This is a genomic window from Amycolatopsis regifaucium, assembly GCF_001613935.1.
Taxonomy (GTDB): domain Bacteria; phylum Actinomycetota; class Actinomycetes; order Mycobacteriales; family Pseudonocardiaceae; genus Amycolatopsis; species Amycolatopsis regifaucium.
Genome location: NZ_LQCI01000051.1, coordinates 346,030 through 388,007, shown reverse-complemented (window position 1 = coordinate 388,007; position 41,978 = coordinate 346,030). Strand labels below are relative to the sequence as shown.

The 41,978-nt window shown below is 69.7% G+C and carries 35 protein-coding genes (1 of these 35 running past the window's edge); 28 read left to right on the top strand and 7 right to left on the bottom strand.

The features are described 5' to 3' along the window. Nucleotides 1-203: 203 nt before the first annotated feature. From AVL48_RS35675 to AVL48_RS35640, 8 genes are all read left to right on the top strand, one after another. Nucleotides 204-2,051, top strand: a complete 1,848-nt coding sequence (locus tag AVL48_RS35675) for a hypothetical protein (RefSeq protein ID WP_061985491.1) — start codon at nucleotides 204-206, stop codon at nucleotides 2,049-2,051. Continuing rightward, nucleotides 2,044-3,033, top strand: coding sequence for an HAD-IIA family hydrolase (locus AVL48_RS35670; RefSeq protein WP_061985488.1), 990 nt, complete (start codon nucleotides 2,044-2,046; stop codon nucleotides 3,031-3,033). Before AVL48_RS35675 ends, AVL48_RS35670 begins: the two co-directional genes overlap by 8 nt. A gap of 22 nt (nucleotides 3,034-3,055) precedes the next feature. Beyond that, nucleotides 3,056-3,289 (top strand): hypothetical protein, encoded by a 234-nt coding sequence (locus AVL48_RS35665; RefSeq protein ID WP_425266083.1) that lies wholly within the window; start codon nucleotides 3,056-3,058, stop codon nucleotides 3,287-3,289. Between the two features lie 4 nt (nucleotides 3,290-3,293). Beyond that, a complete protein-coding gene (locus AVL48_RS35660; protein WP_061985484.1) occupies nucleotides 3,294-4,109 on the top strand; it encodes a TlyA family RNA methyltransferase in 816 nt (271 codons plus the stop codon). Further along, a complete protein-coding gene (locus AVL48_RS35655; protein WP_061985482.1) occupies nucleotides 4,106-5,017 on the top strand; it encodes an NAD kinase in 912 nt (303 codons plus the stop codon). Before AVL48_RS35660 ends, AVL48_RS35655 begins: the two co-directional genes overlap by 4 nt. A 104-nt stretch (nucleotides 5,018-5,121) precedes the next feature. Beyond that, nucleotides 5,122-6,918, top strand: coding sequence for a DNA repair protein RecN (gene recN / locus AVL48_RS35650; RefSeq protein WP_061985527.1), 1,797 nt, complete (start codon nucleotides 5,122-5,124; stop codon nucleotides 6,916-6,918). A 106-nt stretch (nucleotides 6,919-7,024) separates the two neighbouring features. Beyond that, entirely contained in the window at nucleotides 7,025-8,209 is a 1,185-nt protein-coding gene (steA, locus tag AVL48_RS35645; protein WP_061985480.1) for a putative cytokinetic ring protein SteA, read from the top strand. After that, a complete protein-coding gene (locus AVL48_RS35640; protein WP_061985478.1) occupies nucleotides 8,206-9,153 on the top strand; it encodes a copper transporter in 948 nt (315 codons plus the stop codon). The genes steA and AVL48_RS35640 overlap by 4 nt, the downstream gene beginning before the upstream one ends. Before the next feature lie 75 nt (nucleotides 9,154-9,228). On the opposite strand, the gene AVL48_RS35635 is transcribed toward AVL48_RS35640, so the two are convergent. Together AVL48_RS35635 and AVL48_RS35630 are read right to left on the bottom strand one after the other, a co-directional pair. Continuing rightward, nucleotides 9,229-9,939, bottom strand: coding sequence for an aspartate/glutamate racemase family protein (locus AVL48_RS35635; RefSeq protein ID WP_061985476.1), 711 nt, complete (start codon nucleotides 9,937-9,939; stop codon nucleotides 9,229-9,231). Continuing rightward, entirely contained in the window at nucleotides 9,939-11,381 is a 1,443-nt protein-coding gene (locus AVL48_RS35630; RefSeq protein ID WP_061985474.1) for an NCS1 family nucleobase:cation symporter-1, read from the bottom strand. Before AVL48_RS35630 ends, AVL48_RS35635 begins: the two co-directional genes overlap by 1 nt. A gap of 157 nt (nucleotides 11,382-11,538) precedes the next feature. Here AVL48_RS35630 and AVL48_RS35625 point away from each other — a divergent pair, with 157 nt between their 5' ends. Together AVL48_RS35625 and AVL48_RS35620 are read left to right on the top strand one after the other, a co-directional pair. Then, on the top strand, nucleotides 11,539-12,216 hold the full coding sequence (locus AVL48_RS35625; RefSeq protein ID WP_061985472.1) for a GntR family transcriptional regulator: 678 nt from the start codon (nucleotides 11,539-11,541) through the stop codon (nucleotides 12,214-12,216). A gap of 23 nt (nucleotides 12,217-12,239) precedes the next feature. After that, the gene (locus AVL48_RS35620) at nucleotides 12,240-13,175 is read left to right on the top strand and encodes a phosphotransferase (RefSeq protein WP_061985470.1); all 936 of its coding nucleotides are present in this window, start codon (nucleotides 12,240-12,242) and stop codon (nucleotides 13,173-13,175) included. Here the strand turns inward: AVL48_RS35620 and aroA are convergent. After that, complete coding sequence (gene aroA, locus AVL48_RS35615; RefSeq protein WP_061985468.1) at nucleotides 13,172-14,458, bottom strand: 3-phosphoshikimate 1-carboxyvinyltransferase; 1,287 nt, start codon at nucleotides 14,456-14,458, stop codon at nucleotides 13,172-13,174. The two genes, AVL48_RS35620 and aroA, sit on opposite strands and share 4 nt — an antisense overlap. An 88-nt stretch (nucleotides 14,459-14,546) precedes the next feature. Here aroA and pyrG point away from each other — a divergent pair, with 88 nt between their 5' ends. After that, nucleotides 14,547-16,247 carry a CTP synthase gene (pyrG, locus tag AVL48_RS35610; RefSeq protein WP_074038106.1) on the top strand — a complete coding sequence of 567 codons (1,701 nt, stop codon included), beginning with the start codon at nucleotides 14,547-14,549 and terminating at the stop codon, nucleotides 16,245-16,247. Beyond that, nucleotides 16,244-16,879: an NUDIX domain-containing protein gene (locus AVL48_RS35605; RefSeq protein WP_061985464.1), complete on the top strand. Its 636-nt coding sequence runs from the start codon at nucleotides 16,244-16,246 to the stop codon at nucleotides 16,877-16,879. The genes pyrG and AVL48_RS35605 overlap by 4 nt, the downstream gene beginning before the upstream one ends. 85 nt (nucleotides 16,880-16,964) lie before the next feature. Here the strand turns inward: AVL48_RS35605 and AVL48_RS35600 are convergent, their stop codons facing one another. Beyond that, nucleotides 16,965-17,450 (bottom strand): DUF1707 domain-containing protein, encoded by a 486-nt coding sequence (locus AVL48_RS35600; protein ID WP_061985462.1) that lies wholly within the window; start codon nucleotides 17,448-17,450, stop codon nucleotides 16,965-16,967. Nucleotides 17,451-17,568: 118 nt separating this feature from the next. Here AVL48_RS35600 and xerD point away from each other — a divergent pair, with 118 nt between their 5' ends. From xerD to AVL48_RS35565, 7 genes are all read left to right on the top strand, one after another. Then, entirely contained in the window at nucleotides 17,569-18,471 is a 903-nt protein-coding gene (gene xerD, locus AVL48_RS35595; protein WP_061985461.1) for a site-specific tyrosine recombinase XerD, read from the top strand. Between the two features lie 161 nt (nucleotides 18,472-18,632). Next, complete coding sequence (locus AVL48_RS35590) at nucleotides 18,633-19,580, top strand: ParA family protein (RefSeq protein WP_244162326.1); 948 nt, start codon at nucleotides 18,633-18,635, stop codon at nucleotides 19,578-19,580. After that, complete coding sequence (locus tag AVL48_RS35585; protein WP_061985456.1) at nucleotides 19,577-20,002, top strand: hypothetical protein; 426 nt, start codon at nucleotides 19,577-19,579, stop codon at nucleotides 20,000-20,002. Before AVL48_RS35590 ends, AVL48_RS35585 begins: the two co-directional genes overlap by 4 nt. Further along, nucleotides 20,002-20,937 carry a segregation and condensation protein A gene (locus AVL48_RS35580; protein WP_061985454.1) on the top strand — a complete coding sequence of 312 codons (936 nt, stop codon included), beginning with the start codon at nucleotides 20,002-20,004 and terminating at the stop codon, nucleotides 20,935-20,937. The genes AVL48_RS35585 and AVL48_RS35580 overlap by 1 nt, the downstream gene beginning before the upstream one ends. Beyond that, complete coding sequence (gene scpB, locus AVL48_RS35575; protein WP_061985452.1) at nucleotides 20,934-21,626, top strand: SMC-Scp complex subunit ScpB; 693 nt, start codon at nucleotides 20,934-20,936, stop codon at nucleotides 21,624-21,626. The genes AVL48_RS35580 and scpB overlap by 4 nt, the downstream gene beginning before the upstream one ends. Next, entirely contained in the window at nucleotides 21,616-22,368 is a 753-nt protein-coding gene (locus AVL48_RS35570) for a pseudouridine synthase (RefSeq protein WP_061985450.1), read from the top strand. The genes scpB and AVL48_RS35570 overlap by 11 nt, the downstream gene beginning before the upstream one ends. 148 nt (nucleotides 22,369-22,516) lie before the next feature. Next, on the top strand, nucleotides 22,517-24,385 hold the full coding sequence (locus AVL48_RS35565; RefSeq protein WP_061985448.1) for a Xaa-Pro dipeptidyl-peptidase: 1,869 nt from the start codon (nucleotides 22,517-22,519) through the stop codon (nucleotides 24,383-24,385). A gap of 214 nt (nucleotides 24,386-24,599) precedes the next feature. Here the strand turns inward: AVL48_RS35565 and AVL48_RS35560 are convergent, their stop codons facing one another. Genes AVL48_RS35560 through AVL48_RS35550 form a run of 3 tightly spaced genes read right to left on the bottom strand, consistent with a single transcriptional unit; the run spans nucleotide 24,600 to nucleotide 26,693 of the window. Then, a complete protein-coding gene (locus AVL48_RS35560; protein ID WP_061985446.1) occupies nucleotides 24,600-25,796 on the bottom strand; it encodes a cation:proton antiporter in 1,197 nt (398 codons plus the stop codon). A 6-nt stretch (nucleotides 25,797-25,802) separates the two neighbouring features. Further along, nucleotides 25,803-26,285 (bottom strand): cation:proton antiporter regulatory subunit, encoded by a 483-nt coding sequence (locus tag AVL48_RS35555; protein WP_061985444.1) that lies wholly within the window; start codon nucleotides 26,283-26,285, stop codon nucleotides 25,803-25,805. A 15-nt stretch (nucleotides 26,286-26,300) separates the two neighbouring features. After that, entirely contained in the window at nucleotides 26,301-26,693 is a 393-nt protein-coding gene (locus AVL48_RS35550; RefSeq protein WP_061985442.1) for a DUF4267 domain-containing protein, read from the bottom strand. Nucleotides 26,694-26,785: 92 nt separating this feature from the next. Here AVL48_RS35550 and AVL48_RS35545 point away from each other — a divergent pair, with 92 nt between their 5' ends. The 9 genes from AVL48_RS35545 to treY all read left to right on the top strand — a co-directional run. Beyond that, entirely contained in the window at nucleotides 26,786-27,364 is a 579-nt protein-coding gene (locus tag AVL48_RS35545) for a TetR/AcrR family transcriptional regulator (RefSeq protein WP_061985440.1), read from the top strand. Between the two features lie 92 nt (nucleotides 27,365-27,456). Beyond that, on the top strand, nucleotides 27,457-28,161 hold the full coding sequence (gene cmk / locus AVL48_RS35540) for a (d)CMP kinase (protein WP_061985525.1): 705 nt from the start codon (nucleotides 27,457-27,459) through the stop codon (nucleotides 28,159-28,161). Further along, the gene (locus tag AVL48_RS35535) at nucleotides 28,158-28,826 is read left to right on the top strand and encodes a lysophospholipid acyltransferase family protein (RefSeq protein WP_061985438.1); all 669 of its coding nucleotides are present in this window, start codon (nucleotides 28,158-28,160) and stop codon (nucleotides 28,824-28,826) included. Before cmk ends, AVL48_RS35535 begins: the two co-directional genes overlap by 4 nt. Before the next feature lie 4 nt (nucleotides 28,827-28,830). Further along, nucleotides 28,831-30,315, top strand: a complete 1,485-nt coding sequence (gene der, locus AVL48_RS35530) for a ribosome biogenesis GTPase Der (protein WP_061985436.1) — start codon at nucleotides 28,831-28,833, stop codon at nucleotides 30,313-30,315. 247 nt (nucleotides 30,316-30,562) lie between these two features. Then, nucleotides 30,563-34,462 carry a Pls/PosA family non-ribosomal peptide synthetase gene (locus AVL48_RS35525; protein WP_061985434.1) on the top strand — a complete coding sequence of 1,300 codons (3,900 nt, stop codon included), beginning with the start codon at nucleotides 30,563-30,565 and terminating at the stop codon, nucleotides 34,460-34,462. A gap of 19 nt (nucleotides 34,463-34,481) precedes the next feature. Then, complete coding sequence (locus AVL48_RS35520; RefSeq protein WP_061985432.1) at nucleotides 34,482-35,894, top strand: M1 family metallopeptidase; 1,413 nt, start codon at nucleotides 34,482-34,484, stop codon at nucleotides 35,892-35,894. Nucleotides 35,895-36,030: 136 nt separating this feature from the next. Continuing rightward, a complete protein-coding gene (gene malQ / locus AVL48_RS35515; RefSeq protein WP_244162327.1) occupies nucleotides 36,031-37,986 on the top strand; it encodes a 4-alpha-glucanotransferase in 1,956 nt (651 codons plus the stop codon). Between the two features lie 80 nt (nucleotides 37,987-38,066). Further along, nucleotides 38,067-40,184, top strand: a complete 2,118-nt coding sequence (glgX, locus tag AVL48_RS35510) for a glycogen debranching protein GlgX (RefSeq protein ID WP_061985430.1) — start codon at nucleotides 38,067-38,069, stop codon at nucleotides 40,182-40,184. Next, on the top strand, nucleotides 40,184-41,978 hold the 5' portion of the coding sequence (gene treY, locus AVL48_RS35505) for a malto-oligosyltrehalose synthase (protein ID WP_061985428.1). Its footprint extends 488 nt past the window's final position; the window shows 1,795 of its 2,283 coding nt (coding positions 1-1,795); its start codon is at nucleotides 40,184-40,186; the stop codon falls past the right edge of the window. Before glgX ends, treY begins: the two co-directional genes overlap by 1 nt.

Below are 41,978 nucleotides of genomic sequence, written 5' to 3'. Positions count from 1 at the left end.
TGCAACCGAAGGGTTGTGGGAGAGTAGGACACCGCCGGACTAACTTCAGGACAGGGTCCTGACCAGGGTCGAGAACCCCACAGGTTCTCCCCGGTCAGGGCCCTGTCTCTTTTCATGTCCATGGACGGACTACAGTGGTCCGTTGGCGCGCCCGATGGGTGTCGCCGGTATCGAAGACTTTTTCAATAGTGGCAGGAGGCCAGGTGTCCGAGTTCGGTCGACGTGACTCAGATGATGGCGCGTCCGGCCGGTCGGGTCGCCGGGACGAGAGTCCCCGCGGAGGCCGGTCTGACGCGCAGCGAGGTGACCGGCGCGGTTCCGCCGGCGGCAGGCAGGACCGAGGCGGTCGTGACGGTGGCTACCAGGGCCGCCCGCGCCGTGACGATCGCGGTGCCCGTGGGACCGGCAGCTATCCCGGCAAGCCCGCGCGCAGCGGCGATGGCCCGCGCGATCAGCGTGCCGGTAGCCGTTTCGCCGGTCAGGGCCGCGACGAGAACCGTCCGCGCTACGACAGCGACGACCGCCGTGGTGGTACCGGAGCAGGCGACCGCCGTGACGACCGGTCCGGTGGCCGCGACAACGACCGTCGTGGTGGTTACCGCTCCGACGACCGGCGCGACAGCCGCGACACCCGTGGCGGCGACCGCGGCGGGTTCCGCTCCGACAACCGCGGCGGCGGGTACCGGTCGGACAACCGTGGCGGGGACACCCGCGGCGACCGCGGCGGGTACCGCTCCTCCGAGGGCCGCCCCGAGCGTCGCTACGACAACCGGTCGGACAACCGATCCGAGGGCCGGTACGAGAAGCGCACCGACAGCCGTCCGGCTCGTTCCGGTTACGGCTCCGACAACCGCGGCCGTTCCGACGACCGCCCGTCCGGCAACCGGTACGAAGGCCGCCCGCAGGGCAAGTCCTACGGCGACCGCGACAACCGTGGCGGCCGTGACGACCGGCGCCCGTCCTACCGCGACGACCGCGGTGGTGCGCGTTCCGGTGGTTACGGCGGCGATCGCCGTGACGACCGGCGTGGTCCCTCCTCGGGCGACCGCCGTCCCACGGGCGGTGGCTACGAGCGCAAGAGCTTCGGCGACCGTGACCGCGGCCGCGACGACGACCGTCGTGGCGGCTACCGTCCCTCCGGCGACCGTCCCGAGCGTTCCGATCGGCCGGTCCGCTCCGACCGTCCCGACCGCAAGCCGTCCGATCGGCCGGAGAAGCGGTACGACGACAAGCGCGGCGATTCCCGTGGCGGTGAAGGCCGGTTCGAGCGCAAGCGCGACGACCGTCCCCAGCGCGATCGTTCCGAGGGCCGCAAGGACTTCCGGACCATGCCGCGTACCGAAGACAAGCCGGTCGACGACGAGACTTTGGCGCGCGAGCTGCTCTCGGCTCCGGAACTGCCCGAGGGCATCGAGTTCTCCGACCTCGACGAAGAGGTCCGTCGTGAACTCCGCACCCTGCCCAAGGCACTCGCGGAAACCGTCGGCAAGCACCTCGTCGCGGCCGGTGGGCTCCTCGACGAAGACCCCGAAGCCGCGATGGAGCACGCCAAGTACGCGAAGGCCAAGGCGTCGCGGGTGCCGATCGTCCGTGAGGCGCTCGGTCTGGTGGCCTACCACGCAGGCAACTGGTCCGAAGCGCTTTCGGAGCTTCGAGCCGTCCGCCGGATGACCCGCGCCGACGACCACATCGCGATCATCGCCGACGCCGAGCGTGCCATCGGGCGCCCGGAGCGGGCGCTGGACCTCGCGAAGGAGGTCGACAAGGAGCGTCTGTCCAAGGCGACCCAGATCGAACTCGCGATCGTCGCCGCCGGTGCGCGCCGTGACCTCGGTCAGCTTGAAGCCGCCGTCGTCTCCCTGCAGGGCGACGACCTCAAGGCGGAGAAGCGCGACCCGTGGAGTGCCCGGCTGTTCTACGCCTACGCCGACAACCTCGCGGCCGCCGACCGCAAGGAAGAAGCGATTCGCTGGTTCCTCAACGCGGCAGAGGCCGACGAGGAGGACGAGACCGACGCCGCCGAGCGCGCCGCGGAGCTCACGAATGGCTGACGCCCTGTCGGCCGGGTACGACGCGGTCCTGTTCGACCTCGACGGCACGGTCTATCACGGCAGCACGGTCGTCCCGGGCGCCCCGGAAGCACTCCGGGCGCTTCGGGACGACGGCACGGCCGTCCGCTGGGTGACGAACAACGCCTCCAAGGCACCCGAGGAGGTCTCCGCGCACCTGGAGGCCCTCGGCCTGCCCGCCACCCCCGACGAGGTCCACACGAGCTCCCAAGCCGCCGCCACCCTGCTGGGTGAGCGGCTGCCCGAGAGCGCCGTCGTGCTCGTCGTGGGTACGGACTCGCTCGCCGCCCAGATCGAGTCGGTGGGGCTGCGCACGGTCCGGGAAGCCGGGCCGGATGTGGCCGCCGTCGTGCAGGGGCATTCCCCCGAAAACACCTGGGCCGCCCTCGCGGAGGCGTGTCTCGCCATCCGCGCGGGCGCGCTGTGGGTGGCGACGAACGTCGACGCGACCCTGCCGACCGAACGCGGTTTGCTGCCCGGCAACGGGTCGATGGTGGCCGCCCTGCGGACCGCCACCGAGGCCGAACCGCTCGTGGCGGGCAAACCCGCACCGCTGCTGTTCACCACGGCGGCGCGGGACGCGGGTGCGGAGCGGGCCCTCGTCGTCGGTGACCGGCTGGACACCGACATCGAAGGCGCGGTCGCGGCCGGGATCGACGCGCTCTGCGTGCTGACCGGGGTCGCCGACGCGGCGGCCCTGATCAAGGCGAGGTCCGAGGAACGGCCGCGGTACCTCGCGTGGGATCTGTCCGGCCTCGGCGCCCGCGCGGATCTGCTCGAGGTCGGCCCGAAGGACGGCTGGCGGGTCACCGCACAGGGTGACGCGCTCGAAGCCGAGGGTGAAGGTGACTCCTTGGACCTGCTGCGCGCGTTGTGCGCGGTGGCCTGGGAGACGGGGATCACCGAGGTCCGTGGCGTCGGCGACACCGCCCGCGCCGCGCTCGGCGAGCTGCGCCTCGCCTGACCAGCGCTGCTAACTTGGTGGGGTGCAAGACCACTTCCACCCCGTTCCGCGCCCCCCGGTGCCCGGACCGCCGCCGGTCCCGAGCGACCCGACCGACCACTTCGCGCAGCAGGACACGGATCCCCGTGCCGGGGTCGACGAAGCCGTGGCGGGCCTCGACGACCTCGCCTCGCTTCCGCTCTCGGAGCACGTCGACCGCTTCGAAGCCGTGCACACCGAGCTGACGGTGGCGCTGTCCACCATCGACAAGGTCTGACCGCGTGCCCAAACGCGCCCGCCTGGACGCGGAACTCGTCCGGCGGGGTCTGGCCCGCTCCCGCGAGCAGGCGTCCGCGCTGATCGCCGAGGGCAAGGTCAGCGTGCGCGGGATGGTGGCCACCAAACCCGCGACCGGGGTCGAGTCCGGCGCGCCGATCGTGGTGCGCGACGGCGACGACCCCGGCTGGGCCTCGCGCGGCGCGCACAAACTGCTGGGCGCGCTCGCCGCCTTCACCCCGCACGGCCTTTCCGTCGACGGGAAGCGCTGCCTCGACGCCGGCGCCTCGACCGGTGGCTTCACCGACGTCCTGCTGCGCAACGGCGCCGCCACGGTGCTCGCCGCCGACGTCGGCCGCGGCCTGCTGGACTGGCGCCTGCGCACCGACGACCGCGTGGTCGTCCTCGACAAGACGAACGTCCGCAACCTGACCCCGGAAGACCTCGGCGGGCAGGTCGACCTCGTGGTCGGTGATCTCTCGTTCATCTCGCTCAAACTCGTGCTGCCCGCGCTGGCCGTCTGCGCGCGGGACGGCGCCGATCTGGTGCCGATGGTGAAACCGCAGTTCGAAGTCGGCAAGGACCGGCTCGGCAGCGGCGGCGTCGTCCGTGACCCGGAACTGCGAGTCGAATCCGTGCTGGGCGTGCTCGCCGAGGCCGAGAAGCTGGACCTGCGCCTGCGCGGTGTCGTGGCGAGCCCGCTTCCCGGCCCGTCCGGGAACGTCGAATACTTCGTCTGGCTTACCCGCGGGACGGGGGAGACCGTCGGCACCGACGCCGAACGGCTCGTCCGTACCGCAGTCCTGGAGGGACCCCAATGAGCGATCGCGAGGTGCTGCTCGTCGTGCACCCGGACCGGGACGCGACCCGGGACGCGGCACGCGAGGTATCGGCCCGTTTCGCCAAGGCCGGTGTGCGGCTGCGGGTCCTCGACGAGGACGTCCGGGAGATGCTCGAAGCGGACGGCGGGATCGGCGCGCCCTGCACGGTCATGGCGCCGGAGCAGGATCCAGCGGCCGGGACCGAGCTGGTGTTCGTGCTCGGCGGCGACGGCACGTTGCTGCGGGCCGCGGAACTGGCGAGGCCGAACGGTGTCCCGGTGCTCGGAGTGAACCTCGGGCGGGTCGGATTCCTGGCGGAGGCCGATTCGGACAAGCTGGCCGACACCGTCCAGCGCGCTGTCGACGGCGATTACCAGGTCGAAGAGCGGATGACCGTCGACGTCACGGTCAGCATCGACGGCGAGGAGACCGTCCACACGTGGGCGCTCAACGAGGCCAGCGTCGAGAAGAGCTCGCGTGAGCGCGTGCTGGACGCTCTCATCGAGGTCGACGGCAGGCCCGTGTCTTCCTTCGGCTGTGACGGCGTCCTGTGCGCCACTCCGACCGGCTCGACGGCGTACGCGTTCTCCGCGGGCGGGCCGATCATCTGGCCGGACGTCCAGGCGCTGCTGGTGGTGCCGAGCAACGCGCACGCGATGTTCTCCCGGCCGCTGGTCGTCTCCCGCGACTCGGAGATCACCGTCGCCATCGATCCGGACGGCTCGCCCGCCGTCCTGACCTGCGACGGATCGCGGACCTTCGACCTTCCCGCCGGCTCGGCCGTCCGGGTCACCTGCGGCCGGGTGCCGGTGCGGCTGATCCGGTTGTGGGAAGGCCCCTTCACCGACCGGCTGGTGCACAAGTTCTCGTTGCCGATCAAGGGCTGGCGGGAGCGGCACGCGCGCTGAGGGATGTCATGAACGGGGCTTTCATCGCGAAATTCGCCAGGAAAGTCCCGTTCATCTCGTGCCGGGTGCGGGAATGGTCGGGGTAGGCCGCTACGGTGGGCGTCGTGCTGGCCGAGATGCGCATCCAGGGCCTCGGAGTCATCGAGGACGCCCTGCTGGAACTGCACGCGGGCTTCACCGTCGTCACCGGTGAGACGGGTGCGGGCAAGACCATGGTCGTCAGCGGGTTGCACCTGCTCTCCGGCGGCCGAGCCGAAGTGTCCAAGGTGCGAACGGGAATGCTGAAGGCCTTCGTGGAAGGCCGATTCGAACTGGGCGGAGCCGAGGGCGCCACCCGGATAGTCACCGACGCCGGGGCGGAGGTCGACGAGGACGGCAGCGTCATCGCGCTGCGCGCGGTCTCGGTCGACGGCCGCTCCCGTGCCCACCTCGGTGGCCGTTCGGTGCCGGTCGGCGTGCTGGCCGATCTGTCCGAGCAGCTGATCGCGGTGCACGGGCAGAACGATCAGCTGCGGCTGCTGCGGCCCGCCGAGCAGCGTGCCGTCATCGACCGGTTCGCCGGTGAAGCCGTCACCGAACCCTTGGAGCAGTACCGAGCGGTACGGGACGAGTGGCTCGCCGTCGTCGCCGAACTGACCGAACGGTCCACCCGGTCCCGTGAGATGGCCCAGCAGGCGGACCTGCTGCGGCACGGTCTCGCCGAGATCGACGCCGTCGCGCCGGAACCCGGCGAGGACACCGAACTCACCGAGCAGATCAAGCGGCTCGCCGCGGTCGACGAACTGCGGGCCGCGGCCAGTGCGGCGCACGCCGCGGTCGCCGGTTCGTCCGACGGGGATCCGGACGCGCCCGGCGCGCTGGGACTGATCGGCGAGGCGACCCGCCAGCTGACTGGCTCCGAGGACGCCGTGCTCCGCGATCTGGGCCCCCGCCTCGACGAGGCCTCGGTGCTGCTGTCCGAAGTGGGCACCGAGCTGGGGAGCTATCTCGAAACGCTCGACGCCGACCCCGCGCTGCTGGAGAAGGTGCTCGCGCGCCAGGCCGACCTGAAGCGGCTCACGCGCAAGTACGCCGCCGATGTGGACGGTGTGCTCGCCTGGGCCGACGATGCCCGCCGCCGGATGTCCACGATGGACACTTCCGAGGAGGCGCTCGCCGAACTGGCCAAGCGCCGCGACGAACTCGCCGTCACGCTGGCCGAACACGCCCTCAGGCTGTCGGAGGCGCGGGTCGAGGCCGCCGCCGAACTGGCCGAGGCGATCACCGCCGAGATGTCCGGGCTGGCCATGGGCCAGGCCGAGATCGAGATCACCGTCGAGCGGCGCACCGTGGACGAGAGCGACCCGCACGCGGTGAAGGTCGAAGGCAGGCTCGTGCACGCCGGCCCCGACGGCGTCGACGACGTCGAACTGTTGCTGCGCGCGCACAACGGCGCACCGCCGCTTCCGGTGCACAAGGCCGCTTCCGGCGGTGAGCTTTCCCGCGTGATGCTGGCGATCGAGGTCGTCCTCGCGCATGCGGACACCGTGCAGACCCTGGTGTTCGACGAGGTCGACGCCGGGGTCGGCGGCCGTGCGGCGGTCGAGATCGGCAGGCGGCTGGCGCGGCTGGCGCGCAGCCACCAGGTCCTGGTGGTCACGCATCTGCCGCAGGTGGCCGCGTTCGCCGATCAGCATCTGGTGGTGGACAAGGGCACCAGCGGCGGGGTGACCCGCAGTGGCGTGCGTGTACTCGAACAATCCGAGCGGGTCGTCGAACTCGCGCGGATGCTCGCCGGAATGGAGAGCACCGAGACCGGCCGGGCGCACGCCGAGGAATTGCTCGCCGTCGCCGAGGCCGACAAAAGCGCGCCGGACAAGCCGAAAGCCCGCCGCGGCGGGAAGCGCAAGAAGGCGAAGTAACGGACGAGACGCCGGGGGAGTGGCGCCACCCGGTGTGGGTTAATCGGCGTGTTCCCTTCGGCGTGGCGGACGCATAAGGCCGCACCGATTTGTCACTATCGGTCGCATGAAGCTCACCGGCTTGCTCACGCGTAACCAAGAGACCCTCCCCGGGATCACCGGCGTCGCGAGGGTCGACAGGCGTACCCGTGAGCTTCTCCGCCGGCTGAGCCCGGGTGACATCGTCGTCCTCGACCAGCTCGATCTCGACCGTTCGACGGCCGACGCCTTGGTGGAGGCCGAAGTCGCGGCGGTGGTGAACGCCTCGCCGTCGATCTCCGGCCGGTTCCCCAACCTGGGACCGGAGGTCCTGCTCGAGGCGGGGATCCTGCTGGTCGACTCGGTCGGCGGCGAGCTGCTGCGCAAGGTGAAGGACGGCACGAAACTCCGCCTGCACGAGGGCGTCGTCTACGTCGGCGAGCGGCAGATCGGGTCAGGGATCCAGCAGACGCGGGAAAGCGTCGCGGACCAGATGATCGAGGCCAAGGCCGGGATGTCCACCCAGCTGGAGGCGTTCTCCGCGAACACGATCGAGTTCCTCCGCCGGGAACGCAGCCTCATTCTCGACGGCGTCGGGGTGCCGGAGATCCGGGTTCCCTTGCGGGACCGGCACGCCCTGGTGGTCGCGGGCGGCAACGGGCACGCCGAAGACCTCAAGAAGCTGAAGAAGTACATTTCCGAGCACCGCCCGGTGCTGATCGGGGTCGACGCCGGTGCCGACACCCTGCGGGCGCAGGGGTATCTGCCGGACGTCATCGTCGGTGACCCGCACGGGATCGGCGCGGAAACGCTGCGCAGCGGCGGCGAGGTCGTGGTCCCGGCACAGCCGGACGGGCACGCGCCGGGTGTCGAGCGCATCCAGGACCTCGGGATCGGCGCGGTCACCTTCCCCGCCACGGGCAACGCCGAGGATCTGGCCCTGCTGCTGGCCGACGCGCACGAGGCGAGCCTGGTGGTCACCGTCGGTTTCCAGGCGACACTGCGGGAATTCCTCGACCACGGCCGGTCCGGGTCGAACCCGTCGACGTTCCTCACCCGGTTGAAGCTCGGCACGAAACTGGTCGACGGCAAGGCGGTCGCGACCCTGCACCGCAGCCGCGTGTCGATCGGCGCCGTCGTCCTGCTGGTGCTGGCGGCCTTGGTGGCCGTCGCGGTCGCGCTGCTGGTGTCCGACGTGGGTTCGGTCTACCTCGACTGGATCCGCGACACCTGGAACTCGTTCATCGCCTGGGGCAAGGGACTTTTCACGTGATTTCTCTGCGGTACCACATCATTTCCATCGCCGCCTGCTTCCTGGCGCTCGCCATCGGGGTGGTGCTCGGGTCGACGGCGCTGAACGGTTCACTGCTGTCCGGGCTCGCCGGGCAGAAGGAGGACCTGGGTTCCCAGGTCGCGGACCTGGAGGCGCAGCGCAATTCCCTCAACGCCCGGCTCAGCGACGCGGACGCGTTCGCCGGGGCGATGGGACCCAAGGTCGTCGCCGGCCAATTGGACAAGCGTTCGGTGGTGCTGGTGACCACCGAGGACGCGAAGCCCGCGGACCGCGACGCGCTCAAGCAGCTCGTCGGACAGGCCGGTGGCTCGGTCACCGGCGAGATCCAGCTGACCGAGGCGTTCTCCGACCCGATGCGGTCCGATCAGCTGCGTGACGTCGTGACCCGCCTGCAGCCCGCCGGGGTCCAGTTCCCGACCGCGGGCGACCCGGGCACCCTGGCCGGCGCGCTGCTCGGTTCGGTGGCGTTGCTGAACAAGGACAACGCGCAGCCGCAGTCCACGCCGGTGGAACTGTCGGCCGCGCTCGGCGGGCTCACCGACGGCGGTTTCCTCAAGGCGGGCCAGGACGTGAAGCCCGCGCAGCTCGCGATCGTGCTCACCGGCTCCAAGTACACCGGTGACGGCGCGGGTGACCGTGCCTCGACCGTCGCGCGCTTCGCCGCGCAGCTCGACCGTTCCGGCGCGGGCACGGTCCTCGCGGGTGACGCCGGATCCGCCGATGGCACCGGCGCGATCGGGGTCGTCCGCGCCGACACCTCGGCGACCTCCATCTTGTCCACTGTGGACAACGCGGAGACCGCGGCGGGCCGGGTCACCACGATCATGGCACTGCGTGAGCAGCTCGAAGGCGGCGCCGGCCGCTACGGCATCGCCGGTAACGCCCAGGCCCCGGCTCCGGGCATCGCCGCCGCCGGCAACTAGCCACAGGCGACCGAACCCCATGCAGTTAGTCCTCTGAATGCGGTAGTCGCACGCGCAAGGACCGCATTCAGAGGACTAAATGCGCGGCCAGCGGCGGGTTTTGGGCAAGGGGCGGGCGTAGGAACCGGCCCGGCTGGTCTTGAGGTCGAGCGTCACCAGGGATTCGGCGAGGCGGACGGCGGCCGCGACGCCGTCGATCACCGGGATGTCCAGCATCGCGGAGATCCGCCGGTCCAGTCCTGTCATCCCGGCGCAGCCGAGGACGAGCACTTCCGCGCCGGCGTCGCGCGCCCGGCGCCCGGCGGTCAGCAGTGCCGACTCCGTCCGGCGTTCGTCGGTCAGTTCGAGCACGCCGAGTCCGGCGCCCAGGACGCCGACGCAGTTCTGCGCGACTCCCGAGGCGTGCAGGCTGTCTTCGATGAGGCCGCACGTCCGGTCCAATGTGGTCACTACGCCGTACCGTCTTCCCAGCAGGCAGGCCAGATGCGCGGCGGCTTCGGTGATGTCGACGACCGGGACGTCGAGCAGTTCCCTCGCCCCTTCCCGGCCGTGCTCGCCGAAACCGGCCATCACGAGCGCGTCGAAGGGTTCGTCCATGCCGTTGAGGAGGTCGAGGACGGCCGCCGCGCTCAAGAAGCTGTCCAGCCAGCCCTCCGCGGATTCCGGGCCCCACAACGGCGTTCTGGCGAGGATCTCGGTGCCTGGGCTCGCGGCGGCACGAGCACCGGCCTCGATCTCCTTCGTCATGGCCTCGGTGGTGTTGCAGTTGGTGACCAGGATCCGCATCAGGCGACCCGCTGCTTCCGTGACACCACCAGATAGAGCGCGGCGGCCGACGCGGTGCCGATGAACCACGAGTACGGCGCCGCCGGGGCGAAGTAGGGCACGAGCGCGATGACCGCGGACAGCACCGCCGTGGGCAGGAAGGTGATCATCGCCAGCGGGTTCACGCCGTGTTTGTAGTGATACGGCGAGTCCGCGCCTGCCACGAACAGCTTGTCGACGTCGATCCGGCCCCGTTTCACCAGGTAGTAGTCGACCATCATGATCCCGAACAGCGGGCCGAGGAAGGCGCCGAGGCCGCCGAGGAAGTAGTTGACCACCGCGGGGGAGGAGTACAGCTTCCACGGCAGCACGCACAGCGCCGCGACCGCGCTGATCATCCCGCCGATGGTGAAGGTGATCCGTTTCGGCCAGATGTTGGCCAGGTCGTAGGCGGGGGAGACGAAGTTCGCGACGATGTTCACGCCCATGGTGGCGATGGCGAACGTCAGCGCGCCGATGATGAGCACCGGGGTGTTGTCGATACGGGCCAGCAGTTCCGCCGGGTCGGTGATGGCCTCCCCGAACACCTGCAGGCTGCCGGCGGTCACCAGCACCGAAAGCAGCGCGAACGCCGTCGAGTTGATGGGCAGACCCCAGAAATTGCCGCGGCGCACCGTTTTCTGGTTCGGGGCGAACCGCGAGAAGTCGCAGAAGTTGAGCATCAGCGTGCCGTAGATGGACAGGATGAGGCCGACGGCGCCGAACCACTGCCGTACTTGTTCCCCGGTGGACAGCGACTTCCGATTACTCGTGAGGGAGATGTTCCAGTCCGCGGCGGCGAGCACCCACACCGCGAGCGCGATCATCACTACCCAGATGCCGGGACCGCACCAGTCCTGGAATTTGCGCACCGCCTCCATGCCGCGCGTGAGCACCAGCGCCTGCGCCAGCCACAGCGCGATGAAACAGCTCCAGCCGAGGGCGTGCAGACCGAGGAAACCGACCTCTGTCAACGGTTTCAGGCCGGGATCGATCGCGAGTACCAGCAGTGTGATGGCCACCGAGGCGAGATAGGTCTGGATGCCGTACCAGAAGATCGCGATGATCGCGCGGATCAGCGCGGGCAGGTTCGCGCCGAAGGTGCCGAAGCTGATCCGGGCGACGACGGGGAAGGGGACGCCGGTCCGCTGCCCGATCCGGCCCATCAGGTTCATGCCGAAGTAGATGAGCACGAAACCGGAGAGCAGCGCGGTGAACACCTGCCAGGCCGAGAGGCCGAGCACGAACAGGCCCGCCGCGAACGTGTAGTTGCCGAGGTTGTGCACGTCCGACATCCACAGTGCGAAGATGTCGTAGACCTTCCAACGGCGTTCTTTCGCCGGGGCGAGGTCGGAGTTCCAGAGCCGGGGATCGGGCTCGGCCGCGGTGGACGGTGTGGACCGGGTGGCTGGGGCGGCGGTCATGCGGGCCTCCGGATCGACGGGTGACGGCAAGCGCTGGTCGATTTGGTATCCCAAAATTTGGTATCCCAATATCATCCCGCAGTGCCCCGTCGTCAAGGTTCGTGCCGATAAACTCGGGTTACGAGCTGTTACGGCTGTGTTGAGCGAGGGGGACGGAGTGGCCGAGGAAGGACCGCGGCAGCCGCTGGCCGCGACCCGGCAACGGGTCCGGGACGAGCTGCGCGAACGGATCCTCACCGGGCGGTTGAAGCCGGGGGACAGGCTCGTCGAGCGGGAACTCGCCGAGGACCTCGGCGTCTCGCGGGTCCCGGTGCGCGAGGCCATCCGCAGCCTGGAGGCCGAAGGGTTCCTCGTCGTCCAGTCGCCCCGGCGCATCGTCGTGCGCCAGCTGGCCAGGTCCGATGTCGAGGAGCTGTTCGACGTCAGGGAAGCGCTCGAAGGCCTCGCCGCGGGCCTGGCCGCCGAGCGGGCAGGCAAAGCGGGACTCCGGGCGCTCGAACGTCTGCTCACCGACGCCGCGCGCGCCACCGAGAGCGGCGACCCGGCCCGGATCACCTCGCTCAACACCCGGTTCCACGACGAGATCGTCGCGCTGGCGGGCAACGGCCTTCTGCACGAGATCCTGCGGCCGCTCGAAGGCAGGCTGCGCTGGCTCACCAGCCAGAACGAGCACTGGGGCGAACTGCTCGACGAGCACCGCCGCCTCTACGACGCGATCGCTTCGGGCGACGCCGACCGCGCGCGTGCCCACGCCGTCGGGCATGTGCGGGTGAACCGCGAGGTCACGCTGCGGACGTTGTTCCCCGAGGACGGCGGAGAACGCTCCGCCGGGTGAACCGGACATGTCAGACTCGCGGCATGATCACCGACGAACAACGGGCTGCCCGCACCGCGCGGGCGGTGGCCGCCGCGGTTTCCGCGGGACGCGACCTCGGCATCACCGTCACCGAACCCGAAGTCCTGTACGACGTTTTCTCCGTCATCGTGCGGCTGGCGCCGTCGCCGGTCGTCGTGCGCGTGCCGACCGTACTGCCGCGCACGACCACGCTGGAGACGCAGCTGACCGACCAGCGGCGCGAACTCGCCGTCGCCTCCTGGCTTGGCGAGAAGGGACTTCCGGTCGTCAAGCCGAGCCCGCTGGTTCCGGCGGAACCCGTGCAGCGCGACGGTTTCTCGATGACGTTCTGGGAACTCGTCGAGTTCGTCGAGGACGCGAACCTCACCGTGGAGTACTCGGCCAAGCTCGTCGCGAAACTGCACGCCGCGCTCCGCGACTATCCCGGCGAGCTGGCGGTCTTGAACGGCGTGGACCCGTTCATCCCCGACGGTCTCACCCGGCTCGAAGGACGGCCGGACCTGCTCGCCCCCGCCGACCTCGACCGCGCCCGCCGCGAATGGGCGGTCTTCCGGCCGCTGCTGGCCTCGGAAGAGGCGTTCGCCGAGGCATTCCCCGGGGCCACCGTCCAGCCGATCCACGGTGACGCGCCGGGCTACAACCTGATCGTCACCACCGACGGCGAGCTCTACTCCGACTTCGAACTGGTCAACCGTGGCCCGATCGAACGCGACCTCGCCTTCAACGGTCCCGAAGGCATCGAGGCCTACAACGCCGCCGCAGGGGAACTCGGCCTACGCGAGGTCGACGAACGCGTGCTGCGGACCTTCGAAGCGGTGGGTCTCCTGCAGGTGGTCGCGTGCCTGTCGATGGCGCCTGAGCTGCCGATGCTGGTGGACGGCATGAAACCGATGATCGACCAGTGGCGGGGGACCCCGTTCGCCGGTGGCCTCGCTTAGCCCAGCATCGAAGTCCAGGCTTCGGCGAACCCGGGGTAGGTCTTCCCGACCGTCTCCGGGTTCTCCACCTCGATCCCTTCGACACGCAGTCCCAGTACGGCGGCCGCCATCACCAGCCGGTGGTCGTCGTAGGTGCGGAACTTCCCGCCGTGCAGCGGGGCGGGGGTGATCCGGAGCCCGTCTTCGGTCTCGCGGACGTCGGCGCCGAGTGACGACAGTTCGGTGGCCAGCGCGGTCAGCCGGTCGGTCTCGTGGCCACGCAGATGCGCCACCCCGGAGATGATCGACGGGCCCTCGGCGAAGCACAGCAGCGCCGCGATCACCGGGGTCAGTTCGCCGACGTCGTGCAGATCCAGTTCGACGCCGGGGATCGTGCCGCTGCCGGTGACCGTCAGCCCTGCCGCGTCGAGTTCGGCGGTCGCGCCGAGCACGGGCAGCAGGCTGCGGAGCCAGTCACCGGGCTGGGTCGTCTGCTGAGGCCAGCCCGCGATTCGCACCGTGCCGCCGGTCACGACCGCCGCGGCGACGAACGGGGCGGCCGTCGAAAGATCCGGCTCGACGATGTACTCAGGGCAGGAAAGCCGGGTGGGCGCGACATGGAACTCGGTTCCCTCGCGGTCCACGGTGGCCCCGAACCGGCGCAGCATCTCCACGGTCATCGCGATATGCGGTTCGCTCGGGACCGTGCCGCCGACCAGGCGCACGGTGACCCCTTGCTGGAATGACGGCCCGGCGAGCAGCAGCGCGGACAGGAACTGGCTCGACGCCGAAGAGTCCAGATCGACCTTGCCGCCCCGCAGGCCGCCTTCGCCGTGGACGGTGAACGGCGGCGCCTCGCGGCGGTCGTCCTCGATCCGGGCGCCGAGGCCGCGCAGTGCCTTCAGCAGCGGCCCGATCGGACGGCGGCGGATGGCCTCGTCGCCGTCGAACAGCGCCGGGCCGGTGCCGAGCGCGGCGAGGGCGGGCGTGAACCGGGCGACCGTGCCCGCGTTGCCCAGTTCCACCCGGACGGTCTCGTCGGGATGCACCCGGCCGTGGCCGAGCGGATGCACGAGGTAACCGCCGATGCTGCCCTGCGAATGGGCGCCGAGGGTGGAGATGGCGCCGAGCATGAGTCGCGCGTCCCGGGAGTCGAGCGGGGTCCGCACCCGCGTCGGCGCGCTGGCGAGCGCGGCGAGAACGTAGGCCCGGTTGGTGATCGACTTCGAGCCGGGGACGCGGATGTCCGCGTCGAGCGGGCCTTCCGCGACCGGTGCGGTCCAGGTGTCGTGCGCGTCAGTCACGTCGCGAGAGTAGCGGTTTTCCACTCCATCGGACGCTTGCGGCGTGGCCACTGAGCGCCCCGGCGGGCGTGCGATAAGGTGGAAGCCCGTGGGACTTCAGTCGCGGGCTACCAAGTATGTCTTTGTCACCGGAGGCGTTGCCTCCTCTCTGGGTAAGGGACTCACGGCTTCCAGCCTGGGTCAGCTCCTTACCGCACGTGGGCTCCGGGTCACGATGCAGAAGCTGGATCCGTACCTCAACGTCGATCCAGGCACGATGAACCCGTTCCAGCACGGTGAGGTGTTCGTCACCGACGACGGCGCCGAAACCGATCTGGACATCGGGCACTACGAGCGTTTTCTCGACCGGTCCCTCGACGGCAAGGCCAACGTCACCACCGGCCAGGTCTACTCCGAGGTCATCGCCAAGGAACGCCGTGGTGAGTATCTCGGCGACACCGTGCAGGTCATCCCGCACATCACCGACGAGATCAAGGCCAGGATCACCGCCGCCGCCGGCGCCGACGAGGACGGGAACAGCCCGGACGTCGTGATCACCGAGGTCGGCGGCACCGTCGGCGACATCGAGTCGCTGCCGTTCCTGGAGGCCTGCCGTCAGGTCCGCCACGACGTCGGCCGCGACCAGTGCTTCTTCCTCCACGTCTCGCTGGTGCCTTACCTCGCCCCCTCGGGTGAGTTGAAGACCAAGCCGACCCAGCACTCGGTCGCCGCGCTGCGCAACATCGGTATCCAGCCCGACGCGCTCGTCTGCCGCGCCGACCGTGAGCTGCCGGAGGATCTCAAGCGCAAGATCGGCCTGATGTGCGACGTCGACACCGAGGCCGTCATCGCCTGTCCCGACGCGCCGTCGATCTACGACATCCCGAAGGTGCTGCACCGTGAGGCGCTCGACGCCTACGTGGTGCGCCGCCTCGGGCTGCCGTTCCGCGACGTCGACTGGACCGTGTGGGGCGACCTGCTCGACCGTGTGCACAACCCGTCGGAGACGGTGCGGGTCGCGGTCGTCGGCAAGTACATCGACCTGCCGGACGCGTACCTGTCGGTGACCGAGGCGCTGCGCGCGGGCGGGTTCGCCCACCGCGCCAAGGTCCAGATCGTCTGGGTCGCCTCCGACACCTGCGAGACGCCGTCCGGTGCCGCCTCCGCACTGTCCGATGTGGACGGTGTGCTGATCCCCGGCGGGTTCGGCATCCGCGGCATCGAGGGCAAGGTCGGCGCGATCGCCTACGCCCGTACCCACGGGCTGCCGCTGCTGGGCCTGTGCCTCGGCCTGCAGTGCATGGTGATCGACGCGGCACGGAACCTGGCCGGGATCGAGGACGCGAACTCGGCCGAGTTCGACGACACGAGCGCGAACCCGGTCATCTCCACGATGGCCGACCAGCGCGACGTCGTCGCGGGCGAGCGCGACATGGGCGGCACGATGCGGCTCGGCGCCTACGTCGCCAAGCTCAAGCCGGGCTCGCAGGTCGCGAAGGCGTACGGCAGCAACGAGGTCTCCGAGCGGCACCGTCACCGTTACGAGGTCAACAACGCCTACCGCAAGCGCCTCTCTGAGGCCGGTCTGGTGTTCTCGGGCACCTCGCCCGACGATCGGCTGGTCGAGTTCGTCGAGCTGCCCGCCGACAAGCACCCGTTCTTCGTCGGCACCCAGGCCCATCCGGAGCTCAAGAGCCGCCCGACCCGGCCGCACCCGCTGTTCAGCTCGTTCGTGAAGGCGGTCGTGGACCGCAAGGTCGCCGAGCGGCTGCCGGTCGAGCTGGCCGAAGCCCCCGCGGTGGCGAGGTGACCGAGCCCGGCAAGCACGAGTTCACCGTCGCGTCCACAAGGGACGTCCACATCGGACGGGTCGTGGGGCTGCGGGTCGACGAGGTCGTGATGCCCGGCGGCGGCACGGCCCGCCGGGAGGTCGTCGAGCACCTCGGCGCGGTCGCCGTCGTCGCCCTCGACGGCGAAGGCATGGACAGCACCGTCACGCTGATCCACCAGTACCGCCACCCGATCGGGCGACGGCTGTGGGAACTGCCCGCCGGCCTGATCGACAAGGCGGGGGAGGACCCCGTCGGCGCGGCGAAACGCGAGCTGGTCGAGGAGGTCGGGCTCAGCGCCGAGCGCTGGGAGACCCTCGTCGACGTCGCGGCGTCGCCGGGATTCACCGACGAGGTCGTCCGGGTTTACCTCGCCCGAGGGCTGTCCGAAGTGGACAGGGAGATCCTCGGCGAGGAGGAGGCGGACCTCGTCACGCGGAAGTTCCCGCTCGCCGAGGCGGTCCGGATGGCGCTGGCCGGTGAGCTGGTGAACGGGGCGACCGTCGGCGGCGTGCTGGCCGCGCACGCGGTGCTTTCGGGCGCGGCTTCGTCTCGTCCGGCGGACGCGCCTTGGAAGGACCGGCCGACGAAGTTCGCTTCGCGCGGCCTCTAGCGGCTTCGCGCGTGACATGAAAGGCCCCTTCATTGCGAAATTTGCGATGAAGGGGCCTTTCATTGCAGCTTCCGGGTGCCGGTGCTCAGTCCCGGAGACGGCGGCCTTGCGCGTCGGTGCCGCCGTTCGCCAGGAGAACGATCCCGTCGACGATCGGCCAGACCGCCCCGATGCCGCAGGTGAACACCACGACCGCCAGCTGCCCCAAAGCGAGTCCGACATGCCCGGTGTAGAACCGCCCGATCCCGAACGGCAGCACGATCTGCAGCACCCCGGCGGCGGTCTTCGACTTCGGTGAGTAGGGCAGGACCGCGGCAGGCTGCTGGTACACGGGCACGAACGGCGGCGGGTCGAACCGCGGCGTCAGGTACTTCGGATGCGGGGCGGGCAGGTCCTGGAACAGCGGCCGGAGTTCGCCGAGCGTCACGGCCTCGTACGCGGCGAGGACACGGCCCTCGTACTCGTCGGGGGTGATCCTCCCCTGACTGTAGTGGTCGGCGAGCAGCCGCGCCGCCTCCTCGCGCTCGGCGGTGCCGACACGCATCTCGTCCGGGTCCGGTTGCTGGGACATGGTCCCAAGGTAGCCGGTTTCACACCTGCGGCGTGGTACGCGCGGCGAACCGCCGAACGGGTCGTGGTGGTTCTAGAGTGTCCGTGTGTCACGGGCTGGCGGTGCCGGAGTCGCCCAGGTGGTCGCCGCTTACCTCGACCATCTGGTGGTCGAGCGCGGAACCGCGAGGAACACCCTCGACAGCTACTCGCGCGATCTGCGCCGGTACACCGCGTACCTCAGCGAAGCCGACGTCGAACGCTTCGCCGACGTGACCCCGGCACACATCACCTCGTTCGGCGCGGCGCTGCGCGAAGGCGACGAGGAGCACCGGCCGCTTGCCGCGTCCTCGGCGGCTCGCGCGCTCGTCGCGGTCCGGGGGCTGCACAAGTTCGCGCACGCCGACGGCATCACCGAAAGCGACCCGGCCCACGAGGTCCGCCCGCCCGCGGCGGCGAAGCGGCTGCCCAAGGCCCTGCCGGTGCACGAGGTGCTGAAACTCCTGGAAACCCCGCCACCGGAAGGCGAACGCGCGCTGCGGGACCGGGCACTGCTGGAACTGCTGTACTCGACCGGCGCGCGGATCTCCGAGGCCGTCGGACTCGACGTCGACGACATCGACGACACCGAACGGACCGTGCTGCTCGACGGGAAGGGCGGCAAACAGCGCATCGTCCCGATCGGCCGCCCCGCGCTCGAAGCGGTGCACGCCTACCTCGTCCGCGCGCGGCCCGTGCTCGCCACCCACGGCAGGGGGACACCGGCGATGTTCCTCAACGCCCGCGGCTCCAGGCTTTCCCGGCAGAGCGCGTGGCAGGTTCTCAAGGACACGGCGGAAGTCGCGGGCATCACGGCCGGCGTCTCCCCGCACACGTTGCGCCATTCCTTCGCCACTCATCTACTCGAAGGTGGCGCCGACGTCCGTGTCGTACAGGAACTGCTCGGTCACGCCTCGGTGACCACCACTCAGGTGTACACGCTGGTCACGGTCAACACGCTCCGCGAGGTTTACGCGACAGCACATCCCCGCGCGCTCGGTTAATCGACCCGATCGGCCCCGGCGAGCCGCTTTGGCTCGATTCGCGATCCGCGCATAGGCTGCCGGAGACCTAGCCGAAGAGGAGCTTTCGCGCCATGTCGACACCGAACGAGCCGGCGAAGCCGTCCGCGTCCGCCGGTTCGGCCGCGGCGAGCCTCAGCCAGGTGACCATCGCAACCCCCGCCGAACACGACGGCGACGAACCGTCGGAGGACACGATCTCTTCCCGTGGCCGTAAGGCCAAGCGCGCCAAAGAAACCAAGCAACAAGAACTCGAGAGGGAAGGCATCGGCCCCACCGGCCGTCCCCTCCGCGAGATCCCCGAGCCGCCGGTTCTGGAACGGCACGGCCCCGCGTTGGTGATGGCCATGTGCAACCAGAAGGGTGGCGTCGGCAAGACCACCTCGACCATCAACCTCGGTGCGGCGCTCGCCGAATGCGGCCGCCGGGTACTGCTGGTCGACTTCGATCCGCAGGGTGCGCTCTCGGTCGGTCTCGGCATTCAGCCGCACGAGCTGGACCAGACGGTCTACAACGTCATCATGGAGCGCTCGGTCAGCATCACCGACGTCATCCGGAAGACCCGGGTGGACGGCGTCGACCTGCTGCCGAGCAACATCGACCTGTCCGCGGCCGAGGTCCAGTTGGTCGCAGAGGTAGGGCGCGAACACACTTTGTTACGGGTCCTTCGTCCGGTCATGAACGACTACGACTATGTTCTTGTCGACTGCCAGCCCTCGCTAGGCCTGCTGACGGTGAACGCACTGACCGCCGCGGACGGTGTGATCATCCCGCTGGAGTGCGAGTTCTTCAGTCTGCGAGGCGTAGCGCTCCTGATCGACACCATCGAGAAGGTGCAGGAACGCCTCAACCCCAAACTGGACATCACGGGGATTCTCGCCACCATGTACGACCCGAGAACCCTGCACTCGAAGGAGGTCATGGCGAGAGTGGTGGAGGCATTCGGCGACATCGTGTTCGACACGGTGATCAACCGCACCGTGCGGTTCCCCGAGACGACAGTCGCGGGCGAGCCGATCACGACCTGGGCCCCCAAATCAGCCGGCGCGGCGGCCTACCGAGCGCTGGCCCGCGAGGTGATCGCCCGGTGAGCAGGCGAGCTTCCCTGCCCGGAGCGTCCGAACTTTTCAGGATCACCTCCAGCCCCGCCCTCGATCTCCCGCCCGCGCCCGCGCAGCCCGCCCCCTCGACGGGGAACGGCACCGGGAACGGTTCGGCGGACGGGGACGGGCAGGCGCACAAAAACCAGCTGACCAGGGCCGCGCGCAGCGGTTCGGGGCGGACCAAACACGACGCGAAGATCACCGTCTACGTCTCCGGCGACGAGCTGCTGGCGATGGAGCAGGCCAGGCTGAACCTGCGGGCGAAGCACGGGCTCGTCCTCGACCGCGGCAGGCTTGTCCGCGAGGCGGTGGCCGTCCTGCTGGCCGATTTCGACGCGGCCGGCGAGGAGTCGGTCCTCGTCCAGCGCTTGCGCGCGGGTGCCGAGGGCGGGAAAGAGACCGAGAACTGATGGACGACCCGGCCGCGGCTGCGCAAAGCGGCCCGGAGCCGGTCGAGCGGACGGAAGCAGACGAGACCCCCGCCGTGCACGAAACCGTGCACGGCGGGATGGTCCCCGAGGGACTGGCCAGCGAAGAGCTGAGCACGTCCAAGTTCAAGGTGAACCTGGCGAACTTCCAGGGCCCCTTCGATCTGCTGCTCCAGCTGATCTCGCAGCACCAGCTCGACGTCACCGAAGTCGCGTTGCATCGGGTCACGGACGATTTCATCGCCTACACCCGGGCGCTGGGCACGGAGTGGAACCTCGACGAAACGACCGAGTTCCTGGTCATCGCGGCCACCCTGCTCGACCTCAAGGCGGCGCGGCTCCTGCCCGCCGCGGAGGTGGAAAGCGAAGACGACCTCGCGTTGCTCGAAGCACGGGACCTGCTGTTCGCGAGGGTGCTGCAGTACCGGGCGTACAAGCAGGTCGCGGCGCTGTTCGGCGAGCTGGAGGCGGGCGCGCTGCGACGCTATCCGCGGTCGGTCGCGCTCGAAGACCGGTTCATGGGGCTGTTGCCCGAGGTGATGCTCGGCGTCGACCCGGCGAAGTTCGCCGAGATCGCGATCGCGGTCTTCCGGCCGAAGCCGCCGCCGACGGTGTCCATCGCGCATATCCACATGGGCCGCGTTTCGGTGCGCGAGCACGCCGCGCTGCTGCGGCTCAAGCTCGCGGAGCGCGGCGAAGCGACCTTCAGCGAGCTCGTCGAGGACTGCGAGCACACCGTCGAGATCGTGGCGCGGTTCCTCGCGCTGCTGGAGCTGTACCGGGAGGCCTCGGTCCAGTTCGAGCAGCTGGAGGCGCTCGCCGAACTGCACGTGCGCTGGACCGGCGGGTCCGTGGCGCAGGCGTCGGTGGCGGCCGAACAGGATCTCGCCGCCGCGGAGGACGAGGAGTACGGGTGAGCCCCGAGAACACCGAAGAGACCGAAGACACCCGAGTGGAACCGGAGGCGCCGGGCGAGCCCGAGCCGTTCGCCGACGAGCCGCTCGCCGAGGACGGGCCCGCCGACGAAGGGCTCGTGGCAGCGGGCGCCGGGGACTATCCCGACCTCACCTCCGACGAGGCGCTCGAAGCCGCTCTCGAGGCGTTATTGCTGGTCGTGGACTCGCCGATCAACGAGGAATCGCTCGCCGAGACCGTCGGCCAGCCCGAGTCGCGGGTGACCGTCGCGCTGCGCACGATGGCGCAGAAGTTCACCGAGCGAGCCAGCGGAATCGACCTGCGCCGCGTCGGCGAAGGGTGGCGGTTCTACACTAGAGACGTCTATGCCCCGTTCGTGGAGAAGCTTCTGCTCGACGGCCAGCGTTCCAAGCTGACGCGAGCCGCTCTGGAGAGCCTCGCCGTGATCGCCTATCGGCAGCCGGTGACCAGAGCCAGGGTCGCCGCCGTCCGAGGGGTGAACGTGGACGGGGTGATCAGGACGCTGCTGGCACGCGGCCTGATCGAGGAGATGGGGACCGACCCCGAAACCACTGGCACGCTGTACGTGACGACCGAGCTGTTCCTGGAGCGACTGGGCCTGTCGTCCCTGGCCGACCTTCCGCCCATCGCTCCGTTGCTACCCGAAGTGGACACCATCGATGACATCTGACCCGCATCCCGACGGCATTCGGCTGCAGAAGGTCCTTTCGCAGGCCGGCGTCGCCTCCCGGCGCGCGGCCGAAGACCTGATCGTGCGCGGTCGCGTGAGCGTGGACGGCAAGGTGGTCACCGAACTCGGCCGCCGGGTCGATCCGGACAACTGCGTGATCCATGTGGACGGCACCCGCGTCCAGGTCCGCGAGGACCTCGTCTACCTCGTGCTGAACAAGCCCAAGGGCGTGCACAGCACGATGAGCGACGACCGCGGCCGCCCGTGCGTCGGCGACTACCTGCGCGGCCGGTACGAGGAGACGCCCGGCATCGTGCACGTCGGCAGGCTCGACGAGAACACCGAAGGCCTGCTGCTGCTCACCAACGACGGCGACCTCGGCCACCGGCTGATGCACCCGTCGTTCCAGGTGCTCAAGACCTACTTCGCCGAGGTCGAGGGCATCGTCCCGCGCGGGCTCGGCAAGGAACTGCGGGCCGGCTTCGAGCTGCCGGACGGCATCGTCAAGGTCGACCAGTTCCGGGTCAAGGACATGCTGGCCGGACGGACCCAAATCGAACTGGTCATCCACGAGGGCCGCAAGCACATCGTGCGGCGGCTGATGGCGGCCACCGGGCATCCGGTGCGCAAACTGGTCCGGACCGCGCTCGGCGACGTCCAGCTCGGCGCACAGCGCTCGGGCTCGATCCGGCGGCTCAACCGCGGCGAGGTCGGTTCGCTCTACCGCGCGGTCGATCTGTAAGCCCGGACCCCGCCCCGCCACCACCCTCAACGGACAGGCTGCGCCTGACTGTCAAGACTTTCCGCTCTACTGCCCACGCGATCATCGCGTTTAGCTCTCTCTGACGGGCTTTCAGCCGACGGGGAAGGGCTCAACCGTGAAAACTGTTGTGCTGGCAGGGATTCTGGCGGTCGCCGCGGCCGTGGTCGCGGTGCCGCAAGCCGCGGCGAAACCGCGGGGCAGCGAACCGGTCTACGACTTCACCCAGGCCGTCCGCGAGACGGCCTGGGTGGACATCGGGCTCGACGGCGACGGCGACGGCCGCTCCGACCGGGTCGCCGCCGACATCATCCGGCCGAGGGAGCCGGCGGCGCGGGGCACGAAGGTCCCGGTCATCATGGACGCGAGCCCGTACTACTCGTGCTGCGGCCGCGGTAACGAGAGCGAACTCAAGACCTACGACTCGGCGGGCAGGCCGGTCGGGTTCCCGCTCTACTACGACAACTTCTTCGTTCCCCGCGGGTACGCCGTTGTCCTGGTGGATCTGGCCGGTACCAACAAATCCCGCGGCTGCACCGACATCGGCGGTCCGTCGGACGTCGATTCGGCCCGCAAGGTCGTCGACTGGCTGAACGGGCGGGCGAACGGGTACACCACCGCGACCGGCTCCGCCAGGACGAACGCGACCTGGTCGACGGGCGCCGTCGGCATGATCGGGAAGTCCTACGACGGCACGGTCGCCAACGGTGTCGCGGCGACCGGGGTCGACGGGCTCAAGACCATCGTGCCGATCGGCGCGATCAGTTCCTGGTACGACTACTACCGCTCCGACGGCGCGAACCTGCGTCAGGGCAGCCCCGCCGGGCTGGCGCAGACCGTCTCCCAGCGCAACGGCGGCCAGAACTGCGCCGCGGCCAACCGGAAACTCACCGAGGGCGCGACCGCGAACGGCGACTACAACTCGTTCTGGCTCGACCGGGACTACGTCCAGAGCGCCTCGAAGGTGAAGGCCAGCGTCCTCGCTTCGCATGGCCTGGGCGACCTCAATGTCAAGACGATCAACTTCGGGCAGTGGTGGGAAGCGCTGCGGGTCGAGCGCAAGGTGTGGTTGACGCAGGCCGGTCACGTCGATCCGTTCGACTACCGGCGGTCGGCGTGGGTCGACACCCTGCACAAGTGGTTCGACCACTATCTGCTCGGCGTCGACAACGGGATCGAGAAGACCCCGGGCGCGAGTGTGGAACGCGCTCCCGACGTCTGGGTGGATCAGGCGGCGTGGCCCGCGGGGAGCGCGGTGACCCTGCGCCCCTCGGCAGGCGGCACCCCGGGTGTCGGAACGCTCGGTACGACCGCCGGGACGGGCACGGCGTCGTTCACGGACTCGTCCGGTCAGTCCTCGAACGGCTGGGCGGCGCGGCCGACGGAGACCTCCAGCGGCCGGGTGCTGTTCAGCACCGGCGCGCTCGCGAAGGACCTGCACGTCTCCGGGACCGCGAAGGTGACGGTGACCGCGACGCCGTCGACGTCCACCGCGCGGCTTTCGGCGATCTTGGTGGACTACGGCCCGGCGACGATCCGGAACTACACCGGGCCGAAGGAAGGCATCAAGAACGAGGTGACGCAGTCGTGCTGGGGATCGAGCGCTACCGGCAATGACGCCTGCTACCTGAACACGAGCACCGACTCGGTTTCGGTCGGGCTGAACATCATCAGCCGCGGCTGGGCGGATCTGGCGAACCATCGGTCGCTGAGCCAGGAATCGCCGCTGACGCCGGGGCAGCCGTACACCATGACGTTCCGGCTGGCGAGTACGGATCACGTTGTGCCGCAAGGACATCAGCTCGCGTTGATCATCGGCGGGACGGACGGTTCGTTCATCTCGGGACCGGCGCAGTACCCGAAGATCACGGTGGATCTCGGCAAGACTTCGCTGGCTCTGCCGGTCGCGGGTGCGGGTCCGGCGGCCGTTCCGGCTCCGTTGCCGTCGGCTCCGGTGCAGATCGCTCCGGCGGGTGTTTCGGGGCTTGAGCGCGGGTAGGCGATGCCAGGAAAGGTCCTTTCCTCGCAAAATTCGCCAGGAAAGGACCTTTCCTAGCGCGTGGGACCGGCCCCTCCGGCTCAGCGCGCGGTGGGCGACGGCTCACGGAGGTAGGGCCGCTCAGGTGCTCGAGGGCGGCTGACGGATGAGATGAAGGGGCCTTTCATCGCAAAATTTGCAATGAAAGGCCCCTTCATCTCACGCGCGGGGCGCCTCAGCCGGTCTGTGAAGCCGGACTCTTCGACCCGAACGGCTTCCGCTGCAGTGCGCGGGCCACCGGTTCGACGATCCGCGCCGCCGTCGGGCCGAGGACCGCCATCAGGAGTACGTAAGCCGTCGCGAGGGCCGCCAGTTCTCCGGTCACGGCTCCCGCGGCCACCGCCAGCCCGGCGATGACGATCGAGAACTCCCCCCGCGCGACCAACGCGGCTCCGGCACGGGCCCGCCCCATCTTCCCGATGCCCTGCCTGCGCGCGGCCCACCAGCCGGTGCCCACCTTCGTGAGCGTGGTCGCCACCGCCAGCACGACCGCCCAGCCGAGCACCGGCGGGATCGACGCAGGGTTGGTGTTGAGTCCGAACACGACGAAGAACACCGCGGCGAAGAGATCCCGCAGCGGTTCCAGCATGTGTGTCGCGTTCTCCGCGGTGGAGCCGGAGATCGCGATGCCGAGCAGGAACGCGCCGACCGCGGCCGACACCTGCATCGCCGACGCGAGACCCGCGACGAGCAGTGCCGCGCCGAGGACCTTGAGCAGGAACACCTCGCGATCGGGGCTGTCCACCGCGGCGGAGACGTAGCGGCCGAACTTCAGCGCGATCACCAGGACGACGGTGATCACCAGTAGCGAGATCCCGACCGCCTTCATCCCGCCGAGGAAACTCACGCCGCCCAGCACCGCGGTGAGGATCGGCAGGTACAGCGCCATCACCAGGTCTTCGAACACCAGGATCGACAGCACCACCGGCGTTTCCCGGTTACCGAGCCGGCCGAGGTCGCCGAGCACCTTCGCGATGATCCCGGACGACGAGATGTAGGTGACGCCCGCGAGCACGATCGCGCCGATCGGTCCCCAGCCGAGGATGAGCGCGACGATCGCGCCCGGCGCGGCGTTGAGCACGATGTCGACGATCCCCGCCAGCCACGAGCGTTTCAGCCCGGTGAACAGTTCGGCCGCCGAGTACTCCAGCCCCAGCAGCAAGAGCAGGAGGACGACGCCGATCTCGCTGGCGAGGTGGGTGAAGTCGCCGATGTCGCCGAGCGGGATCAGCCCGCCCTGCCCGAAACACAGGCCTCCGACCAGATACAGCGGGATGGGGGACATCCCGATCTTCCCGGCGAGGCGGCCCAGTACGCCCAGGCCGAAGAAGACCGCCCCGAGTTCGATCAAGGACAGCGCGGTGTGATCCATCCGCGATCAGCCGTACCTGAGGATCTTGACGGCGGACTCGAGGCCGTCGGACGTGCCGACCGCGACGAGCACGTCGCCGGCGGTGAGGTTGAAGTCCGGCGTGGGGGAGGGGTGGACCTGCCCGGCCCGCATCACCGCGACCACCGAGACGCCCGTCCTCGTCCGCATGGCCGTGTCGCCGAGGGTGCGCCCGTCGAACGGCGACGCCCCTCTGATCGGCAGCTGCTTGGTGTTGATCCCGGGCAGATCCCGGTGCTCCTCGGTGAGCTGGGCGACCAGCTGGGGCGCGCCGAGCAGGTTCGCCAGCGCCCCAGCTTCGTCGTTGGTGAGCGGAAGTGAGGCCAGGCAGGCGTCGGGATCGTCCGTTTTGGACACGATCAGCTCGACATGCCCATCGCGGTGGGTCACCACGCCGACGCGGCGGCCGTTGCGAGTGGCGAAGTCCTTGCGGACACCTATTCCGGGGAGCGGGGTCACTTCGACGTTCACGTCATCAACAGTAACTCACTGTCCGCTTTGCGCCGGGCGGATCAGGAACAGCGCCGAGATCAGGAGCATCACGGCGCACGTCGCCCCGTGGATGCCGAGCGCGGCGGCCACGGAACCGTTGTGGGTCAACACGATCAGCATGTCGCCGAAGGGGATGAACGCGAGCGCGAGCATCGCCCAGCCCAGCGCGCGGACGTTCCGGAACAGGAGCAGCGCGAGCACCACGAGTGCCGTGCCGATGTCGCGGACCCCCTTGACCGCGAGGATCGGGTCACCCTCGGACGGCATCACCGGCAGCCCGAAGCCGCCCGTCTGGGTCTGCGGGAAGAACACGTAACCGCTGCCGAAGTAGAGGACGAAGAGCACGAGGGCGGCGGACAGGGCGTAAGCGATCTTGATTCTGGTCATGGTCTCCGACTCCGGGATCTAGCAGTGCTAGGAACGCTGTCAACGCTAGCGTTAGCATCGCTAGCTTGTCTAGCAGTGCTAGGATATTTCGTATGGTCACCAATCCCCGGCGCGAGCGGGACCGCTCGCAGCGCGAACAGTTGATCGTCGCCGCCGCCCGCGAGATCGCCGAAGAGGAAGGCTGGGACGCGGTCACCACCCGGCGTTTGGCCGCGAAGATCGAGTACAGCCAGCCGGTCCTCTACAGCCACTTCTCCGGGAAGGGGGCGATCATGGCCGCCGCTGCGCTCGAGGGCTGCACCGAAATGGCCGCGCATCTGCGGCGGGGCGCCGGGGCGGCGGAGGACTCCCGTGGCGCCCTGCGACGGCTGGCCGAGAACTACTTCGACTTCGCCGACCGCCATCCCGCGCTTTACGACGCGATCTTCACCCTCGCCAGTGAACTCAGCTTCGCCAGCCCGGACAGTCCTGAGCCGTTGAAGGACGCGTTCGGCGCCCTGCTCGAAACCGTGGGGCCGGTGGCCGGTGCCTACGACCCCGCCCTCTACACCGAGACGTTCTGGGCCGCCCTGCACGGCCTGGTCACCCTCGAACGCAGTCGACGGCTGCCGGCGCCCGCGCGGGCGGAACGCGTCGGCATGCTCGTCGACCGGTTCGCCGTGGGCGGCTGAGGCGTGTCGTTCGCCACCAGGCAGAATGGACCTCGATCAGGTGAGCGACGAAGAGGCAGAGGAGAGTTTCGGTGGCGGGAGCCCTGCGTGGTGTGGTCGCGATGGACGGCCCGTCCGGAACCGGGAAATCCACGGTCTCGCGGAAGCTCGCGGCGAAACTCGGTGCCGGCTACCTCGACACCGGAGCGATGTACCGCATGGTCACCCTCGCCGTGCTGCGCGCCGGGGTCGACCCGGCCGACGCGCCTGCCGTGCTCGCCGTCGCGGAAAAAGCCGAACTCGGCATTGGGACCAGCCCGGACGAAACGACCGTGACCCTGGCGGGCGAGGACGTCGCCGCCGAAATCCGCGGCACGGACGTCACCACCGCGGTGTCGCCGGTTTCGGCCGTTCCCGCGGTCCGCGAACTGCTGGTCGCGCGGCAGCGTGACCTCATCGCCGAGGTGCTCGGCCGGGTCGGTGGCATCGTCGTCGAAGGCCGCGACATCGGCACCGTCGTCGCCCCGGACGCCGAACTCAAGGTCTTCCTCACCGCTTCGGCCGAGGTCCGCGCCGCACGCCGCAGCGCGCAGGACTCCGCCGCCGGTCGTCAGTCCACTGTGGACGGCGCGAAGGCGGCGGTGGAACGGCGTGACCGCCTCGACTCCACGCGGGCGACGTCGCCCCTGCGCGCGGCCGACGACGCCGTCGAGGTCGACACCTCCCAGCTGAACATCGACCAGGTGATCGTCGCGCTGGCGGAACTCGCACTGCACCGCGGTCTACTCGAAGACTGCCCCGCGGAGGCGGCCAGGTGAGCGCGAAGGGACTACCCGAAGGCGCGAGCGGCCCGCTCCACACCTTCGGCAGGGGCATCTCCAAGTTCATCGTCCGGCCCGCGTTCCGGGTCCGGCTGCACGGCGGCGACCGGGTACCGGCGTCGGGGCCGGTGGTGTTCATCGCCAACCACAGCTCGATGGTGGAACCGCAGCTGCTGTTCGGAATGTTGTCGCGGCGCACGGCGTTCCTCGTCAAGGAGGAACTGTTCCGCGGGTTCGTCGGCTGGTTCTTCCCCAAATTGGGCCAGATCCCGGTGAAACGGGGCGCGGTCGACCGCAAACCGCTGATGACGGCGGTCAAGGTGCTCGAGGACGGCGGTGCGGTCGGGATCTTCCCCGAAGGCACCCGCGGCCTCGGTGACGCCGAAAACTTCGAGCGCGGCGCGGCCTTCCTGGTCCGCGCCGGGAACGCGACCGTGGTACCGGTCGCCACTCGGGGGACGTACAAACCCGCCGGCGCCAAGAGGCGTTGGCGGCCACGCGTCGACATCATGGTCGGCGAACCTTTCACTCCCGCCATCGGGAAGGGAAGGACAGGGCTGGAGGAGGGAACCGAGCGGCTTCGCATCGCGCTCGCGGACCTCGTGAAGGCACTGGACGAATGGCGCTTGGAGCACGGGCTCCAAGACACGCGACAGGATTGAGTAAATGACAGAGCTTGACGGAGTCGGCGAGATCGACGGCTCCTGGTCCGACGAGTCCGAATTCACCGCGCTGGACGCGCAGATCGCCGCCGGCGAGGCCGAGGAGGAGGCGCAGCTCGCGCAGCCGGTCCTCGCCGTGGTCGGCAGGCCGAACGTGGGCAAGTCAACCCTGGTCAACCGCATTCTCGGCCGCCGCGAAGCGGTCGTGCAGGACGTTCCCGGTGTGACCCGGGACCGCGTCGCCTACGACGCCTTCTGGGCGGGCCGCCGGTTCACGCTGGTCGACACGGGCGGCTGGGAGCCGGACGCGACCGGGCTGCAGGCCGCCGTCGCCGCGCAGGCCGAGATGGCGATGGCCACCGCCGACGCGGTGCTGCTGGTCATCGACGCCAGCGTGGGCGCGACGGCCACCGACGAGGCCGTTTCCAAGGTGCTGCGCCGCTCGAAGAAGCCGGTGCTGCTCGCCGCCAACAAGGTCGACGACGACCGCCTGCTCGCCGACACCGCGTCGCTGTGGTCGCTCGGCCTCGGCGAGCCGTACCCGGTCAGCGCGCTGCACGGGCGTAGCTCCGGCGACCTGCTCGACGCGATCGTCAAGGCGCTGCCGTCGATGCCGCGTGACGGCGACCGCGCCACCACCGGCCCGCGCCGCGTCGCGCTGGTCGGCAAGCCGAACGTGGGCAAGTCCAGCCTGCTGAACAAGCTTTCCGGCGAAGTGCGGTCCGTCGTGGACTCCGTCGCAGGCACCACGGTCGACCCCGTCGACTCGCTGGTCGAGCTGGACGGCGACACCTGGCGTTTCGTCGACACGGCGGGTCTGCGCAAGCGCGTCAACTCCGCGAACGGCGCGGAGTATTACGCGTCGCTGCGAACCAAGACCGCGATCGACGCGGCCGAGGTCGCGATCGTGCTGCTGGACGCCGCCGAGCCGCTTTCGGAGCAGGACCTGCGGGTGCTGACCATGGTCGTGGAGGCGGGACGCGCCTGCGTGCTCGCGTTCAACAAGTGGGACCTCGTCGACGAGGACCGCCGCCACGCGATGGTCCGCGAACTGGACCGCGGCCTGGTGCGGGTGCCGTGGGCGGAGAAGGTCAACATCTCCGCGCTCACCGGCCGTTCCGTGCGCAAGCTCGCGCCCGCGCTGCGGACCGCGCTGAAGTCCTGGGACCAGCGCGTCCCCACCGGTCAGCTGAACGGCTGGCTCGCCGACCTCATCGCCGCGACCCCGCCGCCGGTGCGCGGTGGCAAGCAGCCGAAGGTGCTGTTCGCGACCCAGGCCGGCATCCGGCCGCCGACGCTGGTCCTGTTCACCACCGGCTTCCTCGAGGCGGGCTACCGCCGGTTCATCGAACGCAAATTCCGCGAGCGATTCGGCTTCGAAGGCAGCCCCGTCCGGGTGAATGTCCGGGTGCGGGAAAAGAAGCAAAGGCCCAAGGTCGGCGGAAAAGCGGTCAGCGGAAAAAACGCGGGTAAACCGAAGAACCGCTGAATTTTCCCATGATGTAGGTGAATAGTTCACTGGGTGGACACGTCGATGACCTCGCGTTACGGCGTGTCCACCGGTGAGTTTCGACACTCTGCCGAGACCCTGCCGAGATATGTCGTCCATCTGCGGTAAAGTCATAGGTCTGTTAGCGGGCGCCTCATTCGGAGAGCGAGCCCGAATGACGCACTTGTGAAAGGTGTGTGATGGGCTTGAGCGCCCATGGTTCTTTCCTGCCCGTGGTGACCGCCCGATGACCCTGACCGCCGACTCGCGTCCGCCCGCCGGTGCCGACGGTGCCGCCGAGGACGCGGAAACCCCGGTCGCCGACCGCGCCCTCTTCCGGTCCGGGCCCGGCGCCGGTGAGCGCACCCTGATCGACATCCTCGCCGACACCGCGCTCCGCCATCCCAACGCGGGCGCGATCGACGACGGCGAGACCACGCTGTCCTACCGCAAGCTCGTCGAAGAGATCGACGACTACGGCCGCAAGCTGACCGCCAACGGCGTCGGCGTCGGCGACCGGGTCGGCGTGCGGATCTCCTCCGGCACCGCCGAGCTGTACGTCGCCATCCTCGCGATCCTGTCCGTCGGCGCCGCCTATGTGCCGGTCGACGCGGACGACCCCGACGAGCGCGCCGACCTGGTCTTCGGCGAGGCCGACGTCGCCGCCGTCGTCACCGATGGCGGCGCGATCACCGTCACCGGCACGCCCGGCGGGGTCGAAGGCACTCCTTCCCCCACCGACGACGCGTGGATCATCTTCACCTCGGGTTCGACCGGTAAGCCGAAGGGCGTCGCGGTCTCGCACGCGTCCGCCGCTGCGTTCGTCGACGCCGAAGCCAGGCTGTTCTTGACCGAAGAGCCGATCGGCCCCGGTGACCGGGTGCTCGCCGGCCTGTCCGTCGCCTTCGACGCGTCGTGTGAGGAGATGTGGCTCGCCTGGGGGCACGGCGCCTGCCTGGTCCCGGCGCCGCGTTCGCTGGTGCGGACCGGGGTCGACCTCGGCCCGTGGCTGATCGCGCAGGGCATCACCGTCGTCTCGACCGTCCCCACGCTGGCCGCGTTGTGGCCGTCGGACGCGCTCGAAGACGTCCGCCTGCTGATCTTCGGCGGCGAGGCTTGCCCACCCGAACTGGCCGAGCGCGTCGCCGTCGAAGGCCGCGAAGTCTGGAACACCTACGGCCCGACCGAGGCCACCGTCGTCGCCTGCGCCGCGCAGATGACCGGTGAGGGCCCCGTCCGGATCGGCCTGCCGCTGGCGGGCTGGCAGCTCGCCGTCGTCAACGAGGCGGGCGAGCCGGTCGCGATGGGGGAGACCGGCGAGCTGGTCATCGGCGGCGTCGGCCTGGCCCGCTACCTCGACCCGGAGAAGGACGCCGAGAAGTTCGCGCCGCTGCCCTCGCTGGGCTGGCGCCGCGCGTACCGCAGCGGTGACATGGTCCGCGCCGAGGCCGAGGGGCTGCTGTTCCTCGGGCGCCTCGACGAGCAGGTCAAACTCGGTGGCCGCCGCATCGAACTCGGCGAGGTCGACGCCGCGCTCCAGGCGCTGCCCGGGGTGCAGGGCGCGGCCGCCGCGATCCGCCGCACCAAGGCGGGGAACCAGGTCCTCGTCGGCTATGTCGTGCCTGCAGAAGGTGCCGAATTCGACCACGACGAGGCCGCGACGCGGCTGCGTGAGCAGCTGCCCGCCGCCCTCGTCCCGCTGCTGGCGCTGGTCGGCGACCTGCCGACGCGGACGTCCGGCAAGGTCGACCGCAACGCCCTGCCGTGGCCGCTGTCCACTGTGGACGCCGCGAAATCCGGCCTGTCGCCGACGGAGAGCTGGCTGGCCGAAGGCTGGTCGGAGATCCTCGGTGTTTCCGTCGACAACCCGAAGGCCGACTTCTTCACCAATGGCGGCGGAAGCCTGACGGCCGCGCAGCTGATCGCGCGGATCCGCACCCGGCATCCGCAGGTGTCGGTGAACGACATCTACGCCAACCCGAAGCTCGGCGCGCTGGCTTCGCTGCTGGACGCGCTGAGCGGCGAGAAGACCGAACGCCGCGACATCGCGCCGACCCCACGCAAGGCGGGGATCATCCAGTCCCTGCTGATGATCCCGCTGATGGGGCTGATCGGCCTGCGCTGGACGACGATCGCCGCGACGCTGTCGAATTTGCTCTCCCTCGCCGGTTTCGGCTGGGCCCCGACGCTGAACTGGGCGTGGATCGCCGTCGCGTGGGTCGTGTTGTTCAGCCCGGCCGGCCGGATCGCGATCTCGGCCACCGGCTCGCGGCTGTTGCTGCGCGGCGTCCGCCCCGGCAGCTACCCACGTGGCGGCAAGGTCCACTTGCGACTGTGGACGGCCGAGAAACTCGCCGAGTTCAGCGGCGCGGACAGCGTCGCGGGCGCGTCCTGGATGACGACGTACGCCAAGGCACTCGGCGCCCGGATCGCCAAGGACGTCGACCTGCACTCGCCGCCGCCGGTCACCGGCATGCTGAAACTGGGCCGCGGTGCCGCCGTCGAACCCGAGGTCGATCTGACCGGACATTGGGTGGACGGCGACCTGGTGCACATCGGCAAGATCCGGATCGGCGCGGACGCGCGGATCGGCTCGCGCAGCACGCTGTTCCCCGGCGCGCGGATCGGCAAGGGTGCGGAGATCGCGGCCGGTTCGACCGTCCGCGGCGTCGTCCCCGCCGGGCAGCGCTGGGCAGGCGCCCCGGCGGCGCGGACCACCAAGGACTCGTTGAAGTGGCCGTCGAGCCGCCCGCCGCGTTCGCGGTTCTGGTCGTCGGTCTACGGCGCGACCTCGGTCGCACTGGGTCTCCTGCCCGCCGCCGCCGCGCTTCCGGCCGTCGCGGTGCTCGGCTACGCGATCGCCGGTACTCCTTCGCTGGGCGCCGCGCTCGGCCAGGCTCTTCTGTTCACTCCGCTCGCGACCATCGCGTACTTCGTGACCTACGCCTTGCTCGTGCTGGCGGGCGTCCGCTCGCTGAGCATCGGCATGGTCGAGGGTTACCACCCGGTGCACGGTCGCGTCGCGTGGCAGGTCTGGGCGACCGAACGGTTGATGGGCATGGCTCGTGAGGGGCTGTTCCCCTTGTACGCCAGCCTGTTCACGCCGGTGTGGCTCCGGCTGCTCGGCGCGAAGGTCGGCCGCAACGTGGAGGCGTCGACCGTCCTCGCGGTGCCGAAGATGACTCAGGTGGACAGTGGTGCCTTCCTCGCGGACGACACCATGGTCGCCACCTACGAACTCGGCCACGGCTGGCTGCACGTCGCGCCCGCCCGGATCGGCAAGCAGGCGTTCCTCGGCAACTCGGGGATGACCGCGCCCGGCCGTTCCGTGCCCAAACGAGGTCTGGTCGGTGTGCTGTCTTCGACCCCGTTGAAGGCGAAGAAGGGGTCCTCATACCTCGGGATGCCGCCGCTGCCGGTCCGCCGGTCGGTCGGCGAATCCGACACGAGCCGTACCTTCACTCCGCCGCTGCGACTGAAGGCGGCCCGCGCACTGGTCGAACTGTGCCGCATCGTGCCGGTGATGTGCGGCGTCGCGCTCACCGTGCTGGTGGCCGCCGGGATCTTCGCGCTGGCGTCGTCGTTCGGCTTCCTGGTCGCCGTGCTGCTCGGCGGGCCGCTGCTGCTCGCCGCCGGTGCCGTCGCCGCGCTGACCGCCACCGCGATGAAATGGCTGCTGGTGGGCAAGTTTAGCGCCGTCGATCACCCCTTGTGGAGTTCGTTCGTCTGGCGCAACGAACTCGCCGACACCTTCGTCGAGGCGCTCGCCGTGCCCTGGCTGGTCGGTTCGCTGGGCGGCACGCCGCTGCTGCCCGCGTGGCTGCGCACCATGGGCGTCAAGATCGGCAAGGGTGTCTGGCTGGAGACGTACTGGCTGCCCGAATCGGACCTCGTCAGCCTCGGCGACGGCGCCACGATCAACCGCGGCTGTGTCGTGCAGACGCACCTTTTCCACGACCGGATCATGACGATGTCGCCGGTGCACCTGGACGAGGGAGCGACACTCGGGCCGCACGGTATCGTGTTGCCCGGCGCGAGCATCGGCGCGCGGACGACCGTCGGACCGGGGTCTCTGGTGACCCGGGGTGACGCGGTTCCCGCCGACTCGCGGTGGCTCGGGAATCCCATCTCAGCCTGGACGAAGTAGGGAAGCGGGGTCTTCGCGGGTGATTTCGAAGGCCTCCGCGCAACCCTCACCCGGCGCGGACACCTCCGGCGATTCCTATCTGCCCCTGCACGGCAACGGCGGTTACCGCGTCCGGCACTACGATCTCGAGCTGGACTACAAGATCGGTCCCAACCGGCTTTCGGCCGCCGCGGTGATCACCGCCGAGGCGACCCAAGCGCTGTCGCGGTTCACCCTGGACTTCGGCGAATTCCGGATCAACCGGGTGCTGGTCAACGGGAAGCCCGCCAAGTACACACGGCGCGGGCACAAGCTGAACGTGAAGCCGGCGAAGTCGCTGCCCGACGGGAGCGAGTTCGTCGCGGAGATCCACTACGTCGGCAACCCGCGCCCGCTTTCCGGGCTGTGGGGCGACATCGGCTGGGACGAACTGACCGACGGCTCGCTCGTCGCGAGCCAGCCGGTCGGTGCGCCGTCGTGGTTCCCGTGCAACGACCATCCGGCGGACAAGGCGACCTACCGCGTCGCGCTGACGACGTCGTCGCCGTACCTCGTCGCGGTCACCGGGAACCTGGTGGCGCGGCACAGTCGCGCGAGTACCACCCGGTGGGTCTTCGAACGGCCAGAGCCGACACCGACGTACCTGATGAGTGTCCAAATCGGACGGTACGACGACATCGAACTGGTCTCGGGCGCCATCCCCGGCTGGTTCTCCCATCCCGAGGCCGCCGCGTACCGGATCAGCCTCGTCGGTGATCAGGTGGTGGCTTCCGTTCCGCAGCGGGCCGCCGTGCCGCCGCGGCTGCGCCGGGCGTTCTCACGCGATTTCGGGCGGCAGGGCCAGATCATGGACGCCCTGCAGCGGCTGTTCGGACCTTACCCGTTCGGCGAGTACGTCGTCGTGGTCACCGACGACGATCTCGACGACCCCATCGAAGCGCAGGGCATGTCGATCTTCGGCGCCAACCACGTCGACGGACGGCGCACCCACGAACGGCTCGTCGTCCACGAACTGGCACATCAGTGGTTCGGCAACAGCCTGACCGTCGCGGACTGGCGGCACATCTGGCTGAACGAGGGCTTCGCGACCTACGCGGAATGGCTCTGGTCCGAGGAATCCGGCGGGCAGAGCGCGCACTCGTGGGCCAAGGCGTGGCACCTGCGGATGAAGGCGAGGCCCGCGGACCTGCGTCTCGCCGACCCCGGCGTGGCGCGGATGTTCGACGAGCGAGTGTACAAACGCGGCGGCCTTCTGTTGCACGCCTTGCGGTGCACCGTCGGCGATGCGGTGTTCTTCCCGCTGGTGAAGGCTTGGGCGACGGAGAACCGGCACGGTTTGGTGACGACCGCGGCTTTCGTCGCGCTGGCTGAACGGTTCGCTGGTCGGTCGCTGGACGCCTTTTTCTCGCTGTGGCTTCACAAGTCCGCGATGCCTCCTCTTTTGGTTCCCTGAGACCGGCTCACGACGAGGCTTCCACAGGCCGATCTCCGAGTCTTGACACTGCCCACCCGGGGTGACCCGGGCGGTGCTCGGAGTGACTTCGCTCGCACAGATGGCGCGATCACCTTCGCACCGTGATGCTTGTCGAGTGGCCCGAGACGAAACCCGCCCCCTTGCCCGGCTCGCCGACGCCTACGGCATAGCCACCCGCTATGAGAATTCCGATCACGAGTGGGTCGAGGTGGCCGACGATGTCGTCGTCGCCGTTCTCGCCCAGTTCGGCGTGAACGCCTCAGGGGAGGCCGACGTCGAGCGGGCCCTCGCCGATGTCGAAGCCGCCCGGGCCGCGACCGCGCTGCCGCCGACGATCGTCGTGCGGGAGGGCGCCACCTACCCGCTCGGCGTGGCCGCCGAGGTCGTGCTGGAGGACGGTGTCCGGCGCCACGTCGAGGACGAATTGCCGTCGGATCTGCCGCTCGGCTGGCACCGCGTCGTCACGGCCGAGCAGGAGGTCGTGCTGGCGGTGGTGCCCGCCAAGCTGCCTGAAGCCCCGCCGGCGTGGGGCTGGATGCTTCAGCTCTACGCCCTGCACTCGGCCGATTCGTGGGGGATCGGTGACTACGCCGACCTGGCCGAGTTCGCCGTGCGCTCGGCCCGTGAGCTCGGCACCGGCGTGCTGCTGGTCAATCCCGTCCAGGCGATCAGCCCTGCGCACCCCGTGGAGCGCTCGCCGTACTCTCCGGCCAGCCGTCGCTTCGCCAACCCGATCTACCTGCGCGTCACCGCCACCGAGACGTTCGAGCGGGCCGACCGCGCCACACGGGAAGCGGTCCTGTCGCTGACCCCGGACCGCAACGGTGACCTCATCGACTACGACGCCGTCTGGACGGCCAAGCGGGCCGCGCTGGAACTGCTGTGGCCCCACCGGGTGGAGAAGTTGCCCGACACCTCGGGCCTGCGCGATTTCGCCACGTTCTGTGCGCTGGCCGAGCGACACGGCGCGGACTGGCGCGACTGGCCGGAAGAACTGCGTGACCCAGCGGGCCCCGCCGTCACGCGGGCGCGCGAAGAACTCACGGACCGGATCCGCTTCCACGTTTGGCTGCAACACCTCTGCCACGTCCAGCTGAGCGCCGCCCGGCGAGCGGCACGCGAGGCGGGCATGCCCGCCGGCATCGTGCACGACCTCCCGGTCGGGGTGCACCCCGGTGGCGCGGATACCTGGGCACAGCGGGAGGTCTTCGCCGCCGAGGCACGCGTCGGCGCCCCGCCGGACGCGTTCAACCAGCAGGGCCAGGACTGGAACCTGCCGCCGTGGCGGCCGGACAAGCTCGCCGAGGCCGGATACGCGCCGCTCCGGGACGTCATCCGCGGGGTGCTACGGCACGGCGACGGCATCCGCGTCGACCACGTCGCCGGGTTGTGGCGGCTGTGGTGGATCCCGCCGGGCGAACCCGCGCACCGCGGCACCTACGTCTCCTACGACGCCGAAGCGATGATCGGCGTGGTCGCGCTGGAGGCGCGGCGTGCGGGCGCGGTGGTCGTCGGCGAGGACCTCGGCACGGTCGAGGAGGTCGTCACCGAAACCATGCACGAGCGCGGGGTGCTCAGCTCGGCCGTGCTGTGGTTCCAGCGCGACTACGACGCGCCTGGACAGCCGTTCGTGCCGCCCGCCGAATGGGACCCGGAGGCGATGGCCAGCATCTCCACCCATGATCTGCCGACGGTCGCCGGGTGGCTGGCCGATGAGCACGTCCGGGTCCGCGCCGAGCTCAACCTGCTGGACCGCGGCGTGGACGCCGAGTACGAGGCGGCGGCCGCCGAGCGGGCCGCGCTCCGTGAACTCCTTGCCCGGCAAGGGATCGAGGACGAAGATCCGGTCGTGGCATTACACGTCCTGCTGGCATCGGCAGCGTGCCGGCTGGTGCTGACCTCGCCCGCCGACGTCACCGGCCAGGTGCGTCAGCCGAACCTGCCCGGCACGATCGACCAGTACCCTAACTGGCGGATTCGCCTTCCCGTCAGCGTAGACGGTTTCTTCACCACGGAGAGCGTGCGCGCCGCGGTGGCGCCGCTGCGAGCGGCCCGGCCGCTGCCCCGGTGACGGACTCCGTTACCCGATCCCCATAAAGCGTCCGCTCACCGCGGACGTTCCCGGCACGAATTCAGCTCGAGGAGACCTCAGTGCGGCCTTGGCCCGGAACGCCCTACCCGCTCGGCGCCACCTATGACGGAGTGGGGACGAACTTCGCCGTGTTTTCCGAGGTGGCCGAGCGTGTCGAACTCTGCCTGTTCGACGACGACGGCACCGAGACGAGGTACCGCCTCGACGAGGTGGACGGGTTCGTCCACCACGGCTACCTGCTCAACATCGGTCCCGGCCAGCGCTACGGATACCGGGTGCACGGCCCGTATGACCCGGCCCGCGGCCTGCGCTGCAACCCGAACAAGCTGCTCATCGACCCGTATGCCAAAGCCGTCTCGCACGGCGTGAAATGGGACGAGTCGCTGTTCAGCTACAAGTTCGAGCAACCGGAGGAGCGCAATGACGACGACTCCGCGGGCTGTGTGCCCTACTCGCTGGTGGTCAATCCCTTCTTCGACTGGGGCAACGACAGGCCGCCGAATCGCCCGTACAACGAGACGGTCGTCTACGAGGCACACGTCAAGGGCATGACCGTCAAGCATCCGGACGTCCCTGAGTCGTTGCGCGGCACCTACGCCGGGCTCGCGCATCCGGTGGTCGTCGATCATCTGCGGGACCTCGGGGTCACGGCCGTGGAGTTGCTGCCGGTGCACCAGTTCGTCACCGACCACGGCCTGGCGCAGAAGGGCTTGACGAACTACTGGGGCTACAACACCATCGGCTACTTCGCCCCACACGACGCCTACGCGGCGATGCCCGGTGAAGGTGGCCAGGTCCAGGAGTTCAAGAGCATGGTCAAGGCCCTGCACGAGGCCGGGATCGAAGTCATCCTCGACGTGGTTTACAACCACACCGCCGAGGGAAACCACCTCGGGCCGACCTTGTCGATGCGGGGCATCGACAACGAGGCCTACTACCGGCTGGTCGAGGGGGAGCCCGAGTACTACATGGACTACACGGGCACCGGCAACTCGCTGAACGTGCGCAACCCGCACACGCTGCAGCTGATCATGGACTCGCTGCGGTACTGGGTGACCGAGATGCACGTCGACGGCTTCCGCTTCGACCTCGCCTCCGCGCTGGCGCGCGAGTTCTACGACGTGGACCGGTTGTCCGCGTTCTTCGACCTGGTGCAGCAGGACCCGATCGTCAGCCAGGTCAAGCTGATCGCCGAGCCGTGGGATGTCGGGCCCGGCGGTTACCAGGTCGGCAACTTCCCCCCACTGTGGACGGAGTGGAACGGGCAGTACCGGGACACCGTCCGCGACTTCTGGCGCGGGGAGCCCGCCACGCTCGGTGAGTTCGCGTCCCGGATCACCGGTTCGTCGGATCTGTACCAGGACGACGGCCGCCGTCCCTTCGCCTCGATCAACTTCGTCACCGCACACGACGGCTTCACGTTGCGAGACCTGGTGTCTTACAACGAAAAGCACAATGAGGCCAATGGCGAGGACAGCCGCGACGGCGCCGACGACAACCGCTCGTGGAACTGCGGTGTCGAGGGCGAGACCGACGACGCCGAGGTGCTGGAACTCCGGCTGCGCCAGCAGCGGAACATGCTGGCCACGATGCTGCTGTCCCAAGGTGTGCCGATGATCCTGCACGGCGACGAGTTCGGCCGCACCCAGCAGGGCAACAACAACGTCTACTGCCAGGACTCGGAACTGGCCTGGATCGACTGGGACCTGGCAGCCGACAACGCCGACCTGCTGCGCTTCACCGCCGGGCTGACCGCGTTCCGCGCCCAGCACCCGGTGTTCCGGCGCCGCCGGTTCTTCCAGGGCCGTCCGGTCGGCAAGGGCGACAAGCTCGGTGACATCGCCTGGTTCACCCCGGCCGGTGCCAAGATGACCGAGCAGAATTGGGATGACGGCTTCGGCAAGGCCGTCGTGGTCTTCCTCAACGGCGACGCGATCCCGGATCTCGACCAGCGCGGGATGAAGGTCACGGACGAATCCTTCCTGCTCGCCTTCAACGCCCACTACGAAGACATCGACGCCACCCTGCCCGGCGACGGCTACGGCCGGGTGTGGACGGTCGTCGCCGACACCGCCACGGGCGAAATCGAGCCCGCCGAACGCGAGCCGATCCTCGGTGGCGGCGAGTTCACCCTTCCGGCGCGATCCCTGATCGTGCTCCAGCGAATGGAGTCCTGATGGCGGTGCCCGCGTCCACTTACCGTGTCCAGCTGCGCCCGGAGTTCACCTTCGCCGACGCCGCCGGGCTGGCCGCGTATCTCCGGGACCTCGGTATCGGCGCGCTCTACGCGTCGCCGGTGCTGGACGCGGCGCCGGGCTCGACCCATGGCTACGACGTCGTCGACACGACCAGGGCCCGGCCCGCGCTCGGCGGGGAGGACGCTCGCCGGGAGCTGGCCGAGGTGCTCAAGCGGAGCGGTCTCGGGCTGGTCGTCGATATCGTGCCGAACCACATGTCCGTCGAAGTGCCGAAGGTCAACCGGTGGTGGTGGGACGTCCTGCGCCACGGCCGGGACTCGGAGTTCGCCGGGTACTTCGACGTCGACTGGGACCGCGGCCCGCTGCTGCTGCCGGTGCTCGGCGACGACGACGCGGTCGCCGAGCTGGTCGTCGAGGACGACGAACTCGTCTACTACGACCATCGGTTCCCGATCGCGCCCGGTACCGGGGGCGCCGCGCCGCGGGAGGTACACGAGCGACAGCACTACCGGCTGGTGGGCTGGCGCCGCGGCAATGCCGAGCTGACCTACCGGCGGTTCTTCGACATCACCACGCTGGCCGCGGTCCGGGTCGAGGATCCGAAGGTGTTCGCCGAAACACACGGTGAAGTACTGCGCTGGGTCGCCGACGGTGACGTCACCGGGCTGCGCGTCGACCATCCGGATGGGCTGGCGGATCCGGGCGGCTACTTCCAGCGGCTGCGGGAGAACGCCCCGGGGGCCTGGATCGTGGCGGAAAAGATCCTGCACCCGGGGGAGCCGCTGCCGCAGAGCTGGCCGGTCGACGGCACCACCGGCTACGACGCCCTGCGTGAGATCGCCGGGGTGTTCCTCGACCCGGCCGCGGAGCCGGCGTTCACCGCGCTCGCGGCCGAACTCGGCCTCGAAACCGGCTACCACGCCGTGGAGACCGAGGCGCGGCGGCTGGTCACCGACCGCATCCTGGTCGCCGAGGTACGCCGGATCGCTGCGCTGCTGCGCGGCGTGGACGCGGACGCCGCACGCGCGGCCGTCGCCGAAACCATGGTCGCCTTCCCCGTCTACCGCTCTTATCTGCCCGAAGGCGAGGCGCATTGGGCGGCCGCGATCGCCGCCGCCCGGCGGACTCGGCCCGACCTCGAAGCCGCGCTCGAGGCTCTCGACGCGCGCGTGCGCGCCGAGCCGGACGGCGAGCTGGCCACCCGGATCCAGCAAACCTCCGGCATGGTCGTGGCGAAGGGCACCGAGGACACGACGTTCTACCGCTACACCCGCTTCGCCGCGCTCAACGAGGTCGGCGGCAATCCGGACCGCTTCGGACTGGACGTCGAGGAGTTCCACCGGCTCGCGGCCTCGCGCGAGGCCGGGCATCCGGCCGCGATGACGACGCTGACCACGCACGACACCAAGCGCTCCGAGGACACCCGGGCCCGGATGGCCGTGCTGGCGGAGGTGCCCGGCGAGTTCGCCGACGCGGTCCGCCGGTGGAGTGCGCGGCGCGGGATCGACGAGCCGTCGCTGAATCTGCTGGCCTGGCAGACCCTGGTCGCCACCTGGCCGATCGAGCCGGACCGGCTACGGGACTATCTGGACAAGGCGGCGAAGGAGGCCAAGGTCCGCACCAGCTGGACCGACCATGACGACGAGTTCGAGGCCGACGTCGCCGCCTGGCCCGAAGACGTCCTCGGCGACGCCGAACTGACCGCGGACGTCGAAGCCTTCGCCGGCCGCATCACCGGTCCCGGCTGGTCGAACTCGCTCGGGCAGAAGCTGG

Coding starts and splice junctions, on each gene's coding strand:
- AVL48_RS35570 (WP_061985450.1), top strand. CDS start 21,616: ATGACATCTGACCCGCATCCCGACGGCATTCGGCTGCAGAAGGTCCTT.
- AVL48_RS35545 (WP_061985440.1), top strand. CDS start 26,786: ATGGTCACCAATCCCCGGCGCGAGCGGGACCGCTCGCAGCGCGAACAG.
- AVL48_RS35620 (WP_061985470.1), top strand. CDS start 12,240: ATGATCACCGACGAACAACGGGCTGCCCGCACCGCGCGGGCGGTGGCC.
- AVL48_RS35560 (WP_061985446.1), bottom strand. CDS start 25,796: ATGGATCACACCGCGCTGTCCTTGATCGAACTCGGGGCGGTCTTCTTC.
- AVL48_RS35670 (WP_061985488.1), top strand. CDS start 2,044: ATGGCTGACGCCCTGTCGGCCGGGTACGACGCGGTCCTGTTCGACCTC.
- AVL48_RS35580 (WP_061985454.1), top strand. CDS start 20,002: ATGGACGACCCGGCCGCGGCTGCGCAAAGCGGCCCGGAGCCGGTCGAG.
- AVL48_RS35550 (WP_061985442.1), bottom strand. CDS start 26,693: ATGACCAGAATCAAGATCGCTTACGCCCTGTCCGCCGCCCTCGTGCTC.
- AVL48_RS35635 (WP_061985476.1), bottom strand. CDS start 9,939: ATGCGGATCCTGGTCACCAACTGCAACACCACCGAGGCCATGACGAAG.
- AVL48_RS35630 (WP_061985474.1), bottom strand. CDS start 11,381: ATGACCGCCGCCCCAGCCACCCGGTCCACACCGTCCACCGCGGCCGAG.
- der (WP_061985436.1), top strand. CDS start 28,831: ATGACAGAGCTTGACGGAGTCGGCGAGATCGACGGCTCCTGGTCCGAC.
- AVL48_RS35600 (WP_061985462.1), bottom strand. CDS start 17,450: ATGTCCCAGCAACCGGACCCGGACGAGATGCGTGTCGGCACCGCCGAG.
- AVL48_RS35655 (WP_061985482.1), top strand. CDS start 4,106: ATGAGCGATCGCGAGGTGCTGCTCGTCGTGCACCCGGACCGGGACGCG.
- steA (WP_061985480.1), top strand. CDS start 7,025: ATGAAGCTCACCGGCTTGCTCACGCGTAACCAAGAGACCCTCCCCGGG.
- AVL48_RS35525 (WP_061985434.1), top strand. CDS start 30,563: ATGACCCTGACCGCCGACTCGCGTCCGCCCGCCGGTGCCGACGGTGCC.